We start from the raw sequence: 57,671 nt of genomic DNA, 5'->3' as shown, positions 1-57,671 counted from the left end.
AATAAATCCGGTATTTTCTCTAAGTTTAGATATATTAATAGCTTTTTCTTCAAAAAAAGTTCCATAAACTATGGGAAGTTTATAATTACATCCATTAATATTAAGATTAACAATTTTGCACATAATAAATAAATTTTGAATAAAATATAAATAATTTTTATAATTTAAATATTGAAATAATAGATTTTATATTTTATGATCAAAGAATCATTTCATCAAATGAAAGAATAGTATGAAATCCTTTTTTTGAAAAATATTTTTTCATTCCCTTTCTGAAACTTATTAAAACAAAATCCCCACCCCAAGTTCCTAAACTTTTTACAATACCTAAATAATCTGGAAAATAATGTTCTTTTACAGTAGGTATATCAAGTATTCCAGATATAATCCTTTCATGTTTAAGTAATAATATTTCAAATTCTTTCAAAGTTTTACAAACTATAATTTTTTTAGTTATGGAAGAAATAGAATCAATACTTTTACTAGATATGTTTTTTTTTGAACGAAAAAATCGAATTCCTTCACAAGTATTTTTTTTTTTATTAAGATGTAGAAAAAAAAGTTTTTTTTTAAATGGAGGATTAAAATTTATAGTAACAACATGAGGTTTTTTATTTTTTAATTTAAAAATTATTGGTTTTGAATTGGATACACACGCTATATCATATCCACTTCCTGGAAAATTTTTTTCTAATAACTTATAAGGATCTATACTAGCCCATTTTGCTATATTATTAATTAAAGTAGAACTACTACCTAAACCCCAATTTATAGGAAATTCTAATTTCGTTTTTACATAAAAAATACCAAATGAATTTTTAAGAAAATTTTTTTTAATTTTTCTAGATTCTAACAATAGATTTCTTAATCTAAAAGCTGTTTTTTTTTCTGTATTATAACAAATATCTAAAGAAGGAAGTTTAAAAAATACTTCAAACCAAGGCTTATCTATATTATCAAAACTTTTCCAATGCAATCCATAAGATCCAGAACAATTTTTATCATAATATATAGTAAATGATTGTCCTTTTACGGTAGGTAAAGCTAAACCATAAGCTCCATATAAAATAAAATATTCTCCTGTTAATAACAATTTTCCATGACTATAAAAAAAATGTTCATATTTTCGCATAATACTAATAAAAATCATTTTTTATAAATTTTATTGAAAATATTTTTCGTTATTCCTTGTAAAATATTTCCTGGTCCTACTTCTATAAAGGAAACTGCTCCATTATTAATCATATTTTCTATTAATTGTTTCCATTTAACGGGAGATGTTAATTGTTCGATAATATTTTTTTTTATATCGTTAGATTTTGTAACTGATTTAGCCGTTACATTCTGATATATTGGACATTTAGAGTCTTTAAATGAAATTTTTTCTATAAATTTTGATAATTTTTTTTTAGCTGGCTCCATAATTGGAGAATGAAAGGCTCCATGAACAGGAAGTCTTAATATTCTTTTAGCTCCCATTTTTTTTAAAGATTGACAAACTCTTTTTAAAGATTTTTCTTCTCCAGAAATTACTAATTGGCCCGGACTATTATAATTAGAAGGAACAACTATTCCATGATCTTCTTTACAAACTTTCTCTATAATTTCATCTTTTAATCCGAATATTACTGCCATTCCTCCATGTATATATTCACATATTTCTTGCATAAGAGAAGCTCTTTTATCTACTAAAATTAATCCATCTTCAAAAGAAAATACATCAATAGCAGTTAAAGCAGATAATTCTCCAAGAGAATGTCCAGCTACCATATCTGGATTAAAATTATCTAAAATTTTTGCTTTTATTACTGAATATATATAAATAGCAAGTTGTGTATATTTAGTTTTTTTTAGAATTTCCATAGAACCATTAAACATAATATTTTTCATATGAAATCCTAAAATATCATCGGATAATTGAAACAATTTTTTTGCTAAATTAGAAAAATTGTATAAATCTTTTCCCATTCCCATATATTGTGAACCTTGACCAGGAAATATATAAGCTTTCATAAATAAAAAAAAATTTTTTTAATGTTTATTTATATGAAAATTACTGATACACATACTCATTTATATATGAAACAATTTGATAAAGATAGAGATTTTGTCATAAAAACTGCAATTCATAATAAAATACATAAATTTTATATTCCTTCTATAGATTGTAAAACAATTCCTAAAATACTAAAATTAGAAAAAAAATATCCAAATATTTGTTTTCCAATGATAGGATTACACCCTAGTAAAGTAACCCCAAAAAATTTAGAAAATGAATTAAATAGCATTAAAAAATGGTTAGATCAACATACTTTCATTTCTATAGGAGAAATTGGAATAGATTTACACTTAGAAAAAAAATTTCTTTTTGAACAAGAATATGCCTTTCAAACTCAAATACAATATGCAAAAATAAAAAAATTACCTATAGTAATTCACTGTAGAAAAGCTTTTGATCCAGTTTTTGATATTTTAAAAAAAAATTATCCTGTAAAAGGAATTTTTCATTGTTTTTCTGGAAATTTAGAACAAGCAAAAAAAATTATTAATTTTGGGTTAAAAATAGGAATTGGAGGTATGATTACTTTTAAAAATAATAATATTAGTTCATTTTTACACAAAATTAATTTAAAAAATATAGTATTAGAAACAGATTCTCCATTTTTATCTCCTTATCCTTTAAAAGGGAAAAGAAATGAACCTATTTACTTAAAAATAATTTTAAAAAAACTTTCCAATATTTATTCTATTTCGGAAAAAAAAATAGCAAATATAACCGAAATAAACGTAAATGAAATATTTTCCTAATTATGATAATGATTTATATCATTTTATCTGGTCTTACTAATTTATCAAATTCATCAATGGTCAAATATCCTAATCGTACCGCTTCCTCTTTTAGAGTACTATTATTTTCATAAGCTTTTTTTGAAATTTTTGCTGATTTTTCGTATCCAATACAATTATTAAGTACTGTTACTAACATTAAAGATCTATTTAATAATTCTTTAATTTTTGTATAATTTGGAGTAATTCCTTTGACACAAAGATTAGAAAAAGAATTACAAGCATCAGAAATAAGTTGCGAAGATTGAAGAAAATTATAAGCCATTAATGGTTTAGAAACATTTAATTCATAATTTCCGGATGCCCCTGCTATTGAAATAGATAAATCATTCCCTATGACTTGTGTACAAACCATCATGAGAGATTCACATTGTGTTGGATTTATTTTCCCAGGCATAATAGAAGATCCAGGTTCATTTTCAGGAAGATAAATTTCTCCTATTCCGGAACGAGGCCCCGAAGCTAAAAATCTAATATCATTTGCTATTTTAATCAAAGAAACGGAAATTTGTTTTAGAGCAGAATGAGATTCTACAATAGCATCATGAGATGCTATTGCTTCAAATTTATTATTTGCTACTTTAAATGGAAGTCCAGTATATTTACATATATAGTCAGTTACTTTTATATCATATCCTTTAGGTGAATTTAATCCTGTCCCAACAGCTGTTCCTCCAATAGCTAATTCAGAAAGATGATCTAAAGTTTTTTTAATAAAATTTAATCCATGATCAATTTGAGAAACATAACCGGAAAATTCCTGTCCTAAAGTTATAGGTACGGCATCCATAAGATGAGTTCTCCCTATTTTAATCACCTTTTTGAATAATTTTGTTTTTTTTTCCAATGTATTACGTAGAATTTCTATAGAAGGAATTGTTTTTTCTATCAATTTTTTATAAGATGCAATATTCATTGCAGTTGAATAGGTATCATTAGATGATTGGGACATATTTACATCATCATTTGGATGTATAAAAGATTTACTTTTTCCAAGTTTTCCTCCCATTAAAACATGTGATCTATTGGATATTACTTCATTTATATTCATATTAGTATGTGTACCAGATCCTGTTTGCCATATAACTAATGGAAATTGATCATCTAATTTTCCTTCTATAATTTCTTCACAAACCAAAGTAATTAAATCTCTTTTTTTTTTAGACAAAATTCCAAATTCAAAATTGGCATATGCAGCTGCTTTCTTTAAAAGAGCAAAAGAATGAATAATTTCTATTGGCATAGATCCTTCTATTCCTATTTTAAAATTATTTCTTGATCTTTCGGTTTGAGCCCCCCAATATTTATCCATAGGAACTTTTACTATTCCTAATGTATCTCTTTCGTTTCTAAAAATCATTTTTATTTTTTTTACGAAATTAATAAACTTTTTATAAAAAAAAGTAATAATTTTTTTTAATTTTATTAATTATATTATGATAATCAAATTTATAGGATTTTTATTTTTTATACTCATAACAATATCTGGATTTTGGTGTATTTTTTTTTATTTTTTGTGATTATATATTGGACTATAAGTATAGGAGTTAATACTATAAAAAATTGGATAAATGAAAAAAAAAATACATAATGTATAAAATATTTAAAACTAAATATTTTTGGGTCAGTTTATCTTTTTTTATATGGATGTTTTTTTTTGATACTAATTCTTTAATTTTACATTGGAAACTAAAAAAAACTATCAATAAAATGATATTAGATAGAGATTATTTAAAAAATAAAATTTTTTTGGAAGGTAATCATCTTAAAAAGTTAAATAATGATCCTAAATATTTAGAAAAAATAGCTAGGGAAAAATTCTATATGAAAAAAGAAGATGAAGATTTATTTATTCTATCTAAAAATGAAAATTAACGACCTATATAAACTAACAAAATACTTAAATCTGAAGGTGAAATCCCACTAATCCTTGAAGCTTGTGAAAAAGTTTCCGGGCGGTGATAAGTTAATTTTTCTCTAGATTCTATAGATAAAGATTTAATTTTTTCATAATCAAAATTATGTGGAATTCGAATATTTTCAAGTTTCAACAATTTTTTAGCATTTTTTTTTTCCCGTTCAATATATCCTTTATATTTAATTTGAATAGAAACTTGCTCTAATATTTCTTGTTGATTAAGATTATTAATTTCTATCTCTTTTTTTAAAAAAGGGATAGAAATTATATCTTGTATATCGATTTCCGAACGAGATAAAATTATATCTATTTTTTTTTCTTGATATACAATAGGAGATTTTTTAATATTTAGAATTGGATTAAGTATTTTTGGAGTAAGATTAATCTTTTTAAATAAAGAAATACATTTTTCAACTTGATATTTTTTTTTTTCTACTAATTTCATTCTTTTTTCTGAAATTAATCCAATTTTATAACCCATATGGGTTAATCTTTCATCCGCATTATCTTGACGTAATAACATTCTATATTCTGCTCTTGAAGTAAACATTCTATAGGGTTCTTCTGTCCCTTTTGTAATCAAATCATCTATTAATACTCCAATATAAGCTTGGTTTCTTTTTAGAATAAAGGGCTTTTTTTCATGAATTTTTAGATGAGCATTAATTCCAGCAATTAATCCTTGTGCAGCAGCTTCTTCATAACCTGTAGTCCCATTAATTTGTCCAGCAAAAAAAAGATTTTTAATTAACTTACTTTCCAAAGTAAGTTTTAGTTGGATTGGAGAAAAATAATCGTATTCAATAGCATATCCAGGTCTTAATATTTTTACTTTTTCAAATCCTGAAATTTTTTTTAAAGCTTGGTATTGTTTTCTTTCTGGTAAAGAAGTAGAAAATCCATTTATATATACTTCTACCGTATTCCATCCCTCTGGTTCTACAAAAATATGATGTTCTTTTTTATCGGAAAATCTATAAATTTTTTCTTCTATAGAAGGACAATATCTAGGGCTCACACCTTGAATTGATCCTGTAAAAATAGGAGAATATATCAAATTTTTTTGAATAAAATCATGAATTTCTTCATTTGTATAAGAAATATGACATACACATTGTTTTTTTAATTTTATTGTTTTTGAAAAAGAAAATTTTTTAGGATTACAATCTCCCTTTTGAACTTTCATTTTTTTGTAATTCAAAGATCGTCCATCTACTCTAGGTGAAGTTCCTGTTTTCATTCTTCCATATTTAAATCCGAAAAATTTAGTTAATTGTTCTGTTATCCCTCTAACCTCTTTTTCCGATATTCTCCCTCCATTAATTTTTTTTTCACCAATATGAATTTTTCCATTTAAAAATGTTCCATTTGTAAGTATGACCGATTTTCCCATGATTTTTATTCCAAAAGAGGTTATCACTCCTTTAACTATTTTTTTTCTTACAATTAAAGAAGTTACCGTATCTTGATATAGGTCTAATTGATTATTTTTTTCTAAAAAAAATCTCCAATTATTAGAAAATAATTTTCTATCACATTGTGCTCTAGGACTCCACATAGCAGGCCCTTTAGATTTATTCAACATTCTAAATTGAATCATACTATAATCGGATATGATCCCTGAATAACCTCCTAGAGCATCTATTTCTCTTATTATTTGTCCTTTAGCTATTCCTCCTATAGCTGGATTACATGACATTTGACCAATTGTTTGTAAATTACTTGTAATTAGTAAAGTTTTTGATCCCATTTTAGAAGAGGCCGATGCTGCTTCTGCTCCTGCATGGCCACCTCCAACAATAATAATATCATATGTATCTAAAAACATAATTTTTCTATTGAAATAAAATTAAATAAAACTCTTCTTTTTTTCTCATTAATTTTTTACTTTTTATTTTTTTATCATCATACCCCAAAAAATGTAATAAAGCATGGATCATAACACGTTTTAATTCAACTTTAAAAAATTGATTCCATTGTTTAGAATTATCTAAAACTCTATCTATGCTAATATAGATATCTCCTGATATATACTTTTTTTTTTTATCAAATCCTGAAAATGCTATGACATCAGTGTAATAATCTTTTCGAAGAAATTTTTTATTTATATTTAAAATATAATTATCACTACAAAAAATATAATTAATATCTCCAACATATTTTCCTTCATTTTTTAATATAATACAAATAGATTGAATAAATATAGATTCATTTTGAATAGAAAAATTAGAAATTTCGTAAAAAAAATTTATCATAGCGTATAAAAAATAAAATATTATTTTGATAATATCATATAATGAAAAAAATAACAAAAATTATTCCAAATATTTTTACTCTATTAAACTTATTTTTTGGGTGTATTTCTATTATTTTTTTACAATCAAAACTTTTTGAATATTCTGCTATTTGTACAACATTTTCATTAATTTTTGATTTTTTAGATGGATTTATATCTAGATCCATGAAAATAGAAAATAAGTTTGGTAAAGAATTAGATTCCTTAGCAGATATGGTATCTTTTGGGTTAGTTCCATCGATAATAGTTTTTCTTTTGTTTCAAAATATGAATGGTAATCAAAAAAGAATACCATTCATAGAATGGTCTTCTTTTTTGATTACCATATTTTCGGCATGGAGGTTAGCTAAATTTAATATAACTTATTATATGGATAAAAAAAATTATGGGTTGACCACTCCAGTGAATACCATATTTTTTACTTCTTTATCTATTATAATGAAAAAATATATACCTAGTAATCATATAAATATTATAATAAAAAAAATGATATTTTCTCCTATTATAATGTTTTTCATAATTTTTTTTTCCTGTTATTTTTTAATAACTAAAATACCAATGATTTCCTTTAATTTTTATGGTATTTCTTGGAAAAAAAATAAAAAACGTTATTTATTTTTACTAATGTGTCTACTTCTTTTATTAACTTTAAATATAGTAGCTATTCCATGTATTATCATTTTATATATGATAACTTCAATTTATTTTCATAGATTTAATAGAAAAAAATTACATTAAAAAACATGAAATTACAACTAAATCGTCCTATTTGTTTCTTTGATATAGAAGCTACAGGAATAAATATTGGAAAAGATCGAATTATAGAAATCTCTATATTGAAAATATTTCCAAATGGGAAACAAGAAGATAAAACTTGGCTTATTTTTCCTGAAATGCCTATACCACCAAAATCTACCGCTATTCATGGAATAAAAGATGAAGATGTAGAAGGAAAATTACCATTTAAAAATGTAGCGATACCGATTCTAAAAATGATTGAAAATACGGATTTAGCAGGTTATAATTCTAATAGATTTGACATTCCCATTTTAGTGGAAGAAATGTTACGTGCAGGAATTTCTTTTGATATCAAAAAACATAATACAATAGACGTACAAGTAATTTTTCACAAAATGGAACCTAGAAATCTTTCAGCTGCTTATAAATATTATTGTAAAAAAAATCTTGTAAAGGCCCATAGTTCCAAAGCAGATACATTTGCTACGTATGAAATATTACTTGCTCAATTAGAAAAATATAAAGATCTCAAAAAAGATGTGAAAAGTCTAAACAAATTTTCTTATCAAAAAAATATAGCCGATCTTGCTGGTTTTATAAAAATAGATGAAAATGGGGATGAAATATTCAATTTTGGAAAATATAAAGGAGAAAAAATATTCAAAATTTTTAAAAAAGATACCAATTATTATGATTGGATACAAAATTCAGATTTTCCTTTATATACAAAAAAAGTATTAACAAGTATTAAATTAAAAAAATTTAATAATAACTAACTAATTGATTTTTATTGATTAGTAAGATCTTCTATTTTTTTTGAAATAAAAATAATGAGATTTTTTCCTTTTAATAAATTATTTGATAAAAGTGTAAAATTTAAAGCTTCTTGAATAAGTTCTTTTTTTCTTGCATTACATGATTGCATTAATATTTTCTTCATTAAAATATGATTTGTATTGACAATTAATTGATAAAATTTTTCTTTATCATGTTTTATAATATTTTTTCCTAAAGTACTAATTTCTCTCATTCTTCTTATAAATTCTGGTATAATGATCAAAAAAGGAGGATCAATTTTAGATAAGTTTTCCAATTTTACGGAAAACTCATATTCTTTTATTAAATTTTTATTTACAAAATTTTTTAAATCTTCTTTTTCTTTTTCAGAAAGTTCAGAATAATATTTTTCTTTTTTATTATCGATTAATTTATCAATATGATCTGAATCTACACGAACAAAAGAAATATCATTATGAGTAATTTCCAATTTTTGTATTAAATGTGCTGTAAGTGGACTATTTAAAATTAAAACTTCATAAGATCTTTTTTCTGCTTCTTTAATATAACTATATTGTTTTTCTTTATCTGAAGTATAAAGAAAAACAATTTTTTCATCTTTATTTTTTTGAGAATTTTTTACTTTTTCTTTTAATTCCTCTAAAGTAAAAAATTCTCCATTTATTGTAAGATAAATGAAAAAATTATTAGCTTTATCAAAAAAATTTTGGGTACTAATCATCCCATATTCTATGATAATTTTTATGTATTCCCACTTTTTTTGAAAATTTTTTCTATCTTTTTTAAACATAGAATTAAGTTTATCAGCAATTTTTCTTATTATATATTTTGATATATTTTTTACTGATGTATTCAATTGAAAATGAGAACGTGAAACATTCAGAGGAAGATCTGGGGAATCTATAATTCCCTTTAATAAACTTAGAAAATCTGGAACTATTCCTTTTAAATTATCTGTTATATAAACTTGATTTTTATATAAATGAATTCTACCTTTTTGAACATTTATTTTATTTTCTATTTTTGGAAAATATAAAATGCCTGTTAAATGAAAGGGATGGTCTATATTTAGATGAGCCCAAAATAATGCTTCTTCTAAATCTTTTGGATATAATTCATGATAAAAATTTAAATAGTCTTTGTCACTTAAATGAATAGGATTTTTTTTCCAAATAGGATCAATATTGTTGATTCTAATTTCTTTTTCTTCTTCTTCTGAAAATAGGAATATAGGAATCGGCATAAATTTACAATATTTATGAAGTAATTTTAAAATACGATTGTATTCTAAAAATTCTTTACTATCTTCATTAAGAAATAAAATTATTTCTGTTCCTCTTTCTCTTTTTTCAGTTTCTACCATACGAAATTTTGGAGTCCCTTCGCATGACCATAATACTGTATATGAATTTTTTATATAAGATTGAGTAATAATAATTACCTTTTTTGCTACCATAAAAGAAGAATAAAATCCTAATCCAAAATGACCAATGATAGAAGATGCATTATCTTGATATTTTTGAATAAATTCTTCCGCTCCAGAAAAAGCTATTTTATTGATATATTTTTCTACTTCTTCTTTTGTCATTCCAATTCCATTATCAATGATATGAATTGTATTATTTTTTTTATCTATTCTTATTTTAATTTTCAATAAATTATCATTAATTATCTCATCTATTTCATTTACTTTTTCTAGAATTTTTAATTTTAAAATTGCATCTGTTGCATTGGAAACTAGTTCTCGTAAAAAAATTTCTTGATCAGAATAAAGAAATCTTTTTATAATTGGAAAAATATTATCTGAAGTAACACTAATTTTATTATTTTCCATAATTAAAAAATTTTAATAAAAAATAGAAAAAAAATAAGATCAATTATCTTGTATTATATCTTCTTTATTTTTTTGATAAGTAGTACTAAGAAAAAAAGAATCGATAAATTTTTTACCATCAAATTCTTTCAAATCTTGTATTTTTTCTCCTATTCCAATATATTTAATAGGTATTTTAAATTGATCCACAATTCCTATGACTACTCCTCCTTTAGCAGTACCTTCTAATTTTGTTAATATTATAGAAGAAATTTTCACAAAAAAAGAAAATTTTTTCACTTGTTCAAACGCATTTTGACCCGTTGTAGAATCCAAAACAAGTATAATTTCATGAGGAGCTTCAGGTATAACTTTTTTCATAACCCTACTTATTTTAGCAAGTTCTTCCATAAGTCCAATTTTATTTTGTAATCTACCAGCTGTATCAATCAATACAACGTCCATATTTTTAGATTTTGCAGATTGCAAAGTATCGTACGCAACAGAAGCTGGATCTGCATACATATGTTGTTTGATCAATGGAATATTTACTTTTTTTGACCATATTTCAAGTTGTCGTATAGCCGCTGCACGAAATGTATCCGAAGCTCCTATAATTAAATTAAATCCTTTTTTTTTTAAAAAAAATGCTAATTTACCAATAGTAGTAGTTTTTCCTACTCCATTGACACCAATTATCATAATTACATATGGTTTTTTTTTATATTTTTTTATTGTTCGTTCTAACCCTTCATTTTTAATATCCATAAAAGGGACTTTCATTTCTTCTTTCAAAAATTCATATAATTTTTGATCATCTTCATATTTTTCCTTTTTAATTCTATTTTTAAGATTATGAATGATTTTAATGGTAGTTTTGGTCCCTATATCCGAAGATAATAATATATCTTCTATATGATCTAGAAATTCTTCTATATCAATTTTCAATGTTGATTTTCGTGAAAAAATATTTTTTATTCTAGAGAAAAAGGATTCTCTAGTTTTTTTTAATTCCTGATCGAATGCTTCTTTTATTTTATTTTTTTTTAGAAAAAACATTTTTATTGATTGAATTTAAATACTAAACAATTAATTTTTCATTTTATACTGGAAAAATTTATCTACTTCATTATCGGTTATGATTTTATTTTCAAAAGTGTAAAAACCTGATTTTTTAGATTTAATTACTCGAATAGCCATAATCATCTTTTTATCATTTTTTTTATTTTTATTTTCTACAATTTTTTTAGACATATTTATTTTATTTCCTTATAAATTGTGTATTTTCTCAATTTTGGATTATATTTTTTTAATTTCATTCTATTTGGAGTATTTTTTTTATTTTTTGTAGTAATATATCTATAGGAGCCAGAAACCCCCGTTTTTTTTTGTTCAGAACATTCCAATATTATTTGTATTCTATTTCCTTTCTTTCCCATAATATTTATATTTAAAACGTTTTAATGTATTTTCAATTCCAATTTTATTAATCAATTTAATAACAGAAGTACAAATTTTTAAAGTAATCCATTTTTTTTCTTTTGTTAAAAAAAAACGTTTTTTGCATAAATTTATATTGAAACGACGTTTATTTTTATTGTTAGCATGAGAAACTCGATTCCCTATCATTGCTCTTTTTCCTGTAAGTTCACAAACTTTTGACATAATTATTTTTTTTACTAAATTGTTTTTTCAATTTTTTATTTATAGTTAGTGATTTTTTAGCGAAGATAGATAAAAAAAATCTGTCTATTCAAAAGTACTTTATAAATAATTATAAAAATTCCATGTCAGGACATAGCAAGTGGACAAATATCCAACATAGAAAATCTCATCAAGATTTTATAAAATCTAAAAAATTCTCTAAAATCATTAAAGAAATTTATATGGCTGTTAGAGAATTAGGATCAAATAATAATTCTTTTCGTTTGAAAAAAGCTATTATTAACGCAAAATCATTGAATATCCCCAAAATAACTATAGAAAAAACTATACAAAAAGCTTCAAAAAATAATAAAAATAATTACAAAAATTTAAATTTAGAGGGACAAATACAAGGAATTAGTTTGATTATAGAATGTATGACGGATAATAGTATTAAAACTACTTCCAATGTAAAAATTTTTTTTAACAAAAATGGAGGAAGATTATTTCATAATGGAACATTGACTCATTTATTTAATCGGATAGGTATTTTTTCTATAAAAAAAAAAGATATTCCTTGCTCAATGGATAATTTTGAATTAATTTCCATAGATTTTGGAGCAAAAGAGATCAGAAAGGATGAAAAAAAAATGTATATATATACAGATTTTAAATATTTTGGTTTAATGAAAAATAATTATGAAAAATTAAAAATTGTTCATAAATCTATCATCCAACGAATTGCTAAACATCCTAAATTTATTTCAAAAGAAAATGGGAAAAAAATATCAAATTTTATTGAAAAACTTAAAAAAAATGAAAATATAAAAAATATTTACTCCAATATGGTAATAAAATAAAAGTAAGACGTCCTATCACATTATTAAATAATGAGGAAAGTCCGGACACCATAGAGCAGTACAATGGATAACATCCATCCACCGTAAGGTGAGGAATAGTGCAACAGAAAGGAAGTACATAATATATATAAAAAAAATATAAGCTGTAGTGAAATCATGTAAACTCTGTACGGTGAAATGCCATATATACCGGAAAACTGACTCGGTTGATACCGGGGGGTAGGCAGATAGAGATAATAGGTAACTACTATCCTAGATAAATGATAGGTATAAAAACAGAATCCGGCTTATAGTTTTACTTTTATTTTGGATTTTAGGAGAGATGGCCGAGAGGATTAAGGCGCACGCCTGGAAAGCGTGTTCACAAAAAAAAAGTGTCAAGGGTTCGAATCCCTTTCTCTCCGCTAATAATTATCTATATCTCTTAATTTTTTTTCAATTAAATTTTTCCTAACACCCATTACTTTATCTATATTTTTCGTAGCTTCTTGTAATTTATCTTGTGCTTGATGAAGTAATGATCCAAATTTTATAAATTCTTTTTTTACAGTTTCTAAAACTTTCCATACTTCGGAACTTTTTTTTTGAATAGCTAAAGTACGAAACCCAATCTGTAAACTATTTAACATAGCAGCTAATGTAGAAGGTCCGGTAATTACAATTTTATATTTTCTTTGTAATTCTTCTAATAAGCTGGAATTTTTTACTATTTCAGCATATATTCCTTCAAATGGCAAAAAAAGAATAGCAAAATTAGTAGTATGTGGAGGATCTATATATTTATCATTAATATCCTTAGACATTTTTTTAATAACAGATACCATATTTTTTTTAGCTATTTCTATAATTTTTTTTTCTCCTAAATTATAAGCTATTTGTACTTTTTCATAAGTTTCTTTTGGAAATTTTACATCAATCGGTAACCAAATAATATTTCCATCTCCAAGTCCTGGAAGTTTAATAGCAAATTCCACTACAAAATTTGTACTAGATTTAGTCACTACGTTACAGGCATATTGTTCTGGGGATAGAATCTGTTGCAAAAGCATAGATAATTGCATTTCACTAAAACTTCCACATATTTTTACATGATTTAAAGTCCTTTTTAAAACATTTACATCCTGTGCTAAATTCTTCATATCTCCCACACTTTCCTGTAAAAAAGACAAATGATTTCCAATTATTTCAAAAGATTTATCCAAATGTAAACTCAAAGAGTTTTGAAGTTTTTCATTCACATTTTCTTTAATTTCTTCTAATTTTTTCTCTGTTATTCTAACCAATTTTTCTTGTTCTAAATGAATAAAATTTAATTTATTAGATTGATTTTCAATATAAAACTGAATTCTTCCATCAATAGAATTTTGAAAATCTATTATAGATTGTACCATTTCATTCTTAATCTCTTTAAAAGAATTTTCAAATTCAATTCTATCATATTGAAATATTTTTTGTATTTCATTTCGATGATCTTTTAATTTTTCTATTAAAAAACATTCTAATTTTCTAAAAAAATAGATAAATATAAAAAAAATAAAAGAACATAAAATTCCCAAAAAATAATAGAATACCATAAAAAAAAAATATATTAAGAATTTTATGAAGTTATCAAAAAAAATAGCGGGAATAGGACTCGAACCTATGACCTTCGGGTTATGAGCCCGACGAGCTACCAACTGCTCCATCCCGCGTCGTATTATTCATAATATAATGTTTTTCATTAACAAAATCAAGTATCAATAAAAAATTTTGATCATCCATTCATTGATATTAAAAATTCTTCATTATTTTTAGTTCTAGCCATACGAGATCTTAAAAATTCCATGGCTTCTACTGGATTCATATCGGAAAGATGTTTTCGTAAAATCCACATTCTTTGCAATGTATTTGTGTCTAATAATAGATTATCCTTTCTTGTACTAGATGAAACAAGATCAATAGCTGGATAAATTCGTTTATTAGAAATTTTTCTATCTAATTGAAGTTCTTTATTTCCGGTCCCTTTAAATTCTTCAAAAATAACTTCATCCATTTTTGATCCTGTATCAATCATAGCGGTAGCAATAATAGATAAAGAGCCTCCATCTTCTATATTTCTAGCCGCACCAAAGAACCTTTTTGGTCTATGCAAAGCATTGGCATCTACTCCTCCTGATAAAACTTTTCCAGAAGCTGGAGAAACTGTATTATATGCACGTGCTAAACGGGTGATAGAATCTAATAATATAACAACATCATGAGAACATTCTACCATTCTTTTAGCTTTTTGTAATACAATATTAGCTACTTTTACATGTCTTTCTGCTGGTTCATCAAAAGTAGAAGCGATTACTTCTCCTTTAACATTTCGTTGCATATCTGTAACTTCCTCTGGTCTTTCATCAATAAGTAAAATAATTAGATAAACCTCAGGATGATTAGCAGCAATAGCATTAGCTATTTCTTTTAATAAAGTAGTTTTTCCTGTTTTTGGAGGGGCTACAATCATTCCTCTTTGTCCTTTTCCTATTGGTGTGAAAAGATCTACTATTCTTGTAGAAAGAGTCGCATTTTTTTCAGCTAATTTAAATTTTTCATTGGGGAAAAGTGGAGTTAAATGTTCAAAAGAATCTCTTTCTCTTACAAAAGAAGGATTTCTTCCATTAATTTCAATAACTTTAATTAAAGGAAAATATTTTTCTCCTTCTTTAGGAGGACGAACCTCTCCTCTTATCGTGTCTCCAGTTTTCATTCCAAAAAGTCTAATTTGAGATTGAGAAACGTAAATATCATCAGGAGATGATAAATAATTAAAATCAGAAGACCTTAAAAAACCATAGTTTTCTTGCATAATATCTAGAACTCCTTCACTAATTATAATTCCCTCAAATTCATATTCAGGAGCACGATATTTATTGGATGCTTTTTGTGAAAATCTACTATCTGTAGTACTAATAGGAGTTTTAAATTCCGATCTATCAATTTTTTTCCAACTTGGAAAATATTTTTTTTTATATTTTCCAGTTTCTTCTGGAATGTTGGAAGATGTTTTTAAATTTTCCTTAGGAATAAATTTCTTTTTTTCATTAATATTTTCTGAAAATTGGATCTTAGATTCTGTTTTTTTTATAATTTTAAATCCTTTTTTTAATAAAGAATTTTCTATCTTTGAAGAAGACATTTGAGGATATTTTTTTTTATTGAAAATGGAAATTATTTTTTCTAGGAGTTCGTTTTTTCGTAATTGTGTACATTTTTTTAATCCTAAAGAACGAGCAATCTCCTGTAATTCAAAAAGTTTTTTACTTTTTAATTCAGTAATATCATACATAATGAAAGTAATTGGGTTAGATTTTATATATGCCAATCTTGGCTTTTAAGATAGTATCTTTACTATAAATGCAATTATACAAATTAATTTGAATTTCAATCTAAAAAATTATAAAATATTTTTTTAATCTTATGTTATACCGAATACAAACTTTTTATTTATTTTTATCTATATTAATTTCTTCTATTTCTTTATATTTATACGTTTATTATTATCAACAAAAAGAAATAAAAAATTCCTTTTTTATAGATAAAATATTTCTAATTTTTTTAATTATAACTTTCATTTTATCTATTATAAGTCTTCTTTTTTTTAAAAAAAAAAAAATTCAAATTTTTTGTAATTGTTTAAATATACTTATAAATAGTGCTACTTTAATATACATTATTTTTTTTTCGTATTATTATAAATATTTTTTAATAACAAAAAATCTTATTATTCTTATATTATCAACGATGTTATTTCTATATCTTTCTAATAAAAAAATAAAAAAAGATATAAAATTAATTCGTTCTATGAATAGAATACGATAATAAACATTTGGAAAGAAAAATATAAACATAATAAATTATAAAATATTTTTTTTTTACTTAACGAAAAAAAAATAATGAAAAAAAATTCGTTGATTAATAAATTTGAAGTAATTGAAAAAGAATTTCAAAAAATATCAAATTCTATTTTAGATCCTAAAATTATATATAATAGAAATCAAAAAAAATATAAAATATACTTAAAAAAATATCGAATATTGAAAAATATAATGGATATTTATGAAATATACAAAAAAAAATTATCCTCTCTTCAAGAAGCCAACGAAATTTTAAAAAATGATTCTGATCCTGAAATGAAGGAAATAGCTTATTTAGAAAAAAATAAAATTTTAGAAGATTTATATTCTATTGAAAAAAAATCATATAATATTCTATTTTCTAATATAAATACAGAAGAAAATGACGATGATCATAGAAATGCAATTGTAGAATTACGTTCTGGAACAGGAGGAGATGAAGCATGTCTTTTCGTAGAAGATATATTAAGAATGTATATAATGTATTTTAAACAAGTAGGTTATAAATATGAAATTATAAATATTCAAAAAGGAGGAATTAAAGGATATAAAGAAATAATTTTAAATGTAAGTGGAAATAATATCAAAGGAGGAGTTTATGGAAACTTAAAATTTGAATCTGGAGTACATAGAGTGCAAAGAATTCCAAAGACTGAATCTCAAGGAAGAATACATACATCGGCTATTACAGTTGCTGTACTTCCTGAAATAAAAGATATAGAGATGGACATACATTTATCTGATATAAAAAAAGATACATTTCGATCTAGTGGTTCTGGAGGTCAACATGTAAATAAAACAGAGTCCGCTGTACGGTTAACTCACTTGCCAAGTAAAATTACGGTAGAATGTCAAGAAGAACGCTCTCAACATAAAAATTTTGAAAAAGCTATGAACGTTTTACGATCACGTCTTTATCAAAATGAAATAGAAAAACAATCTAAAGAAAGATCTATAAAAAGAAAATCTTTAGTCTCTACAGGAGATCGATCTGTAAAAATACGTACCTATAATTATCCTAAAAAAAGAGTTACAGATCATAGAATTCATAAATCTATCCATGATCTTACAGGATTTATGAATGGAAATATTCAAGAAATAATTGATTTTTTAAAATTTTTTGAAAAAAAACAAATCAATAATTTGAATGATCATTATCAAATTTAGAATCTAAGTGAAGTTTTTTTAAAAAATTTGTATTATAATTTCCTTTTAAAAAATCATTATTTTGCATAAGCTGTCTATGAAAGGGAATGGTAGTCCGAATTCCTTCTATTAAAAATTCTTCTAAGGAACGCCGCATTTTTTCAATAGTTTCTTTTCTACTTTTTGCAGTGGTGATAATTTTTGCAATCATAGAATCATAATGATGTGGTACTCTATATCCAGCATAAATATGCGTATCTATACGGACACCTTTACCTCCTGGGAAATGTATTTGAATAATTTTTCCGGGAACAGGACGAAAATCTTGATAAGGTTCTTCAGCATTAATTCTACATTCTATTGAATACATTTTTGGATAATAATTTTTCCCCGAAATTTTTTTTCCATAAGCTAAAAAAATTTGTTCTTGTACAAGATCTAAACCGGTTATTTCTTCGGTAATAGTATGTTCTACTTGAATTCTTGGATTCATTTCCATAAAGTAAAAATTTTTATTTTTATCTACTAAAAATTCTATAGTTCCTATACCTTCATAATGAATAAATTCTGCAGCTTTTACAGCTTCTTCTCCCATTTTTTTTCTCAAAGAAATAGTTAAAAATGGAGAAGGGGCCTCTTCTACCAATTTTTGGTTTCTTCGTTGAATTGAACAATCTCTTTCGGATAAATGACAGGATTTTCCATATCGATCACTAATTATTTGTATTTCTATATGTCTTGGATCTATAATTAATTTTTCTATATACATATCTGTTTTTCCAAAACATGCTAAAGCTTCTTTTTTTGCTTCTTCCCAAGATATTTTTAATTCTTTTTTATCCAAAACCGATCGTATTCCTTTACCTCCACCTCCATAAACTGCTTTAATAATAATAGGATATCCTATTTTTTCTGCTATTTTTTCCACTTCTTTATAAGAAGATTCCACACAACAATCTGATCCAGGTAAACACGAAATTCCAGCATTTTTCATAGTTTTTTTAGCTGATATTTTATTACCCATCTGAATTATTTGATTTGGACGAGGACCAATAAATTTAATTTTATGTTTTCTACACATAGATGAAAAATAGGCACTTTCGGATAAAAATCCATATCCAGGATGAATAGCATCTGCATTAGTAATTTCAGCAGCAGATATTAAATTTGGAACATTTAGATAAGATTGATAAGAATAAGGAGGGCCAATACATACAGCTTCATCCGCAAAATAAACATGAAGACTATATTTATCTGCGGTAGAATAAACAGCTACTGTTTTTATTCCCATTTCTTTAGCGGTTCGTATAATCCGTAAGGCAATTTCTCCACGATTAGCTATTAATATTTTTTTAAACATATATTTATTAAAGTTACAATAACTAATAATTAGGATCTAAAATAAATAAAGGTTGATCATAATCAACTGGAGAAGAATCTTCTACAAGAATTTTAACAATTTTTCCATCTACTTCAGATTCTATATCATTAAATAACTTCATGGCTTCTATTACACAAACTTTTTCCCCTATTTTTATTTTATCTCCAATATTAACAAAAGGATCTTTATCTGGATGTGGTCTACGATAAAAAGTTCCAATCATAGGAGATTTAATGGTTAAATAACGATCTTTTTCAATATTTTTTTCTTCTAATTTAGAAAATTTATCGTAAAAATCAGAAATATGGGAAGATCTTTTTCTATGATTTTTTGTAAAAATTGGATTCAATGTATTTTTTTTCTTTTTTCTAAATATTTTATTTTTAATATGAATTTTTGTTTCTCCTATTTTAATCATTATTTCATAAATATCAGATTTAGAAATAAATTGAATAAGCGATTTAATATTTTTGTAATCCATTAAGTTTTTCTATAAAATAAATAAATAATTAAATGAATATGGATTATTTTTTTTTCAATACCTTTTTTCCTCTGTAAAAAAGTTTTTCTTCATGCCAATAAGCATTATGATATAAATGCTTTTGATTAGTTAAAGAACATTTAACTAATAAAGGTTCCTTTATTTTTAGATGAGTTCTTCTTTTATTTTTTCTGGATTTAGATTGTCTTCTTTTAGGATGTGCCATGATGATATAACGTATTTATTTTTTTAATTAATTACTAATTTATAGATAAAATCAAATGTATATATAAAATAATTTTTTATATTTATCATATCCTTTTGATTTTCAATTAATATTAATAAATCAATATGCATAAATTAACTAAACGTAATGAGGATTATTCCAAATGGTATAATGATATTATCATTAAATCTGAATTAGCAGAATTTTCTGGAGTTCGTGGTTTTATGATTATTAAACCATATGGATTCTCTATATGGGAAATAATGCAAAAAAAATTGGACAAAATGTTTAAAGAATCGGGACATAAAAATGTTTATTTTCCCTTATTAATTCCTAAATCTTTCTTTTCAAAAGAAAAAAAACATATTGATGATTTTTCGAAAGGATGTGCTATAGTTACGCATTACAAGTTTAAAAAAAATAAGAACCAAGAAAAATTAACAATTGATTCAAAATCTAAATTAAAAGAAGAATTAGTAATTAGACCAACTTCTGAAAGTATTGTATGGAAAACTTATAGACGTTGGATTCAATCTTATAGAGATCTTCCTATTCTTTTTAATCAATGGGGGAATGCTATTAGATGGGAAATGCATACTCGTTTATTTTTAAGAACTTCTGAATTTTTATGGCAAGAAGGTCATACAGCTCATTCTACAAAAAATGAAGCTATAGAAGAAACTAAAAAAATATTAAATATTTATACTAAATTTTCAGAAAATATTATGGCTATTCCTGTATTGAAAGGAATAAAACCTTATATGGATAAATTTTCTGGATCTGAAACTACTTATTGTATTGAAGCGCTTATGCAAGATGGAAAATCACTACAAATTGGAACTTCGCATTTTTTAGGTCAAAATTTTTCAAAAGTTTTCGATGTAAAATTTACTAATAAAAATGGGGGTAAAGAATACGTATGGTCTACCTCTTGGGGTGTATCTACTAGATTAATTGGTGGATTCGCAATGTTACATTCAGATGATCATGGTTTAATATTACCTCCAAAAATAGCGCCTATACAAACTGTTATTATTCCTATATATAAAAACCAAAAAGAATTAGTTAAAATAAATGAAATAGTTGAAAAAATTAAAAAAATTCTTAAAAATAAAGGAATTAGTATAAAATATGATAATAGAGAACTTTTTACTCCAGGATGGAAATTTCATGAATACGAAATGAAGGGAATTCCCATACGGATTAGTATTGGAGAAAATGAAATAAAAATGGAAAAAGTTGAAGTATTTAGAAGAGATACTTACGAAAAATCACATATATCTTGGAATAAGATAATCACATTGATTCCAGAACTTCTTGAAAAAATACAAAAAAATATTTATCAAAAAGCTTTAAATAGAACAAAAAAATTAACCATTATTTCAGATCATTATGAAGACTTTAAAAAAAAAATAAAGGATAAAGGAGGTTTTATTCTTGCTCATTGGGATGGTACTATAAGTACAGCAAAAAAAATTCAAAAAGAAACTGAGGCTACTATACGTTGTATTCCTATTCCAAATGAAAAAAAAATTGGAAAATGTATTTATTCTGGTTCTCCTTCTACTCAACGAGTAGTTTTTGCTAAATCTTATTAAAATACATTTAATTTTCCTTTAAAACTATTTAAAGATGAATAATTTTTATTTTTTAGAATAGTAATTAATTCCTTGATTAATCTATCAAATACAGGAATTCCTTCTTTTAAAAATTGAGTCCCAATCTGAACTGCAGATGCTCCACACAATATATATTCAAATACATCTTTTCCAGTACAAATTCCTCCACATCCTATTATAGGAATATCTTTACGAAGATAAGTATAAAATTTCCGAACATTAGCAAGTGCAAATGGTTTTATCGAGAATCCACCTATTCCACCAAAACCTTTTTTTGGATGAATCACTACAGATTCTTTATTGATATCAATGCAAATACCATTTGGTAAACTATTAATACAAGTAATAAAAGAAATAGGGTATTTATTTAATATAAAAGCCATTTTTCTAAAATGAAAATCTTCAAAATAAGGAGGTAACTTAACTCCTAAAGGTTTTTTATAGAATTGAAATAGATTTTCTAAAAAGTCTGAGATCTTAGAAAAATCGTAACCTAATATTTTATCTTTTTCCAATAAATTTGGACAGGATAAATTTAATTCTATAGCATTTATATTTGAAGAAATATTTGCTTTACGAAGAATAAGATAGTTTTCTTCGATAGAAAGTCCTGATATAGATAATAAAAAAGGTTTTTTAGAATTTTTTTTTTCTAAAAAATCTAAATAAAAATCTATTCCAAGATTTGGCAATCCCATAGAATTAATACTTCCTCCCTTCCATTCAAAATACCTTGGTTTTAAATTACCCTTTCTTGGTTTTATAGTACAACTTTTTGTAACTACAGCTCCTGAAGAACTAATCATAAGATTATAAAGTTCTTTTTCGGTACAACATAAAATCCCTGAAGCATTCATGATACATGATGAAAATTTTATTCCATTTATATTAGTGGAAATATCTATTTTTTTCATAATCATAGCATATATATTATGTAATATTACAAAAGAATCCCAAAAGTATAAAATTTTTAACTTTACTAAAAAAGGTTTTTTATGAAGGACAAGGAACAATTTTTTTTTAAAATTTATAATTTAGGGATTCTTAAATTTGGTCATTTTACCTTAAAAAGTGGAATAAATTCTCCCATATATATAGATTTACGTCCAATTGCTTCTAGACCAGATTTATTAATAAAACTATCGGATCTTCTTTTAAATGAAGTTCCACCTCATACATTTGAATTAATTTGTGGAGTCCCTTATGCAGCTTTACCTATAGCTACTGCTTTATCATTAAGATCTAATATTCCTTTAATTATTAAAAGAAAAGAAAATAAAGGTTATGGAACAAAAAAAATGATAGAAGGAATTTACAAAAAAGGACAAAAATGCCTTATCATAGAAGATGTAATAACGAGTGGAGATAGTTTATTAAAAACCGTAATAGATCTTGAAAAAGAAGGATTGATTATAAAAAATATTTTATCTATTCTTGATCGTGAACAAGGAGGAATAGAAAATATAAAAAATAAAGGATTTAATATACGATCTTTATTTCGTATAGGAGAAGTTTTAAAAATATTAGAAAAAAAAAATCTTTTAAAAGAAAAAGAAATACATATAATTAAGTTTTTTTTCCAAAAAAAATATATAAAAAATATTCAGAAAAAACGTATTTCTTATGAAGAAAAAAAAGAAAAAATTTATCATCCAATCGGAAAAAAACTTATTGATATAGCATTAAAAAAAAAAACTAATTTGATTTTTTCAGCAGATTTAATACATTCTGAAAAAATTTTAGAGTTAGTAAATTTAATTGGAGATCAAATTTGTGGATTAAAGCTTCATGTAGATATTATTAGTGATTTTTCATTTTCATTTATAAGCTTTCTTAAAAAAATTTCTTTAAAAAAGAAATTTTTATTATTTGAAGATAGAAAATTCTGCGATGTAGGACCTACAAATTATCTTCAACTACATCATGGTATACATAAAATTTCTTCTTGGGCAGATGTGATTACAGTACATGTACTTGCAGGAAGTAAAAGTATAGAAAATTTAAATATTCCTTCTAATATTGGATTAATTACTATATCTGAAATGTCTTCTTATGGAAGATTATCTGATGATAACTATATAAGAAAAGCATTAAATATTTCTTTAAAAAATTCAAAAGTAATTGGGACAGTAGCACAAAGAAAAGTTGACAATAGATTATTATTATTTACTCCTGGTATACATTTTTCTGATTCAATAAAAAACTATAAAGGAAATAATTACATTCATCCTAATCAGGCTTTTATAAAAAAAAAATGTGATTTCATTATTGTTGGAAAAGCGATTTATCAATCCGATAATCCAAAAATAGTTGCAGAAAATTATAGAAAAGCAGGATGGATAGCCTATGAAAATAGCTTTTAAAAAAGTAATAAACATAAAAAAAAAATATATTTAAATTTTTTTTTTCAAATTAATAATACTGATTGTATTTTTGTTTAATTTGTGATTTTAATATTATATTAATTATGAATATATTTTAGAATATGAAATGGATACATTCATTAATAAGTTGTTTTATGATACTTTTTAGTATTATAGATATACTAGGAAATGCACCGATAATTATGGGATTTAAATCTAAAGGAAATATTATAGATACTAAAAAAGTAATAATATCTTCTTTTGTTATATTTTTATCTTTTTTATTTTTAGGTCTTCCTATGTTAAAAATTATCGGTGTAGATATCTATTCTTTTTCGGTAGCAGGATCTATAGTTTTATTTTTAATAGGACTAGAGATGATATTAGGTATAGATATTCATAAAGTTACAAAAAATTCTCAAACTTCTATCGTTCCAATAGCCTTTCCACTTATAGCTGGCCCAGGATCTTTAACCACTTTAATTTCACTAAGGTCAACTTATGATGTTAATATTATTCTTTTATCTTTAATTATTAATATGATAGTGGTCTATTTGGTGATAGATAAATGTGATTTTATTGCTAAAACAATAGGAAATAATGGATTAGATATACTAAAAAAAATATTTGGAATTATTTTACTTGCTTTTTCAGTCAAAATATTTGGAGCAAATGCAGGTCAATTATTTCAATAATTAATAAGGATTGTGACTCCATAATTATTTATTACCATTTAATTACTTCATAAAATATTTTTTTAACAGATTGATTAATTTCTTCGAAATTTGGTAAAACAACTCCTTTATAAAAAAAACTATATGATAGCTTTTATATTTATCTTTTTTTTCTTCTAAAATAGATTTATTACATAAAAAAGAAGACCGTAATAAACGTTTTATTTTATTTCTATGAACCGATTTTTTAAAATTTTTTTTTTTTACTAAAGTTCCAATTAGTTTTATCCCTTCAGGGTATCTTTTATTTGAATATAATAGTACGTATGTATAAATAGGAAAAAAAAATAAGGATTTTCCATATTTAATTGTATTAATAATGTTTGTTGATCTTTTTATTTTTAATTGAACTTTCATACTTTACTTATGAATTTATAAATTCTTCTAATTTAGTAACCATCCTTACAGGTCCACAAATAAATGGTGTTCTTTGATGCAAATTTAAAGGTTCTATATCTAAAATTCTATTTTCCCCATCAGAAGCTTTTCCACCAGCTTGTTCCGTTAAAAAAGCCATAGGATTACATTCATAAAGTAATCTCAATTTTCCTTTTGGAGAATATGCTGTTTTAGGATAAATATAAATACCTCCTTGGATCATATTTCTATGAAAATCTCCTACTAAAGAACCAATATAACGTGCTGTATAAGGACGATTTTCTTTTTTTTCTTGACAATATCTTATAAATTTTTTGATTCCGTTAGGAAATCTAGAATAATTTCCTTCATTAATAGAGTAAATTCTTTCTATTTTAGGATAACGAAGATTCGGATGAGATAAATAAAAGGTCCCAACCGATGGGTCTAAAGTAAACCCATGGACTCCATTTCCTGTAGTATATACTAATATTGTAGATGATCCATAAATAATATACCCTGCTAAAATTTGTTTATTTCCTTTCTGTAAAAAATCGTCAATTGTTAAATTCATAGAAGATTTTCTCCTATATACTGAAAATATAGTACCAATTGATACATTTACATCTATATTTGATGAACCATCCAGTGGATCTATTAAAACAATATATTTTTCTTGAAAAGAATTTTCTTTTTCTCCCTTTACAACTATAAAATCTTTACTCTCTTCTGAAGCAATTCCACAAACTATATTTCTGCTTTTCAAGGATTCTATGAAAACTTGATGAGCAAAATTATCCAATTTTTGTTGATTTTCTCCTTGTATATTAATAATTCCAGAATTTCCTATAATTTTTTCTGTTAACCCAGCTTTATTAACTTCCTTATTAATTGCCTTAGCAGCTAGCTTTATAGAACTAAATAAACGCAATAATCCTTCTGTAGGATACGAAAAATGATCTCTATTTTCTATAATAAATTCTCCCAATGTATACATGTATCAGGAAATACTTTATATAAATATCAGATTTTTTTATAAAACCCATTTTTATAGAAAAAAATTTCTTGAATTATTTTTTAAACATAAAAAAAAAGTTTTAAATTTTTTAAAATTTATCTGAAAAAAAGTAAAAAAATAAAAACAAAATACATTATGATAAATCATATGAATGAATTACAATATATTGATAAATTTCGTTAATTAATGAAAATTATTCAAGTATCATTAATATTATTATGGCGTATATGGTTTTTTATAATAAATATATTTCTAATACCATTATTAGCAGGAGCTTCAATTCCATTTCTATTTAAAGAGAAATATTATTATATCGCATATTGGTTTTACCAAATTTGGGCTAGAAGTAATCTTTTTCTTATGGGTTTTTGGTATGTATTAGAAAAAAATAAAGAAATTTTAGATAAAAAAAAACAATATATGATTATTAGCAATCACAGTTCTATCATGGATATTATGTTAATTTATTCTTTGATGAGAAATCATCCTTTAGTTTTTGTAGGAAAAAAGGAATTAGCTAAACTTCCTTTTTTCGGATTTGTTTATAAAAGAAGTAATATATTAATAAATAGAAAAAATTTGTCTAGTTGTATGCAAGTATTTAAACAAATACAAAAAAAAATTGATTCTGGAAAAAGTATTTGTATCTTTCCAGAAGGTGGAATTCCTAATCCCTCTATTTTTTTAGATCATTTTAAAAATGGAGCTTTTTATATAGCCATAATAAAAAAAATATCGATTATTCCATTTACTATAGCTGATATAAAAAAAAAGTTTCCTAAATCTCCTATAAAAGGAGGACCTGGAAAAATACGTATCAAACAACACCATTCTATTTTAACAAAAAACTTATCCTTAAAAGACAAAAACTTTCTAAAAGAAAAATGTTTTAATTTAATCCAATTTCAATTAAAAAAATTTGAACGTGAAAAAAATAAACAGATATTTTAGTGAATAAAAAAATTCATATTTACACTGACGGATCTTCTAAAGGGAATCCTGGTCCAGGAGGATATGCAATTTTTATAGAAATTGCCGGAACGTCATATTGGAAAATTATTTCCGAAGGATTTCGTTATACAACCAATAATAGGATGGAGCTATTAGCTATAATAGTTGGTCTAGAAAAAATTACGAAAAAAAAACAAAATATTATTATTTTTACTGATTCTAAATATATAATAAATTCTATTCAAAAAAATTGGATTTTTAAATGGAAAAAAAATAACTTTAAAAAAAAAAAAAATGTGGATTTATGGATACGATTTTTAAATTTATTTCATAAACATTTTATTATTTTTCAATGGGTTAAAGGTCATTATCTTCATTATATTAATGATTATTGCGATCGATTATCTGTAGAAGCATCCAAAAGTAAAAAATTGAAAATAGATCATGTATATGAAAAAGAAAATTTAAAAAAAACTATTTAGAAAACTTATATGTATTTCTTTGTCTAATTATTTCATAGATAATTACAGATGTTGCATTACTTACATTCATAGAATCGATAGATCCAAACATAGGAATCGTTATTATTTGATCGGATATATTAAACCATATATTGGATACTCCTTTGCTTTCGGAACCTAAAACAATAGCTAAATGTGAAGAAAATTTAGTTTGATATAATTTTTTAGATTTTTTATTATGGAATCCTGTTACTACAATTTCTATGTTTTTTTCTTGTAACCAAGAAATAATTGATTTTATTTTTTCTATAAAAATTCTTTTTGTAAAAACACATCCTACACTACATCTAATGACATTAGGATTAAAAATATATGTTTTCGTATTACATAATATAATAAAATGTACTCCTGCTGCATCAGCAGTCCTGAATATAGATCCCAAGTTTCCGGGTTTTTCTATTCCATCCAATATAAGAATAAAAGGATTTTTAGGAACTTTTATACTTTCTAAACTAAAAAATTTTTTTTCCTTAAATAAGGCAATTATTCCACCTGAATTTTTTCTACATGCTAATTTTTGAAAAGTTTTTATATTAATAATAAATACAATATTATGAAAGGATTTTATCATATTATTTTGATAAAATATATTTTTACATATAAATATTCCTATTGGTCTATAATTTCCTATTATAGCCATTTCAAATTCTTTGACTCCTTCAACAAGGAACATTTTATTCTCCTTTTTTTTTTTATAAATCTTGATTAAATTTTTAATTTCTATATTACGTAATCCATGTTTTTTTTCCATAAAATATTTTATAATGAATTGTGAAATTTATAAAAAAAAGGATATAATTTATATGAATAAAGCCATAAAATATTCTAAATTATCTTATTGTAAAAATAAAAAAGTAGGAGCTATTATAGTAAAAAATCATCGGATTATATCCTATGGATATAATGGAACTCCAAGTGGATTTGATAATATATGTGAAGATCAAAATGGAAATACTAAATGGTATGTTTTACATGCAGAAGCAAATGCTATATTAAAAATGGCTTTTTCTTCAAAATCTTGTAAAGATTCGTATTTATATATTACACATTCTCCATGCAAAGAATGTAGTAAATTGATTCATCAATCTAAAATTAAAAGAGTGGTATATTTACATAAATATTCCGAAAAAAATGATGGATTAAATTTTTTAAAAAAATCAAAAATTATAATACATAAACTTATTTATTAAAGATCATTTATACGCTATATTTTGATATTATGTTAATTTTTTATATCATATAGATATACATAAAAAAATAGAAAAAAAAATAGTTTAATACTATTTTTTTTTAATAAATAATAGAAGATATCTAAAGAATCCAGATGGCGGAATAGGTAGACGCGCTAGACTCAAAATCCAGTGATTTGAAATCATGCGGGTTCGAATCCCGCTCTGGGTATTTTTTTTATCTATTCATAAAATTTAGAATAAAAAATATCTTTGAGAAAGAGGTAAAATATCCGATGGATGGGATCTTATTTTTTCTCCATCTATATAAACGCTATAGGTTTTTGGATCTATTTTTATATCTGGAGTCACTCCATTTAATATCATATCTTTTTTAGATAAAATCCGACATCCTTTTACTATTTTAAGTTGCTTTTTTATTTCATTTTTTTCTATAAATCCATCGTTTATCGCATGGATAGAAATAAAAATACTACTCAATTTTGGTTCAAAAAAACCAAACATTTTACGATACATAAATGGTTGAGGAGTAGGAATAGTAGCATTAGGATCTCCCATGCTGGCGTAGACAATCATTCCACTTTTGATTACTAATTCCGGTTTGACTCCAAAAAAAGACGGTTTCCATAAAACTAAATCTGCCATTTTTCCAAGATGAATTGACCCAACATATTCTGAAATTCCATGAGTAATAGCAGGATTTATGGTATATTTAGATATATATCTTTTTACTCTAAAATTATCATTTTTATGAGAATCTTTATTTAAAGATCCTCTCTGTTTTTTCATTTTATCAGCCGTTTGCCAAGTACGTTTTATTATCTCTCCAATTCTTCCCATAGCTTGAGAATCAGAATTGATCATACTAATAGCTCCTATGTCATGTAATACCCCCTCTGCACTAATCGTTTCAGATCTAATACGTGATTTTGCAAAAGCAATATCTTCTGGAAGATTAGAATCTAAATGATGACATATCATTAACATATCTAAATGCTCATCAACAGTGTTATAAGTATAAGGCATAGTTGGACTTGTAGATGATGGTAAAACATTCAAATAAGATATAACTTTCAATAAATCCGGAGAATGTCCTCCACCTGCACCTTCTGTATGATAAGTATGAATGGTTCTATTTTTAAATATTTTTAAGGTATCCTCTACATAACCTGATTCGTTTAAGGAATCTGTATGAATATTAACTTGTACATCTAATTTTTCCGATACTTCTAAACACTGATCTATAACATATGGAGTACTTCCCCAATCTTCATGAATTTTTAATCCACCTGCACCAGCCTTTATTTGTTCAATTAAAGCTTCAGGATTAGAACTGCTACCACTCGCAAGAAAAACAAAGTTTATCGGAATGTGATCGGTACTTTTTAACATTCGTTGAATATTCCATACTCCAGAAGTACAATTAGTTGCTATAGTTCCTGTAGTAGGACCGGATCCTCCACCAACAATAGTTGTTGTTCCATTTTCTAATGCTACTTCAAATAATTGTGGACATATAAAATGAACATGACTATCTACACTTCCAGCTGTCACAATCATCTTTTCTGAAGAGATTATTTCAGTCCCCACTCCAATATACATATTTGGAGTTACTCCATCCATAAAATATGGATTTCCTGCTTTTCCAATCCCAACAATCACTCCATTTTTTATTCCAATATCTGCTTTTACAATCCCCCAATAATCAATAATCACGGCATTAGTTAATACTAAATCTAAAACTCCTTCATTGTTCGTTACTAATGGATGTTGTCCCATTCCATCTCGGATAACTTTTCCTGCTCCAAAAATACATTCATCTCCATAAATGGTATAATCTTTTTCAATTTCAATCCATAAAGACGTATCTCCTAAACGAATTTTATCTCCTTTTGTAGGTCCATACATATTGGCATAAGATTCTCTATCTATTTTTTTCATATTTTCGTATTTTCTTTTCCAGAAAAACCATAAATTTTTTTGAGACCTCCTATTTTTACCAAAAAAATTTCTTTTGTTTCTCCTGGTTCAAAACGGATAGACCTACCAGAAGGTATATCGAGTCTATATCCTTTAGTTCCATTTCTATCAAAATGAAGATAAATATTGGTTTCATAAAAATGAAAATGAGATCCTATTTGTATAGGACGATCTCCCATATTAGAAACTATTCTTTTTATACGAGATCTACCAGGTAATAAAGAAATATCCTCTTGAAGAAGTTTATATTGTCCTGGAATGAAATTTGATTTTTTTTTCAGTATTTTTTTAATAGGATTGTGTATAGTTACTAATTTTGTTCCATCAGGAAAAGTAGCTTCTATTTGAATATTATGAAGTAATTCATATACTCCATCCATCACTTGACCATCGTGAAGAATATTTCCAGCTTCATAGATAAGTTCTTTCACTGTTTTTCCATCACGTGCACCTTCCATAACATAATGAGTGATAAAAGCTACAGATTCAGGATAATTCAATTTTAATCCTCTTTTTAAACGTTTTTTTGCTAATTCTCCAGCCATATGTAGAATAATTTTTTCCTTTTCATAAAAAGTTAAGTGCATACTTTTTTTATATTTTGATTCATATTTATAAAAAACGAACATTCTAATTTTACAAATTTAAAGTAATATATTTATTTCTCATTTTTTTTTATCAAAAAATAGAATAATAATATAAAAATTACACGATTTTTATTAACAATATAACAAATATGATTCCAAAAAATGTTTATATTTTTAGGTATTTTAGAATTTTATATTTACTAATTTTATGAAATATTTTTATTGAAAAAAAAGTTTAATAAATAAATAGGAATTCTAAATGAATAAAATGGATTTTAAAAAAAATTACTCCTACTTTTTTATCATTATTTTTTTTCATCACCTTTAATATTTAAAAGGTAAAATTATTAACTAATTCATTAAAAAAATGCAAGTTTTAAAATTTGGGGGAAGTTCCGTCGCTCATTCTGATTCCATAAAACGTATTTGTTCTTTATTAGAAAAAAAACCAAAAGGAAAATATGCTATCGTGGTATCTGCATTAGGAAATATCACCGATCAATTAATACAATGTAGTAAATTAGCTTCTGAAAGAAATAATGTTTATAAAAATATTATAGAAAAAATAGAAATTCGGCATTTTAATATTATCAGAGAGTTATTTCCTATCTACTATCAAAGTCATTTAATTAGTTGGATAAAAAAAAATATCAATAATTTAGAAAGTTTATGTCACGGTATTTTTAAAGTAAAAGAACTTTCCAAACGTACTTTAGATGAAATTATGAGTTTTGGTGAACTTTTTTCTTCTTTTATTATTGCAAAAAAACTAAAAAAATACGGATTAAATGCAATTTTCAAAGATAGTAGGGAGTTAATTATTACAGACTCCAAATTTGGATGTGCAAAAGTAGATTTTATTACAAGTAATCACCATATTCTTCAATTTTTTCGTAAAGAAAAATCAGAATATGTGGTTTTACCAGGTTTCATAGGATCAAATTTAAAAAACCAAACAACTACTCTTGGAAGAGGAGGATCTGATTATACTGCAGCTATTTTAGCTTCTGCAATATCTGCGAGTTTACTTGAAATATGGACTGATGTAAGTGGAATGATGACAGCGAATCCAAAAATGGTTCATCAAGCATTTCCTATAAAAGAAATTTCTTATGAAGAGGCAATGGAATTATCGCATTTTGGAGCAAAAGTCATTTATCCTCCAACGATACAACCAGCTATGAAAAAAAATATTCCTATACAAATTAAAAATACCTTTTATCCAATAGATCCAGGAACTTTAATTCATATTAGTAAAAAAAAAAAAATACGTCAACTAGTTACTGGTATTTCTGGCATTCATAATTTAGTTTTATTTACTCTTAAAGTTAGTGGAATGATAGGTATATCAAGTTATTCCAAACGTTTATTTGAAGTTTTATCACGTGAAAAAATAAATGTAATTTTCATAATCAAAAATTCTTCAGAACATTTCATTACTACAGGTATCCATGAAATGGATATCCTTAAAGCAAAAAGGGTAATAAATAGGGAATTTTCTAAAGAAATATATCAAAAATATATCGATCCATTAAAAATAGAATATGATTTTTGTATCATTGCTCTAGTAGGAGATACTATAAAAAATATTCATGTAACCAGTGGAAAAATATTTTCTTCTTTAGGAAAAAATAGAATTCATGTAAGAGCGATATCACAAGGTTCTACGGAAAAAAATATATCAGCCATAATTCAAAAAAAAGATTTTAAAAAAGCTTTGAATACCTTGCATGAAACCTTTATAGTTAGAAAAGTAGAAAATAAATTACTTGAAAAAATTGATAAACATAAAAATTATTTTCTTGAAAAATTAAAACTTCAAATAATAATAATTGGATTATCAAATATTAAAAAAATATATTTTTATAATTACCATGGAATCAATTTATCTAAATGTAAATCCAATTTTATTAATAAAAGTGTTATTAAAATGAATATCTATTCATTTATAGAAAACTAATGAAAATTTCATATAAAAAATAATAACTATATCCCTATCTAATAATTACGATTATTTTCAAAATTAGTTACTAAAAAACTGATCAAATAGCTACGTCCCCTTTTATATGAGGATAAGGATTGTAATTTTTTAATTCAAAGTCTTCGAAATTAAATTGAAAAATATTTTTTACAGAAGAATTTAAAATAATTTTTGGCAATGGTTTTGGGGTCCGACGTATTTGAAGTTGAATTTGTTTTATATGATTATTATATACATGAGCATCTCCTATAGTGTGAATTAATTCTTTTTCTCTAAAATTGAGCGTTTTAGCTATCATAGTAAGAAATAAAGCATAAGAAGCTATATTAAAAGGTAATCCAAGAAAAATATCTGCACTTCTTTGATATAATTGCAACGATAATTTTTTTTCATAAACATAAAATTGAAAAAGTAAATGACAGGGAGGTAATGCCATATTTTGAATCATTCCTACATTCCAAGAAGAAACTATTAAACGTCTTGAATTAGGATTAAATTTTATTTCTTCTATAAGATTTACTATCTGATCAATATAACGACCATCATAAGTAGGCCATTTCCGCCATTGTAATCCATATATTGGACCTAGATCTCCATTTTTATCAGCCCATTCATTCCAAATAGATACTTTATTTTTTTTTAAATACTTTATATTTGTATCTCCTTTCAAAAACCATAATAATTCATAGATAATAGACCGTATATTTAATTTTTTGGTAGTTAAAAGAGGAAATCCTTTTTTCAAATCAAATTTCATCTGATATCCAAATATACTTTTCGTCCCTATACCAGTACGATCCATTTTATTTATTCCATTTTTTAATACGTTTCTTAATAAATTTAAATATTGTTTCATCTTTAAAAAGTATTTTTGCATAAAAAAATATAATTATGAATCAAAAGGTACTCTTCTTTTCTACAAGAAGTGGATTAAAATTATCAGAAAAAATAGCCTATTATTATGGTAATTTACTTGGAAAAATTCGTTTTTTGGAATTTAGTGATAGAGAATATACCCCATGTTTTGAACAATCTGTTCGTGGATCAAGAGTTTTTTTGATTGGATCTACTTACCCTCCAGTAGATAATTTGATGGAATTACTTTTAATGTGTGATGCAGCACGTAGGGCATCTGCTCATAATATAACACTTGTTGTCCCCTATTTTGGATGGGCAAGACAAGATCATAAAGATCAACCAAGAACTCCTATTGCAGCAAAACTTTTAGCTAATTTAATGGTTGCCTCAGGAGCTACTAGAGTTATGACTATGGATCTTCATGCAGATCAAATTCAGGGATTTTTTGATATTCCTGTTGATCATTTATATGCATCTAGAATATTTATTGATTATATTAAAAAATTAAATATGGACCAAATTACCATTGCTTCTCCAGATATGGGAGGTGCAAAAAGAGCTAGGAGTTATGCTGGTTATTTAGGAACAGATGTAGTTATTTGTTATAAAGAAAGAAAAAAAGCAAATGAAATAGAATTTATGAATCTTATTGGAAATGTGAAAGAAAAAAATATCATACTCATAGATGATATGGTAGATACAGCTGGAACTTTAACAGAAGCAGCAAATTTAATCAAAAAAAAAGGAGCTAAAAGTGTACGTGCTATAGCAACTCATCCAGTTTTATCAGGAAATTCATATGAAAAAATAAGGAATTCATCTATTGAAGAATTGGTAATTACTGATTCTATCCCTTTAAAAATAATAAAAAATAAACTATATAAAATAAAAATATTATCCTGTGCTCCACTTTTTGCAGAAGTCATGAAATCTGTACATAATGACGAATCTATAAGTAAAAAATTTATAATTTAATTTAATATGCAATATATAAATATATACGGAAAAAAACGAAATATAGGAAAAAAATCTATTGAATCCATTCGATCTTCCGGAGAAGTTCCTTGTATTTTATATGGAAAGAATATTAACATTCCATTTTCTACTTCATTAGAAAGTTTCAAAAATTTAATATATACATCAAAAATACATTGGGTAAACATTCAAATAGAAGGAGAAAATAATATAAATGCAGTTCAAAAAGAAATTCAATTCGATCCTATTAGTGAAAAAATATTGCATGCTGATTTTTGTAAAATTGATCAAAAAAAATCTATTATATTAGAAATTCCTGTAAAAACTTTTGGAAGACCTATTGGTGTTTCTAAAGGAGGAGAATATTATTCTCCGATTAGAAAATTAAAAATAAAAGCTATTCCTTCTTTTTTTCCAGAATATATAAAATTGGATATTAGTAATTTAGATATAGGAGAAAAAATTACAGTGAAAGATATATATACAAAAGAATATACCATTTTACATCCTACAAATACTCTTATAGCTAGAGTAAAACACTCTCGTATTACTACTACTACTTCTACTGAAGAAAAAAAAACGGATCCTATCAGTAATAAAAAAGAATCTCAAGAAGAAAACAAAAATAATATAAAAAAATAAAGTTTTTATTCTAATGATAATAAAAGATTTTTATTTTATGAAAATAGCTCTTGAAGAGGCTTTGATCGCTTTTCACGAAAAGGAAGTTCCTATAGGAGTTGCAATTACCTATAAAAATATAGTCATAGCTAGAGCTCATAATTTAACCGAAACTTTAGGTGATATCACTGCACATGCAGAAATGTTAGGGATTCACTTAGCTTCTAATTTTTTAGGTAAAAAATATATACGAGAATGCACTTTATATGTAACTATTGAACCCTGTATTATGTGTGCAGGTGCCTTATTTTTATCTCAAATTGGGAGAGTAGTTTGTGGAGCACAAAATTATAAAATAGGATTTTTATATACAGGGATAAAATTGCATCCAAAAACAAAATTTTTATCTGGAATTATGAAAAATCAATGTAGTCATATTCTAAAAAAATTTTTTTTCTTGAAAAGAATTCATAAAATTTAGGTAAATTATATAAGGAGTTTTTTCTTTTTTCTTATTTTTAATTTAAGTAATATTGGGAATGTAGTCATTAGAACAATCAACAAAATAATCCATTCCAGATGATTTTTTAATTCTGGGAACCTTTTGTCTAGGTAATGTCCAGCTAACATTATCGAAAAAGTCCAAGCAAGAGCTCCAATAATATTATAAATCATAAATTTTTTAAAGTTAATACGTATTGCACCAGCTACAATGGGGGCAAAAGTACGAAGTATTGGAAGAAAACGACTCATGATAAGTGCCGTTGTTTTATATTTATTATAAAATAATTTTGCTATAATAAGATGTTTTTTCTTAAAAAAAAAGGAATCTTTCTTTTTATACAAAAAATTTCCAGATTTATATCCCAGCCAATATCCTTGGATATTACCAAGTATAGCTACACATGCAACAATTAAAATAATTACGAAAAATGGAACATGATAAAAATTTTTGCATAAATTTTCTCCGAATATTCCAGCAGTGAATAATAAGGAATCTCCTGGTAAAAAAAAACCGATAAAAAACCCTGTTTCTGCAAAAACAATGGCTAAAAGAATAAATAAAGCTGTATTTCCAAAATAGAAAAAAATCCATCTAGGATTGAACAAATGTTGAAAGAAATCCCAAATATCTGACATTTTATTATGTTGAATATGATATTCTTATTAACTTTAAAGAAAAATAAAATATTTCCATTTTTTTTAAAAATAAAAGTTTAAATATTTATTTTTAATTAAAAACATTATATTTTTTTATGGAATTTTTATTCAAATTTATTAATATTTTAGGATGGGGTCCAAATATATTTTTCATAATCGTTTTTTTTATCTTTATAACTTATTGGTTATACCAAATATTTTACTTTATTGATTAAAAAACTTTATGTATTGATCTTGATTATAATAATCTTTATTCCGATTTTTTAATAAATTGGTTAATTTTGTTTAATCAAGTATAAAAAAACGATTTTATTTTTATGTTTTGTGATAATAAAAAAATTATATTCTTTAATGAAGAAGCTTATAAAAAATTAGAAAATTATCTACTTAATCATATTAATACCATAAAAAATACATTTATTCTAGTAGATTATTGTACCTATATTCATTGTCTTCCAATACTTTTCCATCATATAAATTTTTTAGAAAAATCTAACATTATTAAAATTAAACCAGGAGAAAAAGAAAAAAATATTTATACATGTATTCAAATATGGAAATATTTGGAAAATTTGAAGGCAAATAGAAATAGTTTAATTATTAATTTAGGAGGGGGAGTTATTACAGATATTGGTGGATTTGTTGCCTCTGTGTTTAAAAGAGGAGTTCGATTTATTAATATTCCTACAACGTTATTAGGTATGGTAGATGCATCTATAGGATATAAAACTGGAATTAATTTAGAATCTATTAAAAATGAAATAGGTTCTTTCTATTGTCCAGAATTTTTAATCATTGATCCTTTTTTTTTAAAAACTCTTCCTGAAAAAGAATTTATTTCAGGTATGGCAGAGATGTTTAAACATGGGTTAATAGCAGATGAAAGTTTTTGGATTGATATGAAAAAATACCAAATGAATAAGGATAAAAATCAATGGAAAAATTTAATCTATCAATCTATATTGATAAAAAATAAAATTGTAGAAAAAGATCCTAAAGAAAAAGGATTAAGGAAAATTCTTAATTTTGGACATACTATAGGTCATGCTTTAGAGAGTTATTTTCTAAATTCTAAAAAAGAAACACTTTTACATGGTATAGCAATCGCTATGGGAATGATATATGAATCTTGGATTTCTTACAAAATAAATGGATTATCTATAACTGATTATCAAGAAATAAAATCGAATCTTTCTAGATTGTATCCAATTAAAAAAATATATAATTCAGAATTTGATCAAATTTTTTTTATTATGGAACATGATAAAAAAAATGATAAAAATAAAATTCAATTTTCTTTATTAAAAAAAATCGGAATTTGTTCTTATAACTGTCAAGTTCCTTATTCTTTAATCAAAGAAAGTTTTTTACAAAAAAAATAAACATTTATTTTTTTTATTAATTGATTAATATTTTTTATATATTAAGTATCGATATTCCTTTACTTACTTACTTTATAATATAATACTTATAATAACTAAATAATACAACTAACTATATAAAAAAATGGGAGAAAAATTAATTCCTATTAATATTGAAGACGAAATGAAATCTTCTTACATAGACTATTCTATGTCTGTTATTGTATCCAGAGCACTTCCTGATGCAAGAGATGGATTAAAACCTGTACATAGGAGAGTTCTATATGGAATGTTCCAATTAGGAATTTTTTCTAAAAATACTTATAAAAAATCGGCTCGTATTGTTGGAGAAGTACTAGGAAAATACCATCCACATGGAGATATTTCTGTTTATGATACTATGGTTCGGATGTCTCAAAAATGGATACTTCGTTATCCTTTAATAGATGGACAAGGAAATTTCGGATCATTAGATGCGGATCCACCTGCAGCAATGCGTTATACGGAAGTTAGAATGAAAAAAATATCTGAAGAAATGTTATCGGATATAAAAAAAAATACGGTGGATATGAAACTTAATTTTGATGATTCTCTAGAAGAACCTACGGTATTACCTACCCGAATTCCCAATCTTTTAATTAATGGATCTTCTGGAATTGCCGTAGGAATGGCTACCAATATTCCACCTCATAATTTAAAAGAAACTATTAAAGCAATTTGCGCTTATATTGATGATAATAATATATCTATAGAACAAATAATAGAATATATTAAAGCACCAGATTTTCCTACAGGAGGAATTATTTATGGATACGATGGAGTAAAGAAAGCCTTTCATACTGGAAAAGGCCGTATTGTATTACGCGCAAAAGTTCATTTTGAAGAAATTAAGGGTAGACAATGTATCATTGTAGATGAAATTCCTTATCAAGTAAATAAATCAGAAATGATTAATAGAACTGTAGAGTTAATAAAAGTAGGAAAGATGGATGGTATCTATCAAATTCGTGATGAATCTGATAGAAATGGATTACGCATAGTATATATGCTTAAACAAAATACAAATTCTAATGTATTATTGAATAATTTATTCAAATATACTTCTTTACAAACTTACTTTAATGTTAATAATATTGCATTAGTTCATGGAAAACCAGTTAAACTAAATATTAAAGATCTGATCCAACATTTTGTAGATCATCGTCAGGATGTTATTATTCGTCGTACTCAATACGAATTAAAAAAATATAAAGATAGAGTTCATACTTTGATGGGATTTTTAAAAATATTAGATCATTTAGATCAAATGATTGAATTAATCAAAAAATCTAAAGATCATAATGAAGCTTGTGATAGACTTATTAAAAAATTTAGACTATCTAAAAATCAATCTAAATCTATTTTAGATCTTCGCTTGCAAAGTCTTACTTCTTTAGAAATTAATAAAATTAAAAGAGAATATGAAAAATTAGTCAAAAATATAGAAAATTTGGAAAATGTTTTATTAAAACATTCTATCAGAATGAAAATTATTAAAAAAGAACTTTTAGATATTAAAGAAAAATATCAAGATGGACGTCGTACAAAAATCGATTATTTAGGAAATGAAGTACACATAGAAGATCTTATTGATGACGAACAGGTAGTACTGACTATCTCTCATGCTGGATATATAAAAAGAACTTCTTTATCAGAATACAAATGTCAAGGAAGAGGAGGGGTAGGTAATAGAGGGGCTAGTGCTAGAGAATCGGATTTTTTAAATCATCTTCTCATAGCTACTAATCATCAATATCTACTTTTTTTTACAGAAAAAGGAAAATGTTTTTGGTTAAGAGTCTATGAAATACCAGAAGGATCAAAAATTTCTAAAGGAAGAGCTATACAAAATATGATTCATATACAAAAAGATGATAAAGTAAATGCCTATATATTAACTGGAAATCTTACAGATAAAAAATATGTTCAAAATCATTATGTTATGATGGTAACTAAAAAAGGAATTATTAAAAAAACTTCTTTAGAGAACTATTCACGTCCTAGAAAAGATGGAATTAAGGCAATTATCATTCGAGAGGGAGATTCCTTATTAGAAGCAATCCTAACTAAGGGTAAAAGTCATGTGTTTATTGCTGTAAAAAGTGGAAGAATTATTCGTTTTTCAGAGAATAATGTTCGTAAAACTGGAAGAACTTCTTCTGGAGTAATAGGGATTAATTTAAAAAAATATGATATTGTAATTGGAATGATATGCGTAGAAGAAGAAGAAAAAGGAAATGTTTTGGTAGTTTCGGATAAAGGATTTGGAAAAAGATCAAATTTAAAAGATTATCGAATTACTAATCGTGGAGGAAAAGGTATAAAAACCATAAATATTACTAAAAAAACAGGTAGTTTAATTTCTATAAAACATGTAAAGGAACAAGATGATTTAATGATTATTAAAAAGTCTGGAATCATCATCCGTATTCCAATATCGGATATCCGAGTTATGGGTAGGTCTACACAAGGAGTAAGATTAATCTATCTCAAAGAGAAGGATGAAATTGCTGATGTAGAAAAAATTGATAAAAAACCGGTAGTTGAATTTCTATAAAAAACCTATATGTAAAGGATATAAATGATTTTTTTTTTAATTTTCATTAAAATCTCGTAAAATATTTACACATTCTGCTATCTGAAAATCTTTCAATAAATTATTTTCCCACTCTTTTTTTTTCAATTTATATTTTGAAATAATTTTGTAAGATGGAGGATATGCTTTCAATCCATATATATTTAAGTAATCTTTTAATTTTTGAAAGTTTTCGTTTCTTTTTTTTATTTTTAAATTATCATAATAAAATTCTTTCCAATTTAAAGAAAAATTTCTTTTTTTTATAAATTTTTTTTCGAATAATTGTATATTTTTATATATAGTATTTATATCCTGATGTTTTTTCAAACGATTTAGGCTTTTTAACTTTATTTTTTCCAAATCTACTTTACCTTTCCAAGGTATATAAGGAATAGAATCAATACGATCCCATATCATGGAGTTAGGTTTGTCTTTTTCCATTTTTTTTATGGAAAAAGAAACATTATTATTTGGGATTACTATATCTGAATTTACGCCTTTTAATTGAGTAGAACTTCCATTTACACGATAAAATTTATTCATGGTAAATTTTAAAGTACCCAATTCATTATTAGAAAATAAAAATGACTTTAATGGATAAAATGTTTGAACCGTACCTTTACCGTATGTTTGATCACTACCAACTATGATCCCTCTTTTATAATCTACTATACAAGCCGCTAGTATTTCTGATGCAGAAGCAGATAATTCGTTTACAAGAATAACGAGAGGTCCTTTCCAAAGGATATTATCCTCCTTATTTTTGATAATTTTCTTTTTTCCAGAAGATAGTTTTACTTGTACTATTGGAACTTTTCCTAAGAAAAACCCTGAAATTTTAACAACAGTCTCTAAAGATCCTCCTCCATTATTTCTTATATCAATAAGAAGACCTTTAATTTTTTCTTTTTTTAATTTTTGAATAATGTTTTTCATATCTTTAGCTGCATTTCTTCCATTTTTATTTTCAGGATTAAAATAAAATTCTGGCAAATGAATTAAACCATATTTATTTTTATTATTATTATCCAATAATATGACACTTTTTGCGAAAATTTCTTCTTTTTCAATTATATCCCTAATAATGATAACTTCTTCTATAGAACCATTTTTTTTTTGAATTGTTAATTTTACTTTACTTCCTTTTTTCCCTCTTATAAGACGAACGGAATTTTCTAATAACATTCCTATAATATTTTGAGATTCTGAATTTGGATTTTTTGCTACTCGAATAATTTTATCTCCTATATCTATCTTTTTACTTTTCCATGCAGGTCCACCAACTATAAGTTTTACAACCGTTGCATAACCTTTATAATCTTTCAATTCAATGCCAATTCCTTCTGTTTTACCAGATATATTCAAATCAAAATTTTCCTTTTCTTTAGTAGAAAAATAAATAGTATGAGGATCATAATGAGATATAATAGTATTTACGTACATAGAAAACCAGTCTATTTTTTTTTTCATTTTTAATTTTCTGAAATATTCCCGTAGATCCTCTTCCACTTTTTTTCTCGATTTTTTTTCTTTATTAATAAATAGATTATTCCAAATATTTTTTTTGTAATTTTTAAAAAAATTTTTTTTTGTATTTATTGAAGTTACTATTTCCATAAGAGTTAAATATTTTAAATATTTTCTCCATTCTTCTATCCATTCTTCTTTATTTTTAGGATAAAAATATTTATATTCTCCAGGAACAAATATTTCTTTTTTATTAAAATCAAAAGGTTTTTTTAAAATTTTAAAACAAAAATTTTCCACTTCTTTTATTCTTTGATAAAAACGATTTATCGTAATATTAAAAAATATGGGGTCCCCATTTATCCAATAATCATCTATTTTTTCTCTATAGTAAGAGATATATTCTAGATCTTTTTTAAGAAAAAAACGTTTTTGAAAATCTAAATTTTCAAAATATTTTTTATATACTTTTTTGGAAAAATCATTATTAATTTTAATAGGAATAGGATGTAAAAAATAAAGTATTTTGTATATTTTTTTTAGTATAATACTATGATTTTCTACTTCTCCTTTTGGAGAACAAAAACTTAATAAAAAAGTAAAAATAAAACCAATTATTATATTTTTAAATTTAAAATCTACAATCATTTTGATACTGATTAATAAATAATAAAATTACAAATATTTATATCCTTGTATGAAAAAATGAAAAATAAAACCAATTATTATATTTTTAAATTTAAAATCTACAATCATTCTGATACTGATTAATAAATAATAAAATTACAAATATTTATATCCTTGTATGAAAAAATGAAAAATAAACCAATTATTTTAGTAACAAACGATGATGGAATTATAGCTCCAGGTATTAGAGCTCTTGTTAATGTTATGAATTCTTTAGGAGAAGTTTATGTTGTTGCTCCAAATAAGCCTCAATCTGGAATAGGACATGCTATAACGATGGATACTATTTTATATTGTGATTCTGTCCAAATAGACAATGGATGTCAAAAAGAATGGGAATGTTCAGGAACTCCTGTTGATTGTGTAAAATTAGCTATTAGTAATATACTTCCAAGAAAACCTGATATTTGTGTTTCTGGAATTAATCATGGATCTAATTCTTCCATAAATATTATGTATTCTGGAACAATTTCTGCAGTAATAGAAGCTGGAATTGAGGGAATACCTTCTGTTGGTTTTTCTCTTTTGGATTTTGATTGGAATGCAGATTTTGAACCAGCTAAAAAATATGTATGTAAAATTGTAAAAAAAATTCTTTATAATCCTATACCAAAAGGGGGTATTAGTCTTAATGTCAATATTCCAAAAAAAAAAATAAAAGGAATGAAAATATGCAGGCAGGCAGAATCTAAATGGAAAGAAAGTTTTGATAAACGTTATAATCCAAAAGGAAGAACTTATTATTGGCTAATTGGAGATTTTATTAATTTTGATAAAAAATCGGATACGGATGAATGGGCATTAAAAAATGGATACGTTTCTATTGTTCCTATAAAATTTGATTTAACAGATTATCCAATTTTAAATATTTTGAGATCCTGGAATTTTATATTATTATTTATTTTTTTGGATACTCTATTATGAAAAAAAAAATTATATATAGTGTCACCTATTTTAGAAGAAACTTTAAATCCAAAAAAAATTCAAGAATTTGTTGGGCAATGTGATATTTTAGAAAATTTAACAATTTTTATTCAAGCTGCTAAAAAAAGAAAAGAAGCCTTAGATCATATTCTTTTTCATGGTCCTCCAGGATTAGGAAAAACGACTCTTTCTCATATTGTTGCTAATGAATTGGGCGTTAATATCTCTGTGACTTCAGGATCCGTTTTAGATAAACCAGGAGATTTAGCGGGTATCCTCATTCATTTAAATTTGAACGATGTTCTATTTATAGACGAAATTCATCGTCTATCTCCTATAGTGGAAGAATATTTGTATTCTGCTATGGAAAATTATAAAATTGATATTATAATAGATTCAGGATCTAATGCAAGATCAGTACAAATTGATTTATCTCCTTTTACTTTAATAGGATCAACAACAAGATCTGGATTATTAACAGCACCTATGCGTTCTAGATTTGGAATTAATTTACGTTTAACTTATTATCAAAAAGAATTATTAAAAATAATTATAGAACGTAGTGCAAAAATATTAAACATTCCAATCACCAAAGAATCTTCTTATGAAATAGCAACTAGAAGTCGTGGAACTCCACGTATAGCTAACTCTTTACTTCGTAGAATTCGTGATTTTGCTCAAATAAAAGGTAATGGAATTATAGATAGTAACATATGTAATTTAGGATTAAAATCCCTTAATGTAGATAAACATGGATTAGATGAAATGGATAATAGAATTCTTACATCTATTATTGATTCCTTTAAAGGAGGTCCTGTTGGAATAAATACTATAGCAACATCTGTGAATGAAAATTCAGATACAATAGAAGAGGTTTATGAACCTTTTCTTATTCAAGAAGGATATTTAATAAGAACACCTAGAGGTAGAATAGCCACAAAATTAGCTTATCAACATCTTAAACGAAATATTTGCAATAATAAAAAATTTTAGAATTTTTTATTATCTATTTATAAAAAACTAACTTTGTAGAAAAAGTATAAAATTGTAAAAAATCATGCCTTCAAATGTTATTGTTGGTCTCCAATGGGGTGACGAGGGAAAAGGTAAAATAACAGATTTACTTTCTAAAAATTCAGATTATGTAATTCGTTATCAAGGAGGAAATAATTCAGGTCATTCTATTCATATTAATAATCGTAATTTTATTCTTCATTTAATTCCATCTGGAGTAGTTAATCCTTCTGTTAAATGTATTATAGCACCTGGAATGGTTATTGACCCTAAATCTTTGATTCAAGAAATTAAAGAAATAGAATCTATAGGAATCAATACCTCTAGAGTTTTTTTGGCAAAACGTGCACATCTAACTATGCCTTATCATCGTTTACTAGATGAATATAAAGAAGAAGCTTTAGGTTCTAGATCTATTGGAACTACACATTGTGGAATTGGTCCTACTTATGAAGATAAAATATCCCGTATAGGAATCCGGTTATTAGATTTTTTGAATCTAAAAGTATTTTATAAAAAATTAAAGGATAACGTAGATTATAAAAATAAGATTATTACAAAAGTATATAAAAAAGATCCTATTTATTTTAAATCAATATATGAAGAATATATCGAATATGCTAAGATTCTTTCTCCTCGTATTATTGATTCTGTACATGAAATTCATTATGCTTTTCATAAAAAAAAGAAAATTTTATTTGAAGGGGCTCAAGCTATGTTATTAGATATAAATTATGGTACCTATCCATATGTAACTCCTTCTTCACCTTCTACAGGTGGTGTATGTACAGGAACTGGGATCCCTCCTAATTTTTTGAAAAATTTTATAGGAATAGCAAAAGCTTACTGTACCCGTGTAGGATATGGCCCTTTTCCTACAGAGATTAGGAATAAAATGAGCGATATAATACGTAAAAAAGGGAATGAATATGGTTCAACTACAAAACGGTCCAGAAGATGTGGATGGTTAGACCTTTTATCTCTAAAATATTCCTGTATGATTAATGGAATTAATTATTTAATCATTACAAAATTGGATGTTTTAAGTGAATTAGAATTAATTAAAGTATGTGTAAAATATCAAAGTAATGGAAAAAAAATACAATATTTTCCATCCAATATAGAATTGGAAGAAAAAAAAGTAGAAGCTATTTATATAGATTTTCCTGGTTGGAAAAAAGATATTTCTCATATACATGAATATGATGATTTGCCTAAAAATTGCAAGAAATATATTAACTTTATAGAAAGTTATTTAAATTTAGATATTGTATTAATTTCTGTAGGATCTGAAAGAAATCAAAATATTATCAAAAATAAATCTTCCTTTTTGAAAATTTTTTCTTAAAAAAAATATTTCCATTTATATAAAAATGATTCTTTTGTGAAAGAATATAAAAATCCTTTAGTAGAACGATACAGTAGTAAAGAAATGTTGTATAATTTTTCTCCCGAAAAAAAATTTACTACCTGGAGAAAACTTTGGCTATATTTAGCAGAATGTCAAAAAAAATTAGGTTTAAATATTAAGGAAGAACAAATTAATGATTTAAAAAAACATTTAAATGATATTGATTGGAATAGAGTTTTTTTCTATGAAAAAAAATTTCATCATGATGTAATAGCTCATTTATATGCATTTGGAGAAAAAGCGACTATAGCTAAACCAATTATTCATTTAGGTGCTACAAGTGCTTTTTTAGGAGACAATACGGATCTTATTCTCCTACGTGATGGATTAGAAATTATCCTTAATAAATTAATTAATGTTCTTTTTCGTTTTAGAAATTTTACCTTAGAATATCATAATACTCCCACTTTGGCATTTACACATTATCAACCTGCTCAGTTAACTACTGTTGGGAAACGTTCTTCTTTGTGGATACAAAGTATCCTAATGGATATAGAAGAATTGGAATTTAGATTACAAAATCTATGTTTCAGAGGAGTAAAAGGAACTGTAGGAACAGCTGCTAGTTTTAAAGAATTATTTAATGGAAATTTAAAAAAAGTAAAATATCTAGAAAAAAAATTATCCAAAAAATTTGGATTTCAAAAAATTTTTTCTGTTACGGGTCAAACTTATGATAGAAAAGTTGATGCACAAATATTAAATTTATTATCCAATATTTCTCAATCTTCTCATAAATTTAGTAATGATTTACGTTTATTACAAAATTTAAAAGAAATGGAAGAACCATTTAATAAAGAACAAATTGGATCCAGTGCTATGGCATATAAACGAAATCCAATACTTAGTGAACGTATGGCCTCTTTAGCTAAATATGTGATTTCGCTATCAAATAGTTCAGCTATGGTAGCTGCCACTCAATGGTTAGAACGTACTTTAGATGATTCCGCAAATAGAAGATTGGTACTTGCACAATCTTTCTTAGCTACAGATGCTATTTTAATGATTTGGAATAATATATTAGAAAATATTGTGGTTTATCCTAAAATGATAGAAAAAAATATCTATCAAGAACTTCCATTTTTAATTACTGAATCTATTATTATCCAAAGCGTAAAAAATGGAGCAGATAGACAAAAAATCCATGAAAGAATCCGAATTCATTCTATGAAAACTCATTCTAAAATGAAATTAGAAGGTAAAAAAAATGATTTTATAAAACGTATTTTAAACGATGAAAAAATACCGATTAATGAAAAAGAATTAAATAAAATGCTGGATCCTAAAAATTTTATAGGTTTTTCTTCAGATCAATCTTTAGAATTTATTGATAAAAAAGTAAATCCTATTTTGGATCGATTTCATCATTTGATAAATTCAAATAGTAATCTTAAAATTTAGAAAAATTCTATTTTTATATCATAAATATTCTAATTCTATCTATTCTAATGAATTTAAGGATTTATATACAAAAAAAAAATTTTTTCGATCTTTATTCTAGAAATTTATATCAAGAATTAAATGATATGGATATATCGTTATCTAAAGTGATTATTTATCATATATACGATATATTTCAAATAAAACAAGAAGTTTTTATAGATAGCTTATATAAAATTTTTGTGGATCCTGTAACAGATATTTATCATAAAAAATTACATTTAAAAAATCCATATTTTTCTATAGAATATTTACCAGGAAAATATGATCAACGTGCAGAAGCGGCTATGCAATGTATAAAAGTGATAGATCCTATATCTACAGTTTTTATAAAAACCGGAAAATTAATTGAATTAATAGGATTGAATAATCAAAAGAATGATATTATTAAAATTAAAAAATATTGCATAAATCCAAATATTTGTAAGGAAAAAAATCTTAAAGAAATGCTTCCTCCAGATTTTTCTAATATAAAATGTGTAGAGAAAAAAAAAATGAAAATTCTAGAAGGATTTATTAATTTTACTCCTGAAGAAATAAAAAAAATTCATAAAAAATGGAATTTTTCTATAGGAATAAAGGATTTACTCTTTATTCAAAAATACTTTTTTGAAGAAAAGCGTGATCCTAAAGAAGAAGAATTACGGATTTTAGATGCTTATTGGTCTGATCATTGTCGTCATAGCACTTTTTTGACTACATTGGTAGATATCACTTTTGATGGAATATTGAAAGATACCTATTATAATATTTTTAATAAATATTTAAAAGATCGTGATTCAATAGGAAGATCAAAAGATCCTATAAATTTGATGGATTTATCTAATCTTCCTTCTCAAATTCTTTCTAAAAAAGGAAAATTGAAAAACTATGTATTTTCTAATGAACGTAATTCTTGTATAATGAGAATTGACGTAGATATTATAGGAAAAAAAAAGGAAAAATGGTATCTTTTATTTAAAAACGAAACCCACAATCATCCTACAGAAATTGATCCATTTGGAGGCGCTGCTACTTGTATAGGTGGTGCAATTCGAGATCCATTATCTGGTAGAGCATTTGTTTATCAATCTATTCGATTAAGTGGAGCGGATGATCCAACTAAAAAAAAAACATTGAATGGTAAAATAGAGCAAAGAAAAATCTGCCGTGAAGCGGCTAATGGTTATAGTTCTTATGGAAATCAAGTTGGAGTTGCTACTACTCATATACATGAAATATATCATAAGGGTTATAAAGCTAAAAGGATGGAAGTTGGAATGGTTATTGGAGCCGTTCCAGTAGATTACGTAAAACAAAAAAATCCAAAAAATGGAGATATTATTTTGTTAATTGGTGGATTAACAGGAAGAGATGGAATAGGAGGAGCAACCGAGTCTTCTAAGGAATATGAATATAATTTTAAAAATACATCTTACAATATTCAAGTCCAAAAAGGAAATCCAATAATAGAACGACAAATACAAAGATTTTTTCGAAAAAAATCAGCCATATCTTTGATTAAAAAATGCAATGATTTGGGTGCAGGAGGAGCTTCAGTAGCTATAGGGGAATTGAGTAATAGTTCGATCCTTTATTTAGATAAAATACCAATAAAAAATACATCTTTAGATCCTATAGAAATAGCACTTTCAGAATCTCAAGAACGTATGGTAGTGGTTTTAAATCCCTATGATGTAAAAAAATTTATTAATTTATCTCATAAAGAAAATATTCTATCCATTCCTATAGCTAGGATTACGGATAATGAACGTATAATTTTTTATCATAAAAAAAAAGAAATATTCAACTTAAAAAGTTCTTTTTTAAATACAGGAGGATCTAATAAAAAAAAAGTTGTTCAGGTAAGTTCTCCAACTTCTATTTCTCCTTTTAAAAAATCCCAAAAAATTACTTTCAATAAAACAAATTTCTTAAAAAATATTTCTAAATTAAATATTGCATCTCAAAAAAGTTTAGTAGAAATGTTTGATAGTACTATAGGTGGAGGAACTATATTGATGCCTTTTGGAGGAAAGTATCAAATGACTCCATCGGAAGGAAGTGTACAAAAAATTCCTGTTTTAAATGGAGAAACAACCACAGTAAGTTTAGCATCTTGGGGCTATCATCCAAATATATCTACTTGGAGTCCTCTTCATGGAGGGGCATATGCTATAGTAGAGTGTGTTTCTAAAATTGTTTCTATGGGAGGCAATTATAAAAGTACTTATTTTAGTTTTCAAGAATATTATCAAAAATTAGGAAAAAAATCCAAAAATTGGGGGAAACCATTTGCTTCTTTATTAGGCGCTTATCATGCACAAATGGCATTTGAATTAGCTTCTATTGGAGGAAAAGATAGCATGTCTGGATCATATAAAAATATTCACGTTCCACCAACATTAATAGCTTTTGGAGTTAGCATAGGTTCCTGTGGGAATATTATATCACCTGAATTTAAAAAAATAGGAAATAGAATATACTTATATCATCATAAACCACTAAAAAATGAAATGCCAGATTTCGATTCTCTGAAAAAGGTATATGATCAAGTTTATGAAGGGATTTGTTCCGGTAAAATAGTTTCTGTGAAAACTATAAAAGATGGTGGGATTTCCATTGCTATTGCAAAAATGTCTTTTGGAAATCGTTTAGGTGTTGTGATTCAATATAATAATCATTTACTTGAAACAAATATAGGTTCATTAATTATAGAATCTTCATCTTCACTTTCAGAAGATTTCATTTTAATTGGAGAAGTTGTTTCATCTAAAAATTTAAATTTTAATGGTATTTCTATTGATATAGATGAATCCATCGAAAATTGGATAAAAACTTTAACTCCTATATATTCTATACATAATAGAGATCTAAAATATACTAAAAAAAATATACTACGAAAAAGTATAAAATTCCATAAAAAAATTCCATTAAAATGGAAATCAATTAAAAAAATAAGACCACATGTATTTATTCCAATATTTCCTGGAACAAATTGTGAATTTGAATCAATTCATGCTTTTGAAAAAGAAGGAGCAATAGTAAAAACTTTTGTATTGAGAAATTTAAGCGATAAAGATCTTATTCAATCCATATCTAAAATGGTAAAATATATCAAATCTGTACAAATATTTATGCTTTGTGGAGGATTTAGTGCGGGAGATGAACCAGATGGTTCTGCAAAATTTATAACGTCTATATTACATAATCCCTATATCAAAGATTCTATTGAATATTTTATTGATCATGATGGATTAATTTTAGGTATCTGTAATGGATTTCAGGCATTGATTAAATCTAGTTTATTACCTTACGGTAAAATCAATTTGCGTAATCATAAATCTCCAACACTTACCTATAATAAAATAGGGAAACATATATCTCAATGTGTTCATATAAAAGTTATTTCTGATCAATCTCCATGGTTAAAAGGAATGAAAAATAAAGTATATACTATTCCTGTATCTCATAGTGAAGGTAGGTTTTATGCTAATGAAAAAATGATTAATATTTTATTAAAAAAAAATCAAATTGCCACTTTATATGTAGATTTAAAAGGAAATCCTACTATGGATTTTCCTTTTAATCCCAATGGATCGATTGGATCAGTAGAAGGATTATTAAGTAATAATGGAAAAATTTATGGAAGAATGACTCATCCGGAGCGTTATAATAATGGATTATTAAAAAATATACCTGATATTAAAGAGCATTCTATTTTTAGAAATGCTGTGCAATATTTTTTATAAAAAAAAATTATATGAAAGTAGCTATATTTTGTGGAAGTATATCGGATAAACCAACAATGAAAATATCTGAAAATATACTAAATATATTTAATATAAAGAATAAAACTTATATTATATCGGCACATCGTTTACCAGATATATTATCAAAAACAATAAAAAAAATAGAATCTTTAGAAGGTATGGAACTTATTATTGCAGGAGCTGGTTTATCTGCTCATTTACCTGGAATTATAGCTTCAAGAACTATTATACCCGTTATAGGAGTTCCTATTTATGCTAATAATGGATTATTAGGTGGAATTGACGCTCTACTTTCCATTGTTCAAATGCCTAAAGATGTTCCTGTTGCTACAGTAGGGATCAATAATGCATACAATGCGGCTCTATTATCCGTTCATATATTAGCTATAAAATATAAAGAAATAAAAAAATTATTATTAAAATTTCGAATGAAACAAAAAGAAAAATTAGTGACTGAAATAGATAAATATTGATTATTATGAGCAGTATGATTAAAAAAAAATATTTATTAGAAGGAAAAACAAAAAAAATCTATTCTACAGATAATCCAGATGAAATTATTATTCATTATAAAGATAGTATAACTTCTTTAAATGGATTAAAAAAAGAATTATTACAAGATAAAGGAATTTTAAATAATGAAATAACAACATTAATATTTAAATTCCTTAAAGATTATGGAGTAAGGAATCATTTTATTCGTAAGATAAATAATAGAGAACAATTGTGTTATAAATTGGATATGATACCATTAGAATTTGTAGTTCGAAATATTGTTGCTGGAAGTATGTCTAGACGTTTAGATATAAATGAAGGAATTACTATAGATAATCCAATTATTGAAATATTTTACAAGAATGATGGATTAAAAGACCCATGGTTAAACCACCATCATGCTGTATTCTTAAATCTAATTTCTTATGAAGAATTAAATAAAGTTAATCGAATTGTATCAAATATTAACAATATTCTGAAAAAATATTTTTTAGATAAAAATATTATATTGGTAGATTTTAAAATAGAATTTGGAAAAAATAAAAAAAATCAAATTTTACTTTCTGATGAAATTAGTCCTGATACATGTCGTCTTTGGGATAGAAAAACAATGAAAAAACTTGATAAAGACAGATTTAGAAATAAATTTAATGATAAGGAAGAGGTAATAGATACTTATATGGAAATATTAAAAAGGCTAAATGCAGGTTAATCCATTTAAGGGACAAATATTTTCTTTTTCCATAAAAAAAAAAGAGGATGTCTCAATTATTTCCTATTCTAGAAAAAAAAAATTATTATGATAAATTTCATGAGGAATGCGGAGTTTTTGGAATTTATTCTATTCATAAAATAGATACATTTTCTCTCATTCAGTTTGGTTTATTTGCCTTACAACACCGAGGTCAAGAAGCATGTGGTTTTTCGGTTTTACGAGATGGATTTATTTTATCTCATAAAAGTGAAGGTCTTGTTTTAGATTCCTTTAAAAAAATTTCGAATTCTGAATGTTATCATGGAAATGCTGTTATTGGACATACACGATATTCTACAGAAGGAGGACAAAGCCAAAAAAATATTCAACCATTTTTTGGAGAAGATATCTATGGTAAAAGTATCATTTCTATTGTCCATAATGGAAATTTAATAAATGCTAAAACAATTCGGAAAAATTTAGAATCGAAAGGAATTACATTTATATCCTCTGATTCAGATTCCGAAGTAATTTTACGTTTAATACAAAAATATTTATTAGAATCTGAGAATAATTTAAAAATAGCTATTCAAAAAACAACTTTTGATATTAAAGGAGCTTATTCTGTAATAGTTCTTATGGATAATAAAATTGCTGCTTTTAGAGATCCAAATGGAATTCGCCCTTTATGTTATGGTATGCTTAATGAAAAAACTTATATATTTAGTTCTGAAACTTGTGGAATAGATTCTGTGGGGGGATATTATGTAAGAGATTTATTTCCAGGAGAAATAGCTATTGTCGATAAAAAATCAATTCAATTTTCTCTTCTTAGAAAAAAAAGGGATACAAAACGAAGAATATGTTCCTTTGAATATATTTATTTTTCCCGTCCTGATTCTTTCATTGAAAATATAAACGTTTATGCAGTTCGTGAAAAAAGTGGAGAAGTTCTTTATGAACAACATCCAGTAGTAGCAGATGTCGTTATTGGAGTCCCAGATTCTGGTGTGCCAGCAGCTATTGGATATTCTAAAGCATCCGGAATCCCTTTCAAACCAATTTTAGTAAAAAATAAATATATTGGAAGATCTTTTATTTTACCAAAACAAGAAATGCGTGAAAAAATGGTGAATTTAAAACTAAATTCTATTTTAAATGAAATTAGAGGAAAACGTATTGTAATTATTGATGATTCTATTGTTCGTGGGACTACGAGTCGTAGATTAGTTTATATTTTAAGAAAATCAGGAGCAAAAGAAATTCATTTTAGAAGTGCATCTCCACCTATTATAGCTCCATGTTATTTAGGTATAGATACTCCTACTAAAAAAGATCTAATTTCATTCAATATAGATAAGGAAAGTATAGCTAAATTTTTAGATGTAGATAGTTTAGAATTTTTAAGTATGGCTAATTTAATCGATATTCTTGGAAGTAATAATTATTGTTTCGGTTGTTTTACTGGGAATTATCCTATTCATAAAAAAAAATGATTGTATATTATAGTAATAATGAAAGAAAGTAATCGTACCATATATAAAATTAGTCCAATTTTAGAAAAAACTTATAACAATAAGGTAATTGGCTCATTAGATAATTTTGCAGCACTTTATAAAATGCCTTCCTCTGAGTATAAAGAACCTGTTTTGGTATCTGGTGTTGATGGTGTTGGGACTAAACTTCTTTTAGCTATTAATTACCAAAAATATGATGTCATTGGAGAAGATTGTTTTGCTATGTGTGCCAATGATATATTATGTCATGGAGCAAAGCCATTATTTTTTCTAGATTATTTAGCTTGTGGTAAACTGGATTCTAACATTGCAGAAAAAATTATACAAGGTATAGCAACCTCTTGTAAAAAAACGAATACCTGTCTTATTGGCGGAGAAATAGCTGAAATTCCAAGTATTTACAAAAAAAAAGATTATGATATAGCAGGATTTTGTGTAGGTATTGTAGAGAAAAAAAAGGTTATAGATGGAAAAAAAACAATTAAAGAAGGAGATATTTTAATTGGAATACCATCTTCAGGTGTACATAGCAATGGTTTTTCTTTAATTCGAAATATTTTTTATACAGAAGATTTATTGATGAAAAAATTCCAAAAAAAACCATTTTATGAGACTCTTTTAATTCCAACTAGAATTTATTATTCTACTATTCAGATTTTATTAAAAGAGTTTGTAATTCACGGATTAGTTCATGTTACTGGAGGGGGGATATACGATAATTTATTTCGTGTTCTTCCAGAAAATTTATTAGCTATAGTAGATAAAAAAAAAATTCCTATTCTACCTATTTTTAATCATATTCAGGAAAAAGGTTTTTTATCCGATCAAAAAATGTGGCATACTTTTAATATGGGAGTTGGAATGATTATAATAGTTTCTATTAAAGATCAAGGTCCAATTTTTGATAGATTACGTTTTTTAGGAGAAAATCCTTTTGTATTTGGAAATATAGTTAAAGGAGATAAAAAAGTATTTTTGAAATAAAAATATTTTTATGAAAAAAATATCTATTTTGGTCTCTGGAAAAGGGACAAATATGCAGCATATTCTAGAATCTATTTCTAATGGAAAACTTTCTAAAGTTAAGATAGATACAGTTATTTCTGATAGATCTTGTAAAGCTATTCAATATGCATCGAAAGAAAATATTACAACTTTTTCTTTAAAAAAGACTAAAAAAATACTTTTATCTAAAGAGATAGATAATATTTTTATAAAAAAAAGCCCAGATATTATAGTACTTTGTGGTTTTCTTTCAATACTTGATTCGGAATTTTGTGATAAATGGGATGGAAAAATCATAAATATTCATCCATCTCTTTTACCTAAATATGGAGGAAAAGGTATGTATGGAATGAGAGTACATCAAAAAGTGATTAATAATAAAGAAAAAATATCAGGTGCTACAGTTCATTATGTAACTAAAAATATTGATTCAGGAAATATAATTTTAAAAAAATCATGTAATATTTTTTCAAAAGAAACTCCAATATCGTTATCTAAAAAAATATCTATCATAGAAAAAGAAATACTCATTCAATATTTAAACAATATTTGACCTATTATATTATTTTTTTTTATATCCATAAAAATTTCGAATTCTTTAATTATTATATATATGAAAAGAGCTTTGATTAGTGTTTATGAAAAAAATGAAGAATTATTTGATTTTGTCTATTTTTTAGATAAAAAAGAATATCAAATTATTTCTACTTGTGGTACTTATCAATACTTAAAAAAAAATGGAATATCTAATGTTCTAAAAATAGAAAATATCATTTCTTTTCCTGAAATTTTAGATGGAAGAATAAAAACTATTCATCCATCTATTTATGGGGGTATTCTTGCTAATCGGTCTATTGATAAACATATGAAAAGTATTCATTTTCACGGAATTAATCCTATTGATATTGTATTGGTAAATTTTTACCCATTTTTTGATAAATTCCATAAAAAATCAATTAATTCTATAATTGAATTTATTGATATAGGAGGACTATCTATGTTGCGAGCAGCAGCTAAAAATTTTTTTCATGTAACCCCTATTACAGATAAAAAAGATTATATATTAGTAAAAAATGAAATTGAAAACTATGGGAATACTTCATTAAAGTTGAGAAAAAAATTAGCAGGAAAAGTATTTAATCTTACTTCTGCTTATGATTCTGCAATTTCTCAATATTTTTTAATGGAAGAAAATTTTCCTACTTATTTACATTTTTCTTATGAAAAAAAAATGAATCTTCGTTATGGGGAAAATCCTCATCAGGAAGCAGCTTATTATATTAGTACTATTCATAATGGAGCAATGTGTCATTTTCATCAATTACATGGTAAAAATCTTTCTTTTAATAATTTAAGAGATATGGATATAGCTTGGAAAGTAGTATCGCAATTTTCTGAACCAGCTTGTTGTACTGTGAAACATGCAACACCATGTAGTGTTGCCTTAGGCAAAAATGTTCTAGATGCATTTAAAAAAACTTATTATGCGGATTCTATTTCTTATTTTGGAGGAATTATTGCAGTAAATGTTCCAATAACAAAAGAATTAGCGAATAAAATGAATAGTCTATTTTTAGAAGTTATTTTATCTCCTAGTTATGAAAAAAATGGATTGAGTATTTTAAAACAAAAAAAAAATATAAGAATCATTAGTATAAAAAATCCTATTTCTGATAAATTGGAATATGTAAAAATAGATGGAGGAATGTTGGTACAACAAGTAGATCCTCCTTTATCTTATGATTATCAAATAGTAACCAAAAAAAAATTTTCTGATCAAGAAATAAGATCTTTATTTTTTGCTCAAAAAGTAGTAAAATATGTAAAATCAAATGCTATTGTTGTAGCTCAAGGTACACAAACTTTAGGAATTTCGGGAGGTCAAACCAATAGAATTTGGGCAGCTCGTCAAGCTATAGAAAGAGCTTTAGAAAAAAGCAAAGAAGATTTAGTCCTTGTTTCGGATGCTTTTTTCCCTTTTCGGGATATAGTAGATGAAGCTGCGATATCCGGTAAAATAAGAGCAATTATTCAACCCGGAGGATCTATTCGTGATAAAGAATCTATAAAAGCTTGTGATGAACATGGAATAGCTATGGCTTTTACGGGAAAAAGACATTTTAAACATTAAAAAAAAATATTATGAAAGTTTTAATTCTCGGAAATGGAGGGCGTGAACATGCTATGGGAAAAAAATTTTTAAAAGATTTTCCTACTATAGATCTTTATTTTTATCCTGGTAATGGAGGAACCGATGAAATAGGAAAAAATATTAAAAATACTTATACAACATTAGATTTATGTTTATATGCTAAAAAAAATGCAATAGATATAACTATTGTTGG

56 protein-coding genes, 3 tRNA genes and 1 other RNA gene (2 of these 60 only partly in view) are annotated in these 57,671 nt (G+C 25.2%); 34 read left to right on the top strand and 26 right to left on the bottom strand.

Features of this window, described 5'->3' with window-relative positions:
* The 3 genes from BLBCPU_RS02515 to fabD form a co-directional block, all read right to left on the bottom strand.
* Nucleotides 1-123, bottom strand: partial view of a citrate synthase gene (locus BLBCPU_RS02515; protein ID WP_014246433.1) — the 5' end (the start) only. It extends 1,131 nt beyond the left edge of the window; 123 of the gene's 1,254 nt are visible here — the first part of the coding sequence; the start codon lies at nt 121-123; the stop codon falls past the left edge of the window.
* A 76-nt stretch (nt 124-199) separates the two neighbouring features.
* Nucleotides 200-1,150: a GYDIA family GHMP kinase gene (locus tag BLBCPU_RS02510; RefSeq protein ID WP_014246432.1), complete on the bottom strand. Its 951-nt coding sequence runs from the start codon at nt 1,148-1,150 to the stop codon at nt 200-202.
* Complete coding sequence (gene fabD, locus BLBCPU_RS02505) at nt 1,147-2,013, bottom strand: ACP S-malonyltransferase (RefSeq protein WP_014246431.1); 867 nt, start codon at nt 2,011-2,013, stop codon at nt 1,147-1,149. The genes BLBCPU_RS02510 and fabD overlap by 4 nt, the downstream gene beginning before the upstream one ends.
* A 33-nt stretch (nt 2,014-2,046) precedes the next feature.
* Between fabD and BLBCPU_RS02500 the strand changes: the two genes are divergently transcribed.
* Nucleotides 2,047-2,808: a TatD family hydrolase gene (locus BLBCPU_RS02500; protein WP_014246430.1), complete on the top strand. Its 762-nt coding sequence runs from the start codon at nt 2,047-2,049 to the stop codon at nt 2,806-2,808.
* Nucleotides 2,809-2,821: 13 nt separating this feature from the next.
* Here the strand turns inward: BLBCPU_RS02500 and fumC are convergent, their stop codons facing one another.
* Nucleotides 2,822-4,207 (bottom strand): class II fumarate hydratase, encoded by a 1,386-nt coding sequence (gene fumC / locus BLBCPU_RS02495; RefSeq protein ID WP_014246429.1) that lies wholly within the window; start codon nt 4,205-4,207, stop codon nt 2,822-2,824.
* A gap of 230 nt (nt 4,208-4,437) precedes the next feature.
* Here fumC and BLBCPU_RS02490 point away from each other — a divergent pair, with 230 nt between their 5' ends.
* Complete coding sequence (locus tag BLBCPU_RS02490; protein ID WP_014246428.1) at nt 4,438-4,722, top strand: septum formation initiator family protein; 285 nt, start codon at nt 4,438-4,440, stop codon at nt 4,720-4,722.
* Here the strand turns inward: BLBCPU_RS02490 and mnmG are convergent.
* Nucleotides 4,719-6,593 carry a tRNA uridine-5-carboxymethylaminomethyl(34) synthesis enzyme MnmG gene (mnmG, locus tag BLBCPU_RS02485; RefSeq protein ID WP_014246427.1) on the bottom strand — a complete coding sequence of 625 codons (1,875 nt, stop codon included), beginning with the start codon at nt 6,591-6,593 and terminating at the stop codon, nt 4,719-4,721. The genes BLBCPU_RS02490 and mnmG overlap by 4 nt on opposite strands.
* 7 nt (nt 6,594-6,600) lie before the next feature.
* Nucleotides 6,601-7,020, bottom strand: coding sequence for an rRNA maturation RNase YbeY (gene ybeY, locus BLBCPU_RS02480; protein WP_014246426.1), 420 nt, complete (start codon nt 7,018-7,020; stop codon nt 6,601-6,603).
* Between the two features lie 41 nt (nt 7,021-7,061).
* Here ybeY and BLBCPU_RS02475 point away from each other — a divergent pair, with 41 nt between their 5' ends.
* Both BLBCPU_RS02475 and BLBCPU_RS02470 read left to right on the top strand, forming a co-directional pair.
* Nucleotides 7,062-7,799 carry a phosphatidylcholine/phosphatidylserine synthase gene (locus BLBCPU_RS02475; RefSeq protein ID WP_014246425.1) on the top strand — a complete coding sequence of 246 codons (738 nt, stop codon included), beginning with the start codon at nt 7,062-7,064 and terminating at the stop codon, nt 7,797-7,799.
* Nucleotides 7,800-7,804: 5 nt separating this feature from the next.
* Entirely contained in the window at nt 7,805-8,575 is a 771-nt protein-coding gene (locus BLBCPU_RS02470; RefSeq protein ID WP_014246424.1) for a 3'-5' exonuclease, read from the top strand.
* An 11-nt stretch (nt 8,576-8,586) separates the two neighbouring features.
* Here BLBCPU_RS02470 and htpG read toward each other — a convergent pair whose 3' ends face one another.
* Genes htpG through rpmB form a run of 5 tightly spaced genes read right to left on the bottom strand, consistent with a single transcriptional unit; the run spans nt 8,587 to nt 12,075 of the window.
* Complete coding sequence (gene htpG / locus BLBCPU_RS02465) at nt 8,587-10,431, bottom strand: molecular chaperone HtpG (protein WP_014246423.1); 1,845 nt, start codon at nt 10,429-10,431, stop codon at nt 8,587-8,589.
* Between the two features lie 39 nt (nt 10,432-10,470).
* Entirely contained in the window at nt 10,471-11,469 is a 999-nt protein-coding gene (gene ftsY, locus BLBCPU_RS02460; RefSeq protein ID WP_014246422.1) for a signal recognition particle-docking protein FtsY, read from the bottom strand.
* Between the two features lie 30 nt (nt 11,470-11,499).
* Nucleotides 11,500-11,664: a DUF4295 family protein gene (locus tag BLBCPU_RS03000; protein ID WP_014246421.1), complete on the bottom strand. Its 165-nt coding sequence runs from the start codon at nt 11,662-11,664 to the stop codon at nt 11,500-11,502.
* Between the two features lie 2 nt (nt 11,665-11,666).
* Nucleotides 11,667-11,849: a 50S ribosomal protein L33 gene (gene rpmG / locus BLBCPU_RS02455; protein ID WP_014246420.1), complete on the bottom strand. Its 183-nt coding sequence runs from the start codon at nt 11,847-11,849 to the stop codon at nt 11,667-11,669.
* Entirely contained in the window at nt 11,830-12,075 is a 246-nt protein-coding gene (rpmB, locus tag BLBCPU_RS02450; protein WP_014246419.1) for a 50S ribosomal protein L28, read from the bottom strand. Before rpmB ends, rpmG begins: the two co-directional genes overlap by 20 nt.
* A 122-nt stretch (nt 12,076-12,197) precedes the next feature.
* On the opposite strand from rpmB, the gene BLBCPU_RS02445 reads away from it, so the two are divergent.
* The 3 genes from BLBCPU_RS02445 (at nt 12,198) to BLBCPU_RS02440 (ending at nt 13,318) form a co-directional block, all read left to right on the top strand.
* A complete protein-coding gene (locus tag BLBCPU_RS02445; RefSeq protein ID WP_014246418.1) occupies nt 12,198-12,914 on the top strand; it encodes a YebC/PmpR family DNA-binding transcriptional regulator in 717 nt (238 codons plus the stop codon).
* An RNA gene (gene rnpB, locus BLBCPU_RS02945) (RNase P RNA component class A) lies at nt 12,914-13,220 on the top strand. Before BLBCPU_RS02445 ends, rnpB begins: the two co-directional genes overlap by 1 nt.
* 10 nt (nt 13,221-13,230) lie before the next feature.
* Nucleotides 13,231-13,318: transfer RNA gene (locus BLBCPU_RS02440), tRNA-Ser, on the top strand.
* Here the strand turns inward: BLBCPU_RS02440 and BLBCPU_RS02435 are convergent.
* The 3 genes from BLBCPU_RS02435 to rho form a co-directional block, all read right to left on the bottom strand.
* Nucleotides 13,319-14,470, bottom strand: a complete 1,152-nt coding sequence (locus tag BLBCPU_RS02435; protein WP_216858782.1) for a DNA recombination protein RmuC — start codon at nt 14,468-14,470, stop codon at nt 13,319-13,321.
* Nucleotides 14,471-14,532: 62 nt separating this feature from the next.
* A tRNA-Met gene (locus BLBCPU_RS02430) sits at nt 14,533-14,605 on the bottom strand.
* 62 nt (nt 14,606-14,667) lie between these two features.
* Nucleotides 14,668-16,224 carry a transcription termination factor Rho gene (gene rho / locus BLBCPU_RS02425; RefSeq protein WP_014246416.1) on the bottom strand — a complete coding sequence of 519 codons (1,557 nt, stop codon included), beginning with the start codon at nt 16,222-16,224 and terminating at the stop codon, nt 14,668-14,670.
* 131 nt (nt 16,225-16,355) lie between these two features.
* Between rho and BLBCPU_RS02420 the strand changes: the two genes are divergently transcribed.
* Nucleotides 16,356-16,757 (top strand): DUF4293 family protein, encoded by a 402-nt coding sequence (locus BLBCPU_RS02420; RefSeq protein ID WP_014246415.1) that lies wholly within the window; start codon nt 16,356-16,358, stop codon nt 16,755-16,757.
* Between the two features lie 74 nt (nt 16,758-16,831).
* Entirely contained in the window at nt 16,832-17,959 is a 1,128-nt protein-coding gene (gene prfA / locus BLBCPU_RS02415) for a peptide chain release factor 1 (RefSeq protein ID WP_014246414.1), read from the top strand.
* Here the strand turns inward: prfA and accC are convergent.
* Genes accC through rpmF form a run of 3 tightly spaced genes read right to left on the bottom strand, consistent with a single transcriptional unit; the run spans nt 17,928 to nt 20,026 of the window.
* A complete protein-coding gene (gene accC, locus BLBCPU_RS02410; RefSeq protein WP_014246413.1) occupies nt 17,928-19,298 on the bottom strand; it encodes an acetyl-CoA carboxylase biotin carboxylase subunit in 1,371 nt (456 codons plus the stop codon). The two genes, prfA and accC, sit on opposite strands and share 32 nt — an antisense overlap.
* Nucleotides 19,299-19,320: 22 nt before the next feature.
* Complete coding sequence (gene accB, locus BLBCPU_RS02405) at nt 19,321-19,800, bottom strand: acetyl-CoA carboxylase biotin carboxyl carrier protein (protein WP_014246412.1); 480 nt, start codon at nt 19,798-19,800, stop codon at nt 19,321-19,323.
* Between the two features lie 43 nt (nt 19,801-19,843).
* On the bottom strand, nt 19,844-20,026 hold the full coding sequence (rpmF, locus tag BLBCPU_RS02400; protein WP_014246411.1) for a 50S ribosomal protein L32: 183 nt from the start codon (nt 20,024-20,026) through the stop codon (nt 19,844-19,846).
* A 125-nt stretch (nt 20,027-20,151) separates the two neighbouring features.
* Here rpmF and proS point away from each other — a divergent pair, with 125 nt between their 5' ends.
* On the top strand, nt 20,152-21,624 hold the full coding sequence (gene proS, locus BLBCPU_RS02395) for a proline--tRNA ligase (protein WP_014246410.1): 1,473 nt from the start codon (nt 20,152-20,154) through the stop codon (nt 21,622-21,624).
* On the opposite strand, the gene BLBCPU_RS02390 is transcribed toward proS, so the two are convergent.
* The gene (locus tag BLBCPU_RS02390; RefSeq protein WP_014246409.1) at nt 21,621-22,565 is read right to left on the bottom strand and encodes a dihydroorotate oxidase; all 945 of its coding nucleotides are present in this window, start codon (nt 22,563-22,565) and stop codon (nt 21,621-21,623) included. The two genes, proS and BLBCPU_RS02390, sit on opposite strands and share 4 nt — an antisense overlap.
* A 75-nt stretch (nt 22,566-22,640) precedes the next feature.
* Here BLBCPU_RS02390 and pyrF point away from each other — a divergent pair, with 75 nt between their 5' ends.
* Both pyrF and BLBCPU_RS02380 read left to right on the top strand, forming a co-directional pair.
* Nucleotides 22,641-24,008, top strand: a complete 1,368-nt coding sequence (gene pyrF / locus BLBCPU_RS02385) for an orotidine-5'-phosphate decarboxylase (RefSeq protein WP_014246408.1) — start codon at nt 22,641-22,643, stop codon at nt 24,006-24,008.
* A gap of 122 nt (nt 24,009-24,130) precedes the next feature.
* Nucleotides 24,131-24,703 carry a MarC family protein gene (locus BLBCPU_RS02380; RefSeq protein WP_014246407.1) on the top strand — a complete coding sequence of 191 codons (573 nt, stop codon included), beginning with the start codon at nt 24,131-24,133 and terminating at the stop codon, nt 24,701-24,703.
* 42 nt (nt 24,704-24,745) lie between these two features.
* Here the strand turns inward: BLBCPU_RS02380 and BLBCPU_RS02375 are convergent, their stop codons facing one another.
* The gene (locus BLBCPU_RS02375) at nt 24,746-25,099 is read right to left on the bottom strand and encodes a ribonuclease P protein component (protein WP_014246406.1); all 354 of its coding nucleotides are present in this window, start codon (nt 25,097-25,099) and stop codon (nt 24,746-24,748) included.
* Nucleotides 25,100-25,106: 7 nt separating this feature from the next.
* Nucleotides 25,107-26,096: a class 1 fructose-bisphosphatase gene (gene fbp / locus BLBCPU_RS02370; protein ID WP_014246405.1), complete on the bottom strand. Its 990-nt coding sequence runs from the start codon at nt 26,094-26,096 to the stop codon at nt 25,107-25,109.
* A 207-nt stretch (nt 26,097-26,303) separates the two neighbouring features.
* Between fbp and BLBCPU_RS02365 the strand changes: the two genes are divergently transcribed.
* Nucleotides 26,304-27,068, top strand: coding sequence for a 1-acyl-sn-glycerol-3-phosphate acyltransferase (locus BLBCPU_RS02365; protein WP_014246404.1), 765 nt, complete (start codon nt 26,304-26,306; stop codon nt 27,066-27,068).
* The gene (locus BLBCPU_RS02360) at nt 27,068-27,550 is read left to right on the top strand and encodes a ribonuclease HI (RefSeq protein WP_014246403.1); all 483 of its coding nucleotides are present in this window, start codon (nt 27,068-27,070) and stop codon (nt 27,548-27,550) included. The genes BLBCPU_RS02365 and BLBCPU_RS02360 overlap by 1 nt, the downstream gene beginning before the upstream one ends.
* Here the strand turns inward: BLBCPU_RS02360 and BLBCPU_RS02355 are convergent.
* The gene (locus BLBCPU_RS02355) at nt 27,543-28,340 is read right to left on the bottom strand and encodes an RNA methyltransferase (RefSeq protein ID WP_014246402.1); all 798 of its coding nucleotides are present in this window, start codon (nt 28,338-28,340) and stop codon (nt 27,543-27,545) included. The two genes, BLBCPU_RS02360 and BLBCPU_RS02355, sit on opposite strands and share 8 nt — an antisense overlap.
* A 13-nt stretch (nt 28,341-28,353) precedes the next feature.
* Here BLBCPU_RS02355 and BLBCPU_RS02350 point away from each other — a divergent pair, with 13 nt between their 5' ends.
* Nucleotides 28,354-28,779: a deaminase gene (locus BLBCPU_RS02350; protein WP_014246401.1), complete on the top strand. Its 426-nt coding sequence runs from the start codon at nt 28,354-28,356 to the stop codon at nt 28,777-28,779.
* A 128-nt stretch (nt 28,780-28,907) separates the two neighbouring features.
* Nucleotides 28,908-28,990, top strand: a tRNA-Leu gene (locus tag BLBCPU_RS02345).
* A 23-nt stretch (nt 28,991-29,013) separates the two neighbouring features.
* Here the strand turns inward: BLBCPU_RS02345 and ureC are convergent.
* Complete coding sequence (gene ureC, locus BLBCPU_RS02340) at nt 29,014-30,720, bottom strand: urease subunit alpha (RefSeq protein ID WP_014246400.1); 1,707 nt, start codon at nt 30,718-30,720, stop codon at nt 29,014-29,016.
* Complete coding sequence (locus BLBCPU_RS02335; RefSeq protein ID WP_014246399.1) at nt 30,717-31,346, bottom strand: urease subunit gamma; 630 nt, start codon at nt 31,344-31,346, stop codon at nt 30,717-30,719. The genes ureC and BLBCPU_RS02335 overlap by 4 nt, the downstream gene beginning before the upstream one ends.
* 367 nt (nt 31,347-31,713) lie before the next feature.
* Here BLBCPU_RS02335 and BLBCPU_RS02330 point away from each other — a divergent pair, with 367 nt between their 5' ends.
* Nucleotides 31,714-33,306 carry an aspartate kinase gene (locus BLBCPU_RS02330; protein ID WP_014246398.1) on the top strand — a complete coding sequence of 531 codons (1,593 nt, stop codon included), beginning with the start codon at nt 31,714-31,716 and terminating at the stop codon, nt 33,304-33,306.
* A gap of 82 nt (nt 33,307-33,388) precedes the next feature.
* Here the strand turns inward: BLBCPU_RS02330 and BLBCPU_RS02325 are convergent, their stop codons facing one another.
* Complete coding sequence (locus tag BLBCPU_RS02325; protein ID WP_041178612.1) at nt 33,389-34,183, bottom strand: thymidylate synthase; 795 nt, start codon at nt 34,181-34,183, stop codon at nt 33,389-33,391.
* Nucleotides 34,184-34,218: 35 nt separating this feature from the next.
* Between BLBCPU_RS02325 and BLBCPU_RS02320 the strand changes: the two genes are divergently transcribed.
* Genes BLBCPU_RS02320 through BLBCPU_RS02310 form a run of 3 tightly spaced genes read left to right on the top strand, consistent with a single transcriptional unit; the run spans nt 34,219 to nt 36,262 of the window.
* On the top strand, nt 34,219-35,160 hold the full coding sequence (locus BLBCPU_RS02320) for a ribose-phosphate pyrophosphokinase (protein WP_014246396.1): 942 nt from the start codon (nt 34,219-34,221) through the stop codon (nt 35,158-35,160).
* Between the two features lie 6 nt (nt 35,161-35,166).
* A complete protein-coding gene (locus BLBCPU_RS02315; RefSeq protein ID WP_014246395.1) occupies nt 35,167-35,802 on the top strand; it encodes a 50S ribosomal protein L25 in 636 nt (211 codons plus the stop codon).
* A gap of 13 nt (nt 35,803-35,815) precedes the next feature.
* Nucleotides 35,816-36,262, top strand: coding sequence for a nucleoside deaminase (locus BLBCPU_RS02310; protein WP_014246394.1), 447 nt, complete (start codon nt 35,816-35,818; stop codon nt 36,260-36,262).
* A 5-nt stretch (nt 36,263-36,267) separates the two neighbouring features.
* On the opposite strand, the gene BLBCPU_RS02305 is transcribed toward BLBCPU_RS02310, so the two are convergent.
* The gene (locus BLBCPU_RS02305; protein ID WP_014246393.1) at nt 36,268-36,921 is read right to left on the bottom strand and encodes a DedA family protein; all 654 of its coding nucleotides are present in this window, start codon (nt 36,919-36,921) and stop codon (nt 36,268-36,270) included.
* Nucleotides 36,922-37,259: 338 nt separating this feature from the next.
* Here BLBCPU_RS02305 and aroB point away from each other — a divergent pair, with 338 nt between their 5' ends.
* Both aroB and gyrA read left to right on the top strand, forming a co-directional pair.
* Nucleotides 37,260-38,324: a 3-dehydroquinate synthase gene (gene aroB, locus BLBCPU_RS02300; protein ID WP_014246391.1), complete on the top strand. Its 1,065-nt coding sequence runs from the start codon at nt 37,260-37,262 to the stop codon at nt 38,322-38,324.
* Nucleotides 38,325-38,448: 124 nt separating this feature from the next.
* The gene (gyrA, locus tag BLBCPU_RS02295; protein ID WP_014246390.1) at nt 38,449-40,899 is read left to right on the top strand and encodes a DNA gyrase subunit A; all 2,451 of its coding nucleotides are present in this window, start codon (nt 38,449-38,451) and stop codon (nt 40,897-40,899) included.
* 36 nt (nt 40,900-40,935) lie between these two features.
* On the opposite strand, the gene BLBCPU_RS02290 is transcribed toward gyrA, so the two are convergent.
* A complete protein-coding gene (locus tag BLBCPU_RS02290) occupies nt 40,936-43,035 on the bottom strand; it encodes a carboxy terminal-processing peptidase (RefSeq protein WP_014246389.1) in 2,100 nt (699 codons plus the stop codon).
* Between the two features lie 165 nt (nt 43,036-43,200).
* Here BLBCPU_RS02290 and surE point away from each other — a divergent pair, with 165 nt between their 5' ends.
* The 12 genes from surE to purD form a co-directional block, all read left to right on the top strand.
* On the top strand, nt 43,201-43,998 hold the full coding sequence (surE, locus tag BLBCPU_RS02285; RefSeq protein ID WP_014246388.1) for a 5'/3'-nucleotidase SurE: 798 nt from the start codon (nt 43,201-43,203) through the stop codon (nt 43,996-43,998).
* Between the two features lie 18 nt (nt 43,999-44,016).
* A complete protein-coding gene (ruvB, locus tag BLBCPU_RS02280) occupies nt 44,017-44,991 on the top strand; it encodes a Holliday junction branch migration DNA helicase RuvB (RefSeq protein ID WP_014246387.1) in 975 nt (324 codons plus the stop codon).
* Nucleotides 44,992-45,055: 64 nt separating this feature from the next.
* Nucleotides 45,056-46,360: an adenylosuccinate synthase gene (locus tag BLBCPU_RS02275; RefSeq protein ID WP_014246386.1), complete on the top strand. Its 1,305-nt coding sequence runs from the start codon at nt 45,056-45,058 to the stop codon at nt 46,358-46,360.
* A gap of 36 nt (nt 46,361-46,396) precedes the next feature.
* Nucleotides 46,397-47,824: an adenylosuccinate lyase gene (gene purB, locus BLBCPU_RS02270; RefSeq protein ID WP_014246385.1), complete on the top strand. Its 1,428-nt coding sequence runs from the start codon at nt 46,397-46,399 to the stop codon at nt 47,822-47,824.
* A gap of 47 nt (nt 47,825-47,871) precedes the next feature.
* Nucleotides 47,872-51,594, top strand: a complete 3,723-nt coding sequence (locus BLBCPU_RS02265) for a phosphoribosylformylglycinamidine synthase (RefSeq protein ID WP_014246384.1) — start codon at nt 47,872-47,874, stop codon at nt 51,592-51,594.
* Between the two features lie 11 nt (nt 51,595-51,605).
* Nucleotides 51,606-52,088: a 5-(carboxyamino)imidazole ribonucleotide mutase gene (gene purE, locus BLBCPU_RS02260; protein WP_014246383.1), complete on the top strand. Its 483-nt coding sequence runs from the start codon at nt 51,606-51,608 to the stop codon at nt 52,086-52,088.
* 5 nt (nt 52,089-52,093) lie between these two features.
* Nucleotides 52,094-52,822, top strand: coding sequence for a phosphoribosylaminoimidazolesuccinocarboxamide synthase (purC, locus tag BLBCPU_RS02255; RefSeq protein WP_200858164.1), 729 nt, complete (start codon nt 52,094-52,096; stop codon nt 52,820-52,822).
* 47 nt (nt 52,823-52,869) lie between these two features.
* Complete coding sequence (gene purF / locus BLBCPU_RS02250; RefSeq protein ID WP_014246381.1) at nt 52,870-54,300, top strand: amidophosphoribosyltransferase; 1,431 nt, start codon at nt 52,870-52,872, stop codon at nt 54,298-54,300.
* An 18-nt stretch (nt 54,301-54,318) separates the two neighbouring features.
* Nucleotides 54,319-55,305, top strand: a complete 987-nt coding sequence (purM, locus tag BLBCPU_RS02245; protein ID WP_014246380.1) for a phosphoribosylformylglycinamidine cyclo-ligase — start codon at nt 54,319-54,321, stop codon at nt 55,303-55,305.
* Nucleotides 55,306-55,315: 10 nt separating this feature from the next.
* Nucleotides 55,316-55,879, top strand: a complete 564-nt coding sequence (locus tag BLBCPU_RS02240; protein ID WP_014246379.1) for a formyltransferase family protein — start codon at nt 55,316-55,318, stop codon at nt 55,877-55,879.
* 60 nt (nt 55,880-55,939) lie between these two features.
* On the top strand, nt 55,940-57,457 hold the full coding sequence (gene purH / locus BLBCPU_RS02235) for a bifunctional phosphoribosylaminoimidazolecarboxamide formyltransferase/IMP cyclohydrolase (protein WP_014246378.1): 1,518 nt from the start codon (nt 55,940-55,942) through the stop codon (nt 57,455-57,457).
* A gap of 11 nt (nt 57,458-57,468) precedes the next feature.
* A protein-coding gene (purD, locus tag BLBCPU_RS02230; protein ID WP_014246377.1) for a phosphoribosylamine--glycine ligase crosses the window boundary here: on the top strand, nt 57,469-57,671 show its start. It continues 1,033 nt past the right edge of the window; the window shows 203 of its 1,236 coding nt (coding positions 1-203); its start codon is at nt 57,469-57,471; its stop codon lies off the right edge, out of view.

Source organism: Blattabacterium sp. (Cryptocercus punctulatus) str. Cpu (genome assembly GCF_000236405.1).
GTDB lineage: Bacteria > Bacteroidota > Bacteroidia > Flavobacteriales > Blattabacteriaceae > Blattabacterium > Blattabacterium punctulatus.
Note: the sequence above shows the minus strand (reverse complement) of the source record. Positions and strands in the feature narration are given on the sequence as shown.

What these genes read in the sequence shown, in the direction of transcription:
- BLBCPU_RS02335 (WP_014246399.1), bottom strand. Translation starts at nt 31,346, where the DNA reads ATGCACTTAACTTTTTATGAAAAGGAAAAAATTATTCTACATATGGCT.
- BLBCPU_RS02350 (WP_014246401.1), top strand. Translation starts at nt 28,354, where the DNA reads ATGAATTGTGAAATTTATAAAAAAAAGGATATAATTTATATGAATAAA.
- BLBCPU_RS02310 (WP_014246394.1), top strand. Translation starts at nt 35,816, where the DNA reads ATGATAATAAAAGATTTTTATTTTATGAAAATAGCTCTTGAAGAGGCT.
- purC (WP_200858164.1), top strand. Translation starts at nt 52,094, where the DNA reads ATGAGCAGTATGATTAAAAAAAAATATTTATTAGAAGGAAAAACAAAA.
- ftsY (WP_014246422.1), bottom strand. Translation starts at nt 11,469, where the DNA reads ATGTTTTTTCTAAAAAAAAATAAAATAAAAGAAGCATTCGATCAGGAA.
- purM (WP_014246380.1), top strand. Translation starts at nt 54,319, where the DNA reads ATGAAAGAAAGTAATCGTACCATATATAAAATTAGTCCAATTTTAGAA.
- BLBCPU_RS02325 (WP_041178612.1), bottom strand. Translation starts at nt 34,183, where the DNA reads ATGAAACAATATTTAAATTTATTAAGAAACGTATTAAAAAATGGAATA.
- fabD (WP_014246431.1), bottom strand. Translation starts at nt 2,013, where the DNA reads ATGAAAGCTTATATATTTCCTGGTCAAGGTTCACAATATATGGGAATG.
- proS (WP_014246410.1), top strand. Translation starts at nt 20,152, where the DNA reads ATGCATAAATTAACTAAACGTAATGAGGATTATTCCAAATGGTATAAT.
- BLBCPU_RS02240 (WP_014246379.1), top strand. Translation starts at nt 55,316, where the DNA reads ATGAAAAAAATATCTATTTTGGTCTCTGGAAAAGGGACAAATATGCAG.
- BLBCPU_RS02510 (WP_014246432.1), bottom strand. Translation starts at nt 1,150, where the DNA reads ATGATTTTTATTAGTATTATGCGAAAATATGAACATTTTTTTTATAGT.
- purH (WP_014246378.1), top strand. Translation starts at nt 55,940, where the DNA reads ATGAAAAGAGCTTTGATTAGTGTTTATGAAAAAAATGAAGAATTATTT.
- aroB (WP_014246391.1), top strand. Translation starts at nt 37,260, where the DNA reads ATGTTTTGTGATAATAAAAAAATTATATTCTTTAATGAAGAAGCTTAT.
- BLBCPU_RS02500 (WP_014246430.1), top strand. Translation starts at nt 2,047, where the DNA reads ATGAAAATTACTGATACACATACTCATTTATATATGAAACAATTTGAT.
- BLBCPU_RS02375 (WP_014246406.1), bottom strand. Translation starts at nt 25,099, where the DNA reads ATGAAAGTTCAATTAAAAATAAAAAGATCAACAAACATTATTAATACA.
- BLBCPU_RS02305 (WP_014246393.1), bottom strand. Translation starts at nt 36,921, where the DNA reads ATGTCAGATATTTGGGATTTCTTTCAACATTTGTTCAATCCTAGATGG.
- gyrA (WP_014246390.1), top strand. Translation starts at nt 38,449, where the DNA reads ATGGGAGAAAAATTAATTCCTATTAATATTGAAGACGAAATGAAATCT.
- purF (WP_014246381.1), top strand. Translation starts at nt 52,870, where the DNA reads ATGTCTCAATTATTTCCTATTCTAGAAAAAAAAAATTATTATGATAAA.
- fumC (WP_014246429.1), bottom strand. Translation starts at nt 4,207, where the DNA reads ATGATTTTTAGAAACGAAAGAGATACATTAGGAATAGTAAAAGTTCCT.
- BLBCPU_RS03000 (WP_014246421.1), bottom strand. Translation starts at nt 11,664, where the DNA reads ATGTCTAAAAAAATTGTAGAAAATAAAAATAAAAAAAATGATAAAAAG.
- accB (WP_014246412.1), bottom strand. Translation starts at nt 19,800, where the DNA reads ATGGATTACAAAAATATTAAATCGCTTATTCAATTTATTTCTAAATCT.
- ybeY (WP_014246426.1), bottom strand. Translation starts at nt 7,020, where the DNA reads ATGATAAATTTTTTTTACGAAATTTCTAATTTTTCTATTCAAAATGAA.
- BLBCPU_RS02290 (WP_014246389.1), bottom strand. Translation starts at nt 43,035, where the DNA reads ATGATTGTAGATTTTAAATTTAAAAATATAATAATTGGTTTTATTTTT.
- rpmB (WP_014246419.1), bottom strand. Translation starts at nt 12,075, where the DNA reads ATGTCAAAAGTTTGTGAACTTACAGGAAAAAGAGCAATGATAGGGAAT.
- BLBCPU_RS02420 (WP_014246415.1), top strand. Translation starts at nt 16,356, where the DNA reads ATGTTATACCGAATACAAACTTTTTATTTATTTTTATCTATATTAATT.
- BLBCPU_RS02320 (WP_014246396.1), top strand. Translation starts at nt 34,219, where the DNA reads ATGAATCAAAAGGTACTCTTCTTTTCTACAAGAAGTGGATTAAAATTA.
- BLBCPU_RS02445 (WP_014246418.1), top strand. Translation starts at nt 12,198, where the DNA reads ATGTCAGGACATAGCAAGTGGACAAATATCCAACATAGAAAATCTCAT.
- prfA (WP_014246414.1), top strand. Translation starts at nt 16,832, where the DNA reads ATGAAAAAAAATTCGTTGATTAATAAATTTGAAGTAATTGAAAAAGAA.
- BLBCPU_RS02330 (WP_014246398.1), top strand. Translation starts at nt 31,714, where the DNA reads ATGCAAGTTTTAAAATTTGGGGGAAGTTCCGTCGCTCATTCTGATTCC.
- BLBCPU_RS02470 (WP_014246424.1), top strand. Translation starts at nt 7,805, where the DNA reads ATGAAATTACAACTAAATCGTCCTATTTGTTTCTTTGATATAGAAGCT.
- BLBCPU_RS02475 (WP_014246425.1), top strand. Translation starts at nt 7,062, where the DNA reads ATGAAAAAAATAACAAAAATTATTCCAAATATTTTTACTCTATTAAAC.
- BLBCPU_RS02265 (WP_014246384.1), top strand. Translation starts at nt 47,872, where the DNA reads ATGAATTTAAGGATTTATATACAAAAAAAAAATTTTTTCGATCTTTAT.
- BLBCPU_RS02390 (WP_014246409.1), bottom strand. Translation starts at nt 22,565, where the DNA reads ATGATTATGAAAAAAATAGATATTTCCACTAATATAAATGGAATAAAA.
- BLBCPU_RS02490 (WP_014246428.1), top strand. Translation starts at nt 4,438, where the DNA reads ATGTATAAAATATTTAAAACTAAATATTTTTGGGTCAGTTTATCTTTT.
- rpmG (WP_014246420.1), bottom strand. Translation starts at nt 11,849, where the DNA reads ATGGGAAAGAAAGGAAATAGAATACAAATAATATTGGAATGTTCTGAA.
- BLBCPU_RS02380 (WP_014246407.1), top strand. Translation starts at nt 24,131, where the DNA reads ATGAAATGGATACATTCATTAATAAGTTGTTTTATGATACTTTTTAGT.
- ureC (WP_014246400.1), bottom strand. Translation starts at nt 30,720, where the DNA reads ATGAAAAAAATAGATAGAGAATCTTATGCCAATATGTATGGACCTACA.
- htpG (WP_014246423.1), bottom strand. Translation starts at nt 10,431, where the DNA reads ATGGAAAATAATAAAATTAGTGTTACTTCAGATAATATTTTTCCAATT.
- accC (WP_014246413.1), bottom strand. Translation starts at nt 19,298, where the DNA reads ATGTTTAAAAAAATATTAATAGCTAATCGTGGAGAAATTGCCTTACGG.
- mnmG (WP_014246427.1), bottom strand. Translation starts at nt 6,593, where the DNA reads ATGTTTTTAGATACATATGATATTATTATTGTTGGAGGTGGCCATGCA.
- surE (WP_014246388.1), top strand. Translation starts at nt 43,201, where the DNA reads ATGAAAAATAAACCAATTATTTTAGTAACAAACGATGATGGAATTATA.
- BLBCPU_RS02315 (WP_014246395.1), top strand. Translation starts at nt 35,167, where the DNA reads ATGCAATATATAAATATATACGGAAAAAAACGAAATATAGGAAAAAAA.
- fbp (WP_014246405.1), bottom strand. Translation starts at nt 26,096, where the DNA reads ATGTATACATTGGGAGAATTTATTATAGAAAATAGAGATCATTTTTCG.
- BLBCPU_RS02355 (WP_014246402.1), bottom strand. Translation starts at nt 28,340, where the DNA reads ATGGAAAAAAAACATGGATTACGTAATATAGAAATTAAAAATTTAATC.
- pyrF (WP_014246408.1), top strand. Translation starts at nt 22,641, where the DNA reads ATGAAGGACAAGGAACAATTTTTTTTTAAAATTTATAATTTAGGGATT.
- BLBCPU_RS02365 (WP_014246404.1), top strand. Translation starts at nt 26,304, where the DNA reads ATGAAAATTATTCAAGTATCATTAATATTATTATGGCGTATATGGTTT.
- rpmF (WP_014246411.1), bottom strand. Translation starts at nt 20,026, where the DNA reads ATGGCACATCCTAAAAGAAGACAATCTAAATCCAGAAAAAATAAAAGA.
- BLBCPU_RS02275 (WP_014246386.1), top strand. Translation starts at nt 45,056, where the DNA reads ATGCCTTCAAATGTTATTGTTGGTCTCCAATGGGGTGACGAGGGAAAA.
- rho (WP_014246416.1), bottom strand. Translation starts at nt 16,224, where the DNA reads ATGTATGATATTACTGAATTAAAAAGTAAAAAACTTTTTGAATTACAG.
- purE (WP_014246383.1), top strand. Translation starts at nt 51,606, where the DNA reads ATGAAAGTAGCTATATTTTGTGGAAGTATATCGGATAAACCAACAATG.